At 58.2% G+C, this 50,889-nt stretch carries 49 protein-coding genes, 2 tRNA genes, 1 other RNA gene and 2 pseudogenes; 28 read left to right on the forward strand and 26 right to left on the reverse strand.

Annotated elements, in window-relative coordinates:
- The 8 genes and pseudogenes from VGL70_09550 to VGL70_09585 all read left to right on the forward strand — a co-directional run.
- Window positions 1-203 (forward strand): hypothetical protein (locus tag VGL70_09550; GenBank protein HEY3303764.1); only part of this gene is annotated, 203 nt, incomplete at its 5' end.
- Window positions 146-1,261: pseudogene (locus VGL70_09555) on the forward strand (PAS domain-containing protein). The gene VGL70_09550 and the pseudogene VGL70_09555, both read left to right, overlap by 58 nt.
- A gap of 314 nt (window positions 1,262-1,575) precedes the next feature.
- Window positions 1,576-5,172 (forward strand): GAF domain-containing protein, encoded by a 3,597-nt coding sequence (locus VGL70_09560; protein HEY3303765.1) that lies wholly within the window; start codon window positions 1,576-1,578, stop codon window positions 5,170-5,172.
- Between the two features lie 4 nt (window positions 5,173-5,176).
- On the forward strand, window positions 5,177-6,739 hold the full coding sequence (locus VGL70_09565) for a HAMP domain-containing sensor histidine kinase (protein HEY3303766.1): 1,563 nt from the start codon (window positions 5,177-5,179) through the stop codon (window positions 6,737-6,739).
- A 73-nt stretch (window positions 6,740-6,812) separates the two neighbouring features.
- Window positions 6,813-7,427, forward strand: a pseudogene (locus VGL70_09570) (HAMP domain-containing sensor histidine kinase).
- Window positions 7,412-7,876 carry a hypothetical protein gene (locus VGL70_09575; GenBank protein ID HEY3303767.1) on the forward strand — a complete coding sequence of 155 codons (465 nt, stop codon included), beginning with the start codon at window positions 7,412-7,414 and terminating at the stop codon, window positions 7,874-7,876. The pseudogene VGL70_09570 and the gene VGL70_09575 overlap by 16 nt, the downstream one beginning before the upstream one ends.
- Before the next feature lie 441 nt (window positions 7,877-8,317).
- Entirely contained in the window at window positions 8,318-9,316 is a 999-nt protein-coding gene (locus tag VGL70_09580) for an aminotransferase class IV (protein HEY3303768.1), read from the forward strand.
- A gap of 29 nt (window positions 9,317-9,345) precedes the next feature.
- Window positions 9,346-10,971, forward strand: coding sequence for a HEAT repeat domain-containing protein (locus VGL70_09585; GenBank protein ID HEY3303769.1), 1,626 nt, complete (start codon window positions 9,346-9,348; stop codon window positions 10,969-10,971).
- Between the two features lie 6 nt (window positions 10,972-10,977).
- Here the strand turns inward: VGL70_09585 and VGL70_09590 are convergent, their stop codons facing one another.
- Complete coding sequence (locus VGL70_09590; GenBank protein HEY3303770.1) at window positions 10,978-12,795, reverse strand: adenylate/guanylate cyclase domain-containing protein; 1,818 nt, start codon at window positions 12,793-12,795, stop codon at window positions 10,978-10,980.
- A 285-nt stretch (window positions 12,796-13,080) separates the two neighbouring features.
- Here VGL70_09590 and tadA point away from each other — a divergent pair, with 285 nt between their 5' ends.
- Window positions 13,081-13,620, forward strand: coding sequence for a tRNA adenosine(34) deaminase TadA (tadA, locus tag VGL70_09595; protein HEY3303771.1), 540 nt, complete (start codon window positions 13,081-13,083; stop codon window positions 13,618-13,620).
- A gap of 214 nt (window positions 13,621-13,834) precedes the next feature.
- On the opposite strand, the gene VGL70_09600 is transcribed toward tadA, so the two are convergent.
- The 4 genes from VGL70_09600 to VGL70_09615 form a co-directional block, all read right to left on the reverse strand.
- Window positions 13,835-14,263 carry a hypothetical protein gene (locus VGL70_09600; protein HEY3303772.1) on the reverse strand — a complete coding sequence of 143 codons (429 nt, stop codon included), beginning with the start codon at window positions 14,261-14,263 and terminating at the stop codon, window positions 13,835-13,837.
- Window positions 14,264-14,358: 95 nt separating this feature from the next.
- Complete coding sequence (locus VGL70_09605; protein ID HEY3303773.1) at window positions 14,359-14,733, reverse strand: hypothetical protein; 375 nt, start codon at window positions 14,731-14,733, stop codon at window positions 14,359-14,361.
- A gap of 1,252 nt (window positions 14,734-15,985) precedes the next feature.
- Window positions 15,986-16,342, reverse strand: a complete 357-nt coding sequence (locus VGL70_09610; GenBank protein HEY3303774.1) for an XRE family transcriptional regulator — start codon at window positions 16,340-16,342, stop codon at window positions 15,986-15,988.
- Window positions 16,315-16,716 (reverse strand): type II toxin-antitoxin system RelE/ParE family toxin, encoded by a 402-nt coding sequence (locus VGL70_09615; GenBank protein HEY3303775.1) that lies wholly within the window; start codon window positions 16,714-16,716, stop codon window positions 16,315-16,317. The genes VGL70_09610 and VGL70_09615 overlap by 28 nt, the downstream gene beginning before the upstream one ends.
- Before the next feature lie 267 nt (window positions 16,717-16,983).
- Here VGL70_09615 and VGL70_09620 point away from each other — a divergent pair, with 267 nt between their 5' ends.
- The 3 genes from VGL70_09620 (at window position 16,984) to VGL70_09630 (ending at window position 17,981) form a co-directional block, all read left to right on the forward strand.
- Window positions 16,984-17,271: a hypothetical protein gene (locus VGL70_09620; GenBank protein ID HEY3303776.1), complete on the forward strand. Its 288-nt coding sequence runs from the start codon at window positions 16,984-16,986 to the stop codon at window positions 17,269-17,271.
- The gene (locus tag VGL70_09625) at window positions 17,268-17,879 is read left to right on the forward strand and encodes a site-specific integrase (protein ID HEY3303777.1); all 612 of its coding nucleotides are present in this window, start codon (window positions 17,268-17,270) and stop codon (window positions 17,877-17,879) included. Before VGL70_09620 ends, VGL70_09625 begins: the two co-directional genes overlap by 4 nt.
- A gap of 10 nt (window positions 17,880-17,889) precedes the next feature.
- Window positions 17,890-17,981: transfer RNA gene (locus VGL70_09630), tRNA-Ser, on the forward strand.
- Between the two features lie 513 nt (window positions 17,982-18,494).
- Here VGL70_09630 and VGL70_09635 read toward each other — a convergent pair.
- The 3 genes from VGL70_09635 to VGL70_09645 form a co-directional block, all read right to left on the reverse strand.
- Entirely contained in the window at window positions 18,495-18,722 is a 228-nt protein-coding gene (locus tag VGL70_09635) for a hypothetical protein (protein HEY3303778.1), read from the reverse strand.
- 49 nt (window positions 18,723-18,771) lie between these two features.
- Window positions 18,772-19,815: a sugar phosphate nucleotidyltransferase gene (locus VGL70_09640; GenBank protein ID HEY3303779.1), complete on the reverse strand. Its 1,044-nt coding sequence runs from the start codon at window positions 19,813-19,815 to the stop codon at window positions 18,772-18,774.
- 158 nt (window positions 19,816-19,973) lie between these two features.
- Window positions 19,974-20,309, reverse strand: a complete 336-nt coding sequence (locus tag VGL70_09645; protein HEY3303780.1) for a phage holin family protein — start codon at window positions 20,307-20,309, stop codon at window positions 19,974-19,976.
- A gap of 120 nt (window positions 20,310-20,429) precedes the next feature.
- Here VGL70_09645 and VGL70_09650 point away from each other — a divergent pair.
- Window positions 20,430-20,522, forward strand: a tRNA-Ser gene (locus VGL70_09650).
- 60 nt (window positions 20,523-20,582) lie between these two features.
- Here the strand turns inward: VGL70_09650 and VGL70_09655 are convergent.
- The 5 genes from VGL70_09655 to VGL70_09675 form a co-directional block, all read right to left on the reverse strand.
- Window positions 20,583-21,284, reverse strand: coding sequence for a response regulator transcription factor (locus tag VGL70_09655; protein ID HEY3303781.1), 702 nt, complete (start codon window positions 21,282-21,284; stop codon window positions 20,583-20,585).
- Entirely contained in the window at window positions 21,281-22,771 is a 1,491-nt protein-coding gene (locus VGL70_09660; protein ID HEY3303782.1) for a DUF4118 domain-containing protein, read from the reverse strand. Before VGL70_09660 ends, VGL70_09655 begins: the two co-directional genes overlap by 4 nt.
- Before the next feature lie 151 nt (window positions 22,772-22,922).
- Entirely contained in the window at window positions 22,923-23,285 is a 363-nt protein-coding gene (locus VGL70_09665) for a hypothetical protein (GenBank protein ID HEY3303783.1), read from the reverse strand.
- A gap of 60 nt (window positions 23,286-23,345) precedes the next feature.
- Window positions 23,346-25,391 (reverse strand): APC family permease, encoded by a 2,046-nt coding sequence (locus tag VGL70_09670; GenBank protein HEY3303784.1) that lies wholly within the window; start codon window positions 25,389-25,391, stop codon window positions 23,346-23,348.
- A gap of 170 nt (window positions 25,392-25,561) precedes the next feature.
- Window positions 25,562-27,565, reverse strand: coding sequence for an APC family permease (locus tag VGL70_09675; protein HEY3303785.1), 2,004 nt, complete (start codon window positions 27,563-27,565; stop codon window positions 25,562-25,564).
- A gap of 189 nt (window positions 27,566-27,754) precedes the next feature.
- On the opposite strand from VGL70_09675, the gene ffs reads away from it, so the two are divergent.
- The 9 genes from ffs to VGL70_09720 all read left to right on the forward strand — a co-directional run bounded on the left by ffs (window position 27,755) and on the right by VGL70_09720 (window position 33,108).
- Window positions 27,755-27,853: signal recognition particle sRNA small type (gene ffs / locus VGL70_09680), an RNA gene on the forward strand.
- A 90-nt stretch (window positions 27,854-27,943) separates the two neighbouring features.
- Complete coding sequence (gene dnaX, locus VGL70_09685; GenBank protein ID HEY3303786.1) at window positions 27,944-29,644, forward strand: DNA polymerase III subunit gamma/tau; 1,701 nt, start codon at window positions 27,944-27,946, stop codon at window positions 29,642-29,644.
- An 18-nt stretch (window positions 29,645-29,662) separates the two neighbouring features.
- Window positions 29,663-29,986, forward strand: a complete 324-nt coding sequence (locus tag VGL70_09690) for a YbaB/EbfC family nucleoid-associated protein (GenBank protein ID HEY3303787.1) — start codon at window positions 29,663-29,665, stop codon at window positions 29,984-29,986.
- Window positions 29,987-30,239: 253 nt separating this feature from the next.
- Window positions 30,240-30,860, forward strand: a complete 621-nt coding sequence (recR, locus tag VGL70_09695) for a recombination mediator RecR (protein ID HEY3303788.1) — start codon at window positions 30,240-30,242, stop codon at window positions 30,858-30,860.
- 180 nt (window positions 30,861-31,040) lie between these two features.
- Window positions 31,041-31,334, forward strand: coding sequence for an outer membrane protein assembly factor BamE (gene bamE / locus VGL70_09700; protein ID HEY3303789.1), 294 nt, complete (start codon window positions 31,041-31,043; stop codon window positions 31,332-31,334).
- A 5-nt stretch (window positions 31,335-31,339) separates the two neighbouring features.
- On the forward strand, window positions 31,340-31,753 hold the full coding sequence (locus tag VGL70_09705; protein HEY3303790.1) for a secondary thiamine-phosphate synthase enzyme YjbQ: 414 nt from the start codon (window positions 31,340-31,342) through the stop codon (window positions 31,751-31,753).
- 19 nt (window positions 31,754-31,772) lie between these two features.
- Entirely contained in the window at window positions 31,773-32,450 is a 678-nt protein-coding gene (locus tag VGL70_09710) for an aquaporin (GenBank protein ID HEY3303791.1), read from the forward strand.
- Window positions 32,450-32,674 carry a hypothetical protein gene (locus VGL70_09715; GenBank protein ID HEY3303792.1) on the forward strand — a complete coding sequence of 75 codons (225 nt, stop codon included), beginning with the start codon at window positions 32,450-32,452 and terminating at the stop codon, window positions 32,672-32,674. The genes VGL70_09710 and VGL70_09715 overlap by 1 nt, the downstream gene beginning before the upstream one ends.
- Window positions 32,671-33,108 (forward strand): arsenate reductase ArsC, encoded by a 438-nt coding sequence (locus VGL70_09720; GenBank protein ID HEY3303793.1) that lies wholly within the window; start codon window positions 32,671-32,673, stop codon window positions 33,106-33,108. The genes VGL70_09715 and VGL70_09720 overlap by 4 nt, the downstream gene beginning before the upstream one ends.
- Here the strand turns inward: VGL70_09720 and VGL70_09725 are convergent.
- The 7 genes from VGL70_09725 to VGL70_09755 all read right to left on the reverse strand — a co-directional run bounded on the left by VGL70_09725 (window position 33,068) and on the right by VGL70_09755 (window position 40,098).
- Complete coding sequence (locus VGL70_09725) at window positions 33,068-34,900, reverse strand: ATP-binding protein (GenBank protein HEY3303794.1); 1,833 nt, start codon at window positions 34,898-34,900, stop codon at window positions 33,068-33,070. The genes VGL70_09720 and VGL70_09725 overlap by 41 nt on opposite strands.
- On the reverse strand, window positions 34,878-35,591 hold the full coding sequence (locus tag VGL70_09730) for a response regulator (GenBank protein ID HEY3303795.1): 714 nt from the start codon (window positions 35,589-35,591) through the stop codon (window positions 34,878-34,880). The genes VGL70_09725 and VGL70_09730 overlap by 23 nt, the downstream gene beginning before the upstream one ends.
- Before the next feature lie 7 nt (window positions 35,592-35,598).
- The gene (phoU, locus tag VGL70_09735; protein ID HEY3303796.1) at window positions 35,599-36,285 is read right to left on the reverse strand and encodes a phosphate signaling complex protein PhoU; all 687 of its coding nucleotides are present in this window, start codon (window positions 36,283-36,285) and stop codon (window positions 35,599-35,601) included.
- Window positions 36,286-36,312: 27 nt separating this feature from the next.
- Window positions 36,313-37,122, reverse strand: a complete 810-nt coding sequence (pstB, locus tag VGL70_09740; GenBank protein ID HEY3303797.1) for a phosphate ABC transporter ATP-binding protein PstB — start codon at window positions 37,120-37,122, stop codon at window positions 36,313-36,315.
- Between the two features lie 79 nt (window positions 37,123-37,201).
- The gene (gene pstA, locus VGL70_09745) at window positions 37,202-38,122 is read right to left on the reverse strand and encodes a phosphate ABC transporter permease PstA (protein HEY3303798.1); all 921 of its coding nucleotides are present in this window, start codon (window positions 38,120-38,122) and stop codon (window positions 37,202-37,204) included.
- A gap of 1 nt (window position 38,123) precedes the next feature.
- Entirely contained in the window at window positions 38,124-39,065 is a 942-nt protein-coding gene (gene pstC / locus VGL70_09750; protein HEY3303799.1) for a phosphate ABC transporter permease subunit PstC, read from the reverse strand.
- A 49-nt stretch (window positions 39,066-39,114) separates the two neighbouring features.
- Window positions 39,115-40,098 carry a PstS family phosphate ABC transporter substrate-binding protein gene (locus VGL70_09755; GenBank protein HEY3303800.1) on the reverse strand — a complete coding sequence of 328 codons (984 nt, stop codon included), beginning with the start codon at window positions 40,096-40,098 and terminating at the stop codon, window positions 39,115-39,117.
- Window positions 40,099-40,406: 308 nt separating this feature from the next.
- On the opposite strand from VGL70_09755, the gene VGL70_09760 reads away from it, so the two are divergent.
- The gene (locus tag VGL70_09760; protein HEY3303801.1) at window positions 40,407-40,826 is read left to right on the forward strand and encodes an MgtC/SapB family protein; all 420 of its coding nucleotides are present in this window, start codon (window positions 40,407-40,409) and stop codon (window positions 40,824-40,826) included.
- Window positions 40,827-40,918: 92 nt separating this feature from the next.
- Window positions 40,919-42,175, forward strand: coding sequence for an MFS transporter (locus VGL70_09765; protein HEY3303802.1), 1,257 nt, complete (start codon window positions 40,919-40,921; stop codon window positions 42,173-42,175).
- Here VGL70_09765 and senB read toward each other — a convergent pair.
- The 6 genes from senB to VGL70_09795 all read right to left on the reverse strand — a co-directional run bounded on the left by senB (window position 42,138) and on the right by VGL70_09795 (window position 47,697).
- A complete protein-coding gene (senB, locus tag VGL70_09770; protein HEY3303803.1) occupies window positions 42,138-43,133 on the reverse strand; it encodes a selenoneine biosynthesis selenosugar synthase SenB in 996 nt (331 codons plus the stop codon). The genes VGL70_09765 and senB overlap by 38 nt on opposite strands.
- 2 nt (window positions 43,134-43,135) lie before the next feature.
- The gene (gene senA / locus VGL70_09775) at window positions 43,136-44,521 is read right to left on the reverse strand and encodes a selenoneine synthase SenA (GenBank protein ID HEY3303804.1); all 1,386 of its coding nucleotides are present in this window, start codon (window positions 44,519-44,521) and stop codon (window positions 43,136-43,138) included.
- Between the two features lie 65 nt (window positions 44,522-44,586).
- Window positions 44,587-45,405 carry an alpha/beta hydrolase gene (locus tag VGL70_09780; GenBank protein HEY3303805.1) on the reverse strand — a complete coding sequence of 273 codons (819 nt, stop codon included), beginning with the start codon at window positions 45,403-45,405 and terminating at the stop codon, window positions 44,587-44,589.
- A 42-nt stretch (window positions 45,406-45,447) separates the two neighbouring features.
- Window positions 45,448-45,651, reverse strand: coding sequence for a hypothetical protein (locus tag VGL70_09785; protein HEY3303806.1), 204 nt, complete (start codon window positions 45,649-45,651; stop codon window positions 45,448-45,450).
- Between the two features lie 59 nt (window positions 45,652-45,710).
- A complete protein-coding gene (locus VGL70_09790; protein ID HEY3303807.1) occupies window positions 45,711-46,520 on the reverse strand; it encodes a VOC family protein in 810 nt (269 codons plus the stop codon).
- A gap of 52 nt (window positions 46,521-46,572) precedes the next feature.
- Complete coding sequence (locus VGL70_09795; protein ID HEY3303808.1) at window positions 46,573-47,697, reverse strand: beta-N-acetylglucosaminidase domain-containing protein; 1,125 nt, start codon at window positions 47,695-47,697, stop codon at window positions 46,573-46,575.
- Between the two features lie 223 nt (window positions 47,698-47,920).
- Between VGL70_09795 and VGL70_09800 the strand changes: the two genes are divergently transcribed.
- The 4 genes from VGL70_09800 to VGL70_09815 form a co-directional block, all read left to right on the forward strand.
- Window positions 47,921-48,631: an SUMF1/EgtB/PvdO family nonheme iron enzyme gene (locus VGL70_09800; GenBank protein HEY3303809.1), complete on the forward strand. Its 711-nt coding sequence runs from the start codon at window positions 47,921-47,923 to the stop codon at window positions 48,629-48,631.
- Between the two features lie 55 nt (window positions 48,632-48,686).
- Window positions 48,687-49,319: a LysE family transporter gene (locus VGL70_09805; GenBank protein HEY3303810.1), complete on the forward strand. Its 633-nt coding sequence runs from the start codon at window positions 48,687-48,689 to the stop codon at window positions 49,317-49,319.
- Between the two features lie 4 nt (window positions 49,320-49,323).
- A complete protein-coding gene (locus tag VGL70_09810) occupies window positions 49,324-50,283 on the forward strand; it encodes a fatty acid desaturase (GenBank protein ID HEY3303811.1) in 960 nt (319 codons plus the stop codon).
- Window positions 50,284-50,389: 106 nt separating this feature from the next.
- Window positions 50,390-50,889 (forward strand): Gfo/Idh/MocA family oxidoreductase (locus VGL70_09815; GenBank protein ID HEY3303812.1); only part of this gene is annotated, 500 nt, incomplete at its 3' end.

Here is a 50,889-nt window from a genome sequence, read left to right on the forward strand (position 1 = left end):
TTCGAGGGAGAATGCTGGAACCCAAGGTCATCATGCTGACGAACTATCCGTACCCGATGTATCAGGACCGTTGCCTGACGCTCGGCGCACACTATTTTTTCGATAAATCGACCGAGTTCAACAAGGCCATTGCGCTCGTGGCGCAATGGACGGAAGAGAACCGGCCGCCGCTCGGCCGCGTGAAGGACGAAGCGGAAATTTAACCGTCGCCGGTGAAAACAACTTATTTGGCCGCGCACTTTATTGTTTGGCAGCTTTTTTCAATTCAAGACGGCGGGCATGCCGAGGTCATTGCGATGAGTCCCGGATACGATCGAGGAGGGAAGCTGTGAAATTTCCTATCTCCGAGGCCGCCGGAAGTCTGAAGCCGGAGCGCCCGAGTCGCGCGGCGTCGGCCCTTCAAGAGAGCGAAGAGCGCCTGCGGATTGTCGCCCGGGCGACCAACGACGCGGTTTGGGACTGGGATCTAGCGACCGATGCGGTGTGGTGGAACGAAGCCGTCCAAACCCTCTTCGGCTATCAAGCAGGGGAAGTGGGCGGCGATATTGCTTGGTGGATTGAACGTGTCCATCCCGAGGACGGCGAGAGAATCGTCTCCGGCATTCATGCCGTGATCGATGCCGGCGAAAAAGTCTGGTCCGATACTTACCGCTATCGGCGTCGCGACGGTTCTTACGCGCACGTTTATGACCGCGGCTACATTATCTACGAGGGCGCGAAGCCTATCCGCATAATCGGCTCTATGGTGGATGTCACGAAGCAAAAGGAGACGGAGGCGCAGCTAAAGGCGCGCCTTCAAGAGCTGCAAGCCCTGCATGAGGTCAACCAGGCCCTGTTGCAGTCCGGCGAACCGAAAGAAATCCTCGAACAGATCCTTAGCAGGGTAATAGAATTGGGCCCGTTCGACCTGGGCGTGATCCGCTTGCTGGACCGGCAGAGCTGTAAACTCGAGCCGATCGTGAGCTATGGGCATCGATACCAGAGCGGCATTAGAGCACACAGCGTACAAACCGGTGATCCTGCGGAAGGTCGGATCCAAAGTTCAGCGTTCATGGGACACGCGCCGTTCGTTGTGGAGGATGTCATCGCGGCTCCGGGGCTGCGATCGCTTAAAGCCGAAGGCGCTAGGTCCGCCCTCATTGTGCCGATCGAAACCGACGGGGAGATGCTGGGGACGATATTGCTGGGAACCCGCACGGAGAGAAAATTTCCCGCAGAGCAGGTCCGCGCTCTGGCCACTATCGCAAACCAGATTGGTATTGCCGTGCAGAACATTCGACATTTAGAGGCGGCCGACCGGCGCAAGCTGCACGCCGAGGCGCTGCGCGAGATCGGCATTGCCCTGACGGCCACCCACGATTCCCAGGGAGTTCTGGAGCTGGTCGCAAAGGAAGCGCGACGGCTGACCGGCGCTCTGTTCTCGTACCTCGTCACGCCGGCAAGGCCGTATTATCAATTTTCCGCCGTTGCGGGCGACGATCGCGGCTATCGGGAAGTTTTAAAGCTTTCGGATGATCCCGATTCCCCCTATGGTCAGGGGCCGCTGGCCGAGCGATACGAGGCGGCGCCGCGGTCATTTGCGAGGATGTTCAAAACGATCCGCTGTTCGCGCCGTGGAAGGAAATGGCATCCGCGCGTGGAATCGGCTCGCTGGTCGCCGTGCCGCTCCTGGTTCGCGGCGAATCGCACGGCGCGATCATCATTTATGCCTCCCGTCCCCGGGCCTATAGCGAAGAGACGATCGCCCTGCTGACTTCGCTCGCGGCTCAGGGCGCAGCGGCTCTGGAGAACGCCAGATTATTCGGCGAAGCCGAGCAGCGGGCGAAGGAGCAGGCGGCGCTCGGCGCCATCGCCACGGCCACGAATCAATCGTTGGATCTCGACAGAGTGCTCAGAGTCTCTTTGGAGAAGGTGAAAGAGATCACTGGACGCGAGGTGGCGTATATCAGGCTTATCGACCCCGTCACCAACCGTCTGAGGGTAGCCGCCCACGAAGGTCTCTCGGAAGAGGCTGTGAATAAATTGAACCGTTCTCGGATCGGAGGAAAGGGCGAAAAAGTCTTGGCCGGGGGAGAGCCGGTCGTGATCAACGACAGCCAGGGCAATCTGCTCAGCGACGTGACGCGCGGCCAAGGGAGAGTTTCCGTCGCCTGGTTTCCTCTCAAGGTTCAGGGCGAGACGGTGGGAATTCTCAACGTCGCGACCTCGCGCCTCATGCCTTTCTCGGGCGGCGAAGTCAGGCTGCTGCAAGCGATCTCGAATGTCATCGGCGTAACGATCGGAAATGCCAAGCTGTATGAAGAGACGAGACAGAGTTTCCAGCGCATCCACGCGCTCCACGAGCTCGAAGCGGCCGTCAGCTCAAGCCTCGATTTGAACAGCGTCCTTAACGTCCTGTTGGAAAAGATCGACGTGCTCTTCGATTATGGCGCGGCGACCGTGCGCCTCTACAATCCGGAGACACGAATGCTCGAACCGCTGGCATCGCGCAATATCGACTGGGAGAGATGGCAGACGGCGATGCGCACGGCCCCGGCGGGGCTTGCCAAGGATGTGTTCGAGACCGGGCGTCCGTTAAAGCTGATCGACGTTTGCAGCGATCCGCGCGCAAGGGATCAAGAGTTTTTCACGCGCGAAGGCGTGGTTTCGTACCTCGGACTGCCGTTGATCGCCAAAGGGGAGAAGATCGGCGTCATCGGATTCTATACCAAGCAAGAGCACGATTTTTCCGCCCAGGAGATTGAATTCCTGCAGACCATAGCGAGTCACGCGGCCATAGCCATCAAGAACGCCAAGCTCTACGAAGAATCGGAGCGCCGGGCCGGAGAACAGGAGGCGCTCAGCAGCGTCGCCATGGCGACAAATCAATCTCTTGACATAAAGGAAGTCATCGGCATCGCCCTCGACAAGGTCGTCGAGATCACCGGCCGGGAAAGGGCGTACATCAGGCTGCAGAACGCCGCGACGGGCAACATGGAGCTGATCGCTCACCGGGGGCTTACCGCGGCGCACGCGGAGCTGATTATGAAGGGCCGGTTTGACGGAAAGAGCGCGCGCGTCTTCGCCACCGGCGAGCCGCTCATCCTGAACGATCCCGACCGCGCCAGGCGGAAAACGGACAGCGGCGCCGCAAGAAACGCCGTCTCCGCCAGAATTCCTTTGAAGGCAGGGGGAAAAACCATCGGGATTCTAAACGTCGGCAGCTCTCAACCGCAGCCCTTCTTGAGCCGAGAAGTTCGCTTGCTTCAGGCCCTTGCGAACGTCATCGGCGTGGCGGTCGAAAACGCCCGCCTCTACGCCGAGACCCAACGGAACCTGGCGCGGGTGCGGGCGTTGCACGAGATCGACTCGGCGATTTTATCGAGCGCCAATCATGAGACGGTTCTCAAGGTTCTTTTGGAAAAAATCGACCTCTTTATCCCTTACGCGTCCGCCACGATCCGAATGTGGAATCGGGAGACCCAGGCGCTTGAGCCGGTGGTCTGCCAAAAATTCGACGAAGGGCAGTGGAAAATTGAGGCGCCGGGAGCCGGATGGGGCCCAGCGAGCGCAACTTTCGAAAGCAAGGCGACCTTAACGATAAAAGACTGCCGCACCGACCCTCGCGTGTACGGCCCCGAGTTTTTTCGCAAGCATCGACTCGTTTCCTACCTGGGCGTTCCTTTGATCGCCAAGGATAATGTCCTGGGCGTCATATCCTTCTATACCAACGAGGAGCATGAGTTCACCGCGGAGGAGATCGAGTTCGTAGAGACGCTGGCGGGCCAGGCCGCCGTCGCCATCGAGCACTCGCTGCTCTACCGCGACCTGATCAAACGCGAAGCTCAGTTGCAGCTCACGCACAAGCAGTTGGAAGCTCTTCATTCCGTCACCGTGCAGGCCGGGCAGTCGCTGGATCTCGATACGGTGACCCAGAGCGTGATCGACAAGATCACCGAAATCTTCGATTTCGACGCCACCCGGTTTTATTTCTACAACGAGAAAATGGACGAGCTCAGCGTGAAGGGACAGTATGAAAAGAATCCCGAGGTGTTTAGCGGAGTGAAGTCCTTCGCCAGAGGCCAGGGCAATGTCGGGAGAGTAGCCGAAAGCGGCGAGCCGCTCATCTTCGAGGATGTCAGCACGGATCCCGTCTATCGGAAGACCAGCAGCACCCAAACTTCGAGAAAAGGCGGCTTCAAATTTTACGCCGCCCTGCCGATCAAAGGCAGCCGCCAGATCCTGGGCACCATGGTTTGTATGGGAGTTGCCCCGCGCCGGCTGAACGACGCTGAGTTTCAGTTGTTGACGGCCATGGTCGGGCGAGTCGCGGTCGCCGTCGAGAACGCGTCGCTCTACGAAGAGATCAAGAAAAGGGCCGAGGAGCTGCACAAGAAGACCGTGGAGCTGGAGACGGCCAACCGGGTAAAAGGCGAATTTTTGAGCGTCATGTCGCACGAGCTGAGGACCCCGCTCAGCGTCGTCATGGGGTATGCCGGCATGCTCAAGGAAGGCATGCTCGGCGAGTTGAACAAGCAGCAGACCGAAGCGGTCGAAAAAATGCTATCGCGCGCCGGCGACCAACTGAACATCATCAACGACATCATGCAGACCACGCAGCTCGAGGCGCGTAGCGCCGTGATCGAGCGCCATGAGATCGACGCCGCAAAATTGGTGCGCGATCTCGCAAGCCTTTACGGCAAGCGTCTCGGCGACAAGGACGTAGCGATTCGCTGGGACTATCCGCCGGAGATCCTGCCCGTCCTTACCGATGGCGCGAAGGTTCGGCAAATCCTGCAAAATATAATCAGCAACGCCTGCAAGTTCACCGAAAAGGGAACCATCGCGGTCTCTACGCGGCGCGCGGGAGAGATGGTGGAGTTCGTCGTTGCCGACACCGGCATAGGGATTCCCCAAGACATGCAGTCGATGATTTTCGAAAAGTTCAGACAGGTGGACAGCTCCGAGACACGGAGCTACGGCGGCGTGGGGCTGGGGCTTTACATCGCGAAACAATTCACCGAGCTTCTCGGCGGCGAGATCACGGTCGAGAGCGAGGTCGGCAAGGGCTCGAAGTTCATAGTGAGGATACCCGCGGGTTGTAATTCGGCGCGTCCCGCTACGGGCGAGAAGCGCCAAGCGAGATCGGGAGGCGCGGAAGGGGAGACGGCGAGTCTCCGCACGGAGCAGTGATGCTATGAGGTTGATTCATAAATTGACGTTGGCTCTGGCCTCTGTTTCCCTGCCCCTCGCGGTGGTCAGCGTCGGCGTCACTCTTTTCATCCAAGCGGAAATCCAGGAGCTGGGAAATTTTCATACGCCGAACCTTTACTATATTCAGACCATCGCGTCGGAGACTCTAGGCGCCATCGAGGAAAGTTTTGCCTATCTTGCTTCCGGCGATACGAAAGAGAAAGAGCATTTTCTCGCGTGGGCCCGTAAATTTCCGGCCCGGATGGGTGAATTTGAGACATCAGCAGCGCTGGGACACGATGAGGAAGACACGGACACATTGATCTACCGAAAAATCATGGCGGACTATCATGCCTTGTTGGAAAATGCCGACGCGATGTTCCGGGAGTATGAATTCGCGGGGAAGCTGAGCGAGCCGTTTTACGGCCGATACGAGGACGCGGTTAACCGGCTGCGCGCAGGCGTTGAGGAGCTGGTCCGGTACGAGAAAACCGAGGTGGATCACGCGCAGGCGGAGGCCCTCCACGTCATCCAACGGAGCCGCGAGGCGGTGATCTTTCTTGCGCTTTTGTCGGTGGTCCTGGCGCTCTTAGCGGGATTCGTTCTTAGCCGCGCGATCAGCGGGCCCGTTTCAAGGCTCCGGTCGGCGAGCGCGGAAATTTCCCGCGGCGAGTTCGATGTCGAGATTCCAACCCAATCCAAGGATGAGATTGGCGATCTGGGCAGAAGCATCTCCCAAATGGCGCAGGAGTTGAAGAAGCGACATGAAGAGCTCGAGGAATCGAACGCTGTCTTGGCCCGCCAAGCCGCCGAGCTGGAGACTGCCAACAAAACGCAGGCCGATTTCATGGCGATGATCGTACACGATCTTCGCGCGCCGATGTCGAACGTGGTCGGAGTCGCCACGATGATGGAGGACGGATACATGGGGAGCCTGACCGACGAGCAGAGAAAGTGGATCGGCAAGATCAAAAGCAACACGGACAATCTCGTCGCTCTGGTGAACGATTATCTGGACGTCTCAAAACTGGAAGCCGGGCGTATTGACCTTTCTCGGGGGCAGGTCGATCTGAACGTGCTGCTGCGTAATACGATCGAAAACTTCGCTCCCTTAGCCACCGACAAGCGGATCTCCTTGACTTCCGGGACGGACGTTTCCCTGCCCGCTATCCAGGCGGACGCCCGGCGGCTCGAACAGGTGCTGAACAATCTCCTCAGCAACGCGCTCAAGTTCACGCCGGAAGGCGGCGAGATCGAGCTGGGCGCGTCGGCGGACGGCGCGGAAGCGAAGATTTGGGTCAAAGATACCGGCGTGGGCATCGCCTCTGAAGAGCTCGGGCGGGTTTTCGAGAAGTACCGGCAGAGCGCCAGTGGAAAGATTTCCAACCACAAAGGAACGGGCTTGGGTCTGGTCATCTGCAAAATGATCGTCGAGGCGCACGGCGGGAAAATTTGGGGGGAAAGCGAAGAGGGAGAAGGGACCAAGTTCACTTTTACGATGCCATTGGATCAAGGCAAAAACCGAAGCGTGGGCGAAAAAATCGAGGAATCATGCGCCGACGCTTGATGGGATCGCGCGGCAGGCAAATTCGTTTGGGAAAAGGCTAAGGAGGAGACTTATGAAAAATCGGATCAGACGAATGGAAGAAGGTGGCGTCGCCCTGCCGGAGACTTCCGTCGAACTTCAGGCCGGCCGCATTGAACTGAGACCTGAGGAAGTCGATGTGGAGAAATTTATACGCGCCGCCTTTGAGAGCCATCGTTTTATTGCGGAGGAAAGAAAAATCAGCATAGCGGCGCACATCGGCGCTTCGGTATCGGCGATCCAAGCGGACCCGCGCCGGCTGGATCGAGTGCTCAACAATCTGCTTAACAATGCGCTCGAGTCTACGCCGCCGGGCGGCGATGTCGAGATCGGCGCCGCCGCCTCGACCGGTTCGGAAATGAAGTTCTGGGTGAGAGACACGGGGGTTGGCATCGCGCCTGAAGAGGTCAGGACGTTTTTCGAAAAGCACAAGCAGAGCCCGAGCGGAAAAACATCCAAGCACTGAGGACCGGGCCTGCGGCTTGCCATCTGCAAGATGATCGTTGAAGCGCACGGGGGAAAACTTTCCATGGTTAGCAGCGTAGGCAAAGGAACGACGTTTACGTTTACGATGCCGTTGGTTGACGCGGCCAAGCCGCAAGCAGCGTTCGACCTGGAGGTCGACCCTAGACGGTCGAGCGAGGATAACTGCGCATGCCCCGCGGCTTGACCCTGCGGACAAACGCGGGAATAATTCGGGCCGTGAGGGAGATTCGCTGCGGCCGGATAACTTTGATCATTATCTTCGTGAGCTCCTGCTCCGCCGCAATAACCCCGGCTCAGAGGGAAGAGTCCCAGAACAAGTTTGCCGAGTATCAGCTCGCGCGGTCCGTCGTAGCCCGCAGTCAGACCTGCCTGGAAACTCTTTTGCCGGAGCTACGAGCGATCATGGATGGAAAAGACGGGATGGAGTCGGAACAGGAGTTCGCCGCAAAATGGGGCCTCAAGAGATTTGACCCGAACACCGGCTTTGACGACGCGTGGGCAGCCTGCGTCGGCGAGCCGACGTTGAAAGATCTCGGCATCAGGGACGAGGAAACCGCGATCAAGTTTTTGGAGCGCAAGCGGAGCGAATGGGTGCGCGCCCAGCGAGCGGCCGGCGGCTCTGTAGTGGAATAATTCCATCCTACGGAATTCACTCCGGACAAAAATTACGCAAAGGGGTCGTCGACTAGGCAAAAATGTACCTGCCGTCACCGCCGGGTTTTGTGTATGCGTGCAAATTCAACGGGTTTCAAAAAAAAATTCTCTGGCACGAATCGTGCTCGACGAACGTTTAGGAGAAGATCATCATTATGCTCGGCGAAAAGCTACGACACCTTCTTTTGCGGCTCAGAGTTCGTTTTCTGGTTTGGTCCTATAAACATCACCTGCGGCGATATAAAACCTTGCTTTAGATCCTTATCATCGCGCCAAGACGCCAAGCACCCAAAGAAAGATTCGTCGATATTCGACTTGCACTCTTGGCGTCCTTTGCGCCTTTGCGCGAGATACTCCCTTTATTTCTTGACACCTCCTCCTGTGAAACCGTAACCTGGTTGTAACCAAGGAGGTTTGGCTATGCCGGAGATCGAACGGACGGCCTGCTTTAGCGTCGATGAGGCCCTGGCGCGCTTGCGCGGGGCGGCCCACGCCAAATCGGGCGGCTTTTACGCCATGTATTCGACCGTGCTGGGCGGGATCGTCACCGACCCGGCGCTCATGGTCCTGCCCCTCGACGACCACATGGTCCACCGCGGCCACGCCGTTTTCGACACGGCCATCCTGGCGAACGGCATGCTCTACCAGCTCGATCAGCACATAGAGCGCCTGGCGCGCTCGGCGGAGATGGCGCGCATCCCCTTGCCGTTCCCGCCAGCGAAGTTGCGTCAAATCGTGATCGACACCGCGGCCGCGAGCGCCCGGCGCGACGCCTCGGTGCGCTACTGGCTGTCGGCCGGCCCCGGCGGCTTCGGCCTGTCGCCCGCCGAGTGCATCGGCAGCAGCTTTTACGTCGTGATCTTTGGCGCGGAATTTTATCCCGAGTCGATCTATGCCGCGGGGCTCAAGGTCGTGACCAGCACCGTCCCGATCAAGCCGCCGTTTTTTGCCCGGGTCAAATCGACGAATTATCTCCCCAACGTGCTCGTGGTGCTCGAAGCCAAAGACCACGGCGCCGACAACGGCATTTTCATCGACGGCCGCGGCATGGTGGCCGAGGGCTCGAACATGAACGTCGCCTTCGTCACCCGCGAGCGGGTCTTTCGCCATCCGCCCTTCGAGGCCATTCTCTCCGGCATCACCGTCCAGCGGCTGCTGCAATTGGCGCGGCGGCTCGTCGAGCAAGGCGAGCTCAGCGATATCCGGCTCGGCGACATCACGGTCGCCGAAGGCCGCGACGCGGCGGAGATGATACTGGTCGGTAGCTCGGTCAAAGTGGCGCCGGTAGTTCAGTGGGACGGCCGGCCGATCGGCGACGGCAAGCCGGGTCCGATCACTAAAAAGCTTCTCCAGCTCTGGCGCGAGGATGTCCGTGGCGCAACCGATCAGCTGATCCCCGTCCCTTATGCGCGCGAATAGAGCGCGCGATCTAATGGTTTCCGTCCGAAATGTCAGATCAGCGAATAGGCCAACTTGAGATTCATTGCAGGGAGCGTCCCGACGACCCCGAGGCCCTCATAGTTCTCGCGCGGGCGTACGAACAAGCCGGAAATCCGGGAAAGGCCTTGCTGGTCTACTCCAAAGCGATCGAAAAGGATTGGGGTGAAAAAGCCTGGATCGATTTCCACGTGAGTTTTTATGCCGATGCGCTGGCATCGCGCGAAAGGATTCTTCTCCAGATAGCCGATGAAGCGAGCTCGGATCCCAAGCCGGATGTCCACGCCTACGTGGCGTGCGGCTACGCGCAGACCGGCCAAATGGAAAAGGCGCTGGCGGAGCTCGAACGCGCGGCAACCGATTTCGGCGGCGGGCGTTTACCGGATTTCCTGCGCGAAGCTTACCGCGCGGTCGCTGCCGGCTTCCTCCTCCAAGGGCTCGAAGACCGGCATGAGTGGGTGCGCTGCCATGCGGCTCAGGCGCTGGCCGAAGTGGGAGATAAATCGGGAATCCCCGTTCTTGTGAAGGCGCTCAAAGAATCGAGCTGGGTTGCGCGCGAGAGCGCGGCGCTGGCGCTGGCGGAGTTGGGCCATACGGCGGGGTTTACCGCGCTCGTCGACGGCCTCAAGGAGAGCGACTCGGAGATTCGTAAGGAGGCCGCCAGAGCATTATTGAAGGTGGGAAATCAATCGATCATCTCTGAATTGAGCGCGGCGCTTGAGGACCACGATCCCAACATTCGAACCGAGGCGATCGTCACGCTAACGCGCCTGGGCGCGGCCTCCGTGTTGCCCCGCCTGCGAGCGGCGCTCAAAGATGCCAATTGGAACGTGCGCGCCTCGGCGGCTCAAGGACTGATTCAATTAGGAGACGCCTCCGGCCGGGAGTTTCTCGCCACGGCGTTGAGCGATCCGTCGTCGTATGTGCGGCAGGTGGCCGCGCAGGCATTGGCCGAGCTGGGAGACGACGCGGGAATACCCGTTCTGACGCAGGCGCTAAAAGATTCGAAGTGGAGCGTTAGGTGGGCCGCGGTGCGGGGGTTGGCGCGGCTCGGCAGTCCCGCCGCTGCGCCGATGCTGAGAGAAGCCTTGAAGGACGAGAACTGGGCGTTCCGTTGCTACGCGGCCCAGGCGCTCTTGAAGATGAAAGACGAAACCGGCTTGCCCATTCTCAAAGGAGTCCTCGGCAACGAGCATTGGCCGTCGCGCGAGTTCGCTGCCGTTGCTCTGGCCGATCTCGGGTACAGAGAGGGCGTGGAGTCGTTGCTGCAAGGCTTGCTGAGCGATCAGGATTGGGTGCGCCGGGGATCGGCGAAGGCGCTCTCCTGGCTCGGCAACCGGTCGGTCGTCCCGGCGTTGATCGACGCGCTCGGGGACAAAAGGTGGGAGGTTCGCGGTCTTGCGGCCCTGACGTTGGGCTGGCTCAAAGACAGCACCGCCGTGAAACCGTTGACCGATGCGCTTCGCGACGAGCATTGGGAGGTGCGCGCTCAAATCGCGCAGGCGCTGGGAGAGCTTCGCGCCGGCGCCGCCGTACCGGCGCTTTTCGCCGCGCTCCGAGACGATCATTGGTCCGTGCGCAACGAGGCGGCGAAGGCGATCATCTTGATCCTCGACCATCCCCGTCTGCCAAACTGACCGTTCTTACTTGTGCTGCTGGATATAGGGACCCGTCATGTCCGCGGCGTGCTCGGACTCGCCGTGCATGAGCGACTCGGGACAATACACCAGGATCGCCGCGTCGCGTCCCTGCACTTTCACCTGGCGCAGGGGACGCAGCGGGATCGCGCCCTTCAGCTCCGCGGCGGTGTGCTCGCTCACCAGCATCGGTACGCCCAGCTCCTTGGTGAGCGCTTCGAGCCGCGCGCCGAGATTGACCGTGTCGCCGATGGCGGTGAAGTCGGAGCGGATCTCCGAGCCGATGCTGCCGATGACCGCCTCGCCCGAGTTGATGCCCACGCCGACTTTGAGCGGCCGACCGATGATTTCGGTCCACTTGGGCGCGAGCGCTTCCACCAGCTCGATCAGCTCGATGCCGGTTTGGATCGCCCGGGCGGCGTCGTCGCCGTGGGATTTCGGCGCGCCGAAGATCGCGAAGACCGCGTCGCCGATGAACTTGTCGATCGTGCCGCCGTGCTTGAAGACGATGTGCGACACCCGTCCGAGATAATCGCTCAGCAATGAGACCACTTGCTCCGGGCCGATCTGCTCGGAGATGCTGGTGAAGCCGCGGATATCCGAGAACAACACGGTGATGTGGCGCCGCTTGCCCTCCAGCCCCAGGCTCTCCCGGCGCTTGAGAAGCTCCTCGGCCACGTCGGACGAGACGTACTTGTTCAACATCGCGCGCGTGCGCATCCGCTCCTTCTGCTCGCGGACGTAGTGGTCGAGAATGATCCCGCCGTAGCTCAGAATCGTTCCCAGCACGATGGGGACTACCGGCATCCAAAGGTGGTGAAAGGAAAACGCGTACAAAGCGGCGAAGCCGTACAGCGCGTTCAGCGATAGGACGGTTCCCGTAGCTCGGAGCGGATGGAAGTGGACCGAAGCCCAGATCGCCGCGGTCGAGAGAAAAATGAAAATCACGCTATGTTGCCACGGAGAAATCGGAATGATCGGATTGTTGGCTGCGAGCGTATCGATGAAATTGGCCTGGATTTCAACGCCGGCGGTGTACCGGCTGGCGCTGAAGGGCGTCGGGAAGACGTCGTGCAGGCTCGGCGCGAGCGCGCCGATGAGCACGATTTTGTCGCGAAAGAACGCGGGATCGATCTCGTCTCTGAGGACGCGATAGTAGGGCACGATCGGATAGGTGCGCGCCGGACCGCGGAAGTTGATCAGGTACGGCCGGGGCGAAATCCGTTGGTCCGGCGAAAGTTGGTTGTCGGCGGAGCGATAGACTTGAAAAGCGAGGCCGGGAAAATATTTTTCTTGAAACGGCAGGACAAGCAGGCCGCTGCGGATGATTCCGTCGCGATCCGTCACGAGATTGACCGCGCCGTAGCCCAGCGCATGCTCCCGGATCAACGGAATCGGCAGGCTCAGGCGGCTCCTGGGGCCGAAGTCGCTGGCGACCTGAGTGTGTTCGGCGGCCAGGACGACGTTGCCGGCTTCCTTGATCGCGTCGGCCAGCGCCTGGTCTTCGCGCGGGTTCGGCTTGGGCTCGGTGAACAGCACGTCGAATACGAGGAGTTTGGGTTTGCCGCGCGATAGTTTTCGGATCAATTCGGCGTGCAGCGTGCGCGGCCACGGCCAGGGAAGATTCAGCTCGTCGAAGGAATCCTGGTCGATGCCGACGATGACGATAGCAAGCTTTGGCGCGACGGGGCCGCGAATCTGAAATCTCAAATCGAGACTTTTCAGCTCGGCTACGTCCAGCAGGCCGCGTTGGTGAGCCGTGAAAACCAGCGCGGCGAGAATGGCCCCGATCGCCAGCGGGCGAAGCAGTTTTTTGAATTCCATCAGCGTGTGCACCCGATGAATCGGGAGAGTAGAGAGGGTTTGCATCCGTGTCAAGCCGGGCCCGGATAGAGATCCTTCGCTTCCTCAGGATGACGGGCCTTTCCAAAACGGGGTAGTGGTTCAATTTGCGAATTTTGTAGGGGCGACCCTGTGTGGTCGCCCGTCCGACAGGGCAGACACGCAGGTCTGCCCCTACACGATGCGTCATCGAAATCAAAATTAACCACTACCTAAAACGGCCGTCAATTTCATCGGGGCTGCTTTTATGTTATGGTCGAAAATCCCATGGATGAGATCACGCAACTCGCCGCCGTTCGAGATCGCTTCTATATGGATCTGGCTCTCAACGAAGCGCGTGAGGCGGCCGCCGCGGGAGAAATCCCGGTCGGCGCGGTCGTAGTATGCGCCGGGAAAGCGATAGCGCGCGATCACAATCGCCGTGAGACGCTGCAAGATCCCACGGCGCACGCGGAAGTGCTGGCGCTGCAAGCGGCGTCATTGCACCTGAAAAGCTGGCGTCTTGAAGACTGCTCGCTCTACGTCACGCTCGAGCCGTGCGTCATGTGCGTCGGCGCGATCTTGCAGGCGCGCATCGCGCGCTTGGTATTCGGCTGTCTCGATCCCAAAGCCGGTGCGGTAGAGTCTCTCTATCGGCTCTGCGAGGATTCCCGGCTGAATCACACGCTGCCCGTGACCCGCGGCGTGATGGAGAACGAGTGCAGCGCGATCTTGAGTGAATTCTTCGCCGATCTGAGGAAGAAGAAGTTATCAGCGTTGAGCTTTTTTGACGGTGGGGAAGCGGGGCCGCTGAAAGCTGACCGCTGATCGCTGACAGCTATTCTACGGAGAGGTGGCCGAGCCCGGTTGAAGGCGCTTGACTCGAAATCAAGTTTCAGCCGGGTGAGCCAACTTCGTTAAAATGCTAAAAACACCCTTATAAACAAATATTTCTTAGTCTCTGATACTTCCCCGCAGTTCCCCACATTTCCCCGCGTTCCACCGTGAATTCCACAACCCTTTTCACAACACTTTCGACAGGTCACTTCACGTTAATAGTTTCCACAACGTACTTAAAAACGGGACCATCAGCAATGGTACCCTGTAAGTATGCTATGAACTTATACTTACCGGGCTTCACGCCCTTGGGAATATTGATATTCCATTTGATTACCTCTCGCGCTTTTGCCGAAACATTGAATGACTCACTGAGTGATTTGGAATTATCTTCGATTCCCCAGGATGGCGGATTGGCCCAGAGTAGGCCAACTAACGGGTTATCCGCTCTGTTCTCAATGTGAATATCAATTTCAAATTGCTTTCCGGCGATTGCAGTTTTTGGTACGAGCATCTGAAGCCCGGCTAATTGAGTGTTGAACCTCTGAGAGGGGAGAAGCTGTGTTCGTGGTAATTTAAATATAGCGGCCGAAAAAGTTAGTACTGCCGCCAGTACCCCAATTGAGGTAATCATTCCTATTACCCGCCGCGTTATAGTTTCGTTGGATTCAGTCGATGCTAATTCCTTAGCGAGACAATCTTTTGATCTTGCGGATACGAAAAATCTGCCTACATTAGAAACCGCATTTGCGGGAAGACGAATGATACGGTTACCTTGTCTCCGGGAGGTAGATTCGGAACAAGGACTGTAGCGTGATTGTCGCTTTTCTCCAGGCTGTACGCTCCATCGTAGACAACTTGATGTTCTACCAAGGGAAAGGTTTGGGCATTAAAATTAATGCGCACATCGCTCGTGGTTTCGTTTCCCTTGTTGGAAATTTCGATGTTTTGATAAATTCGCGCTTTCTCTCCGCTTCCAAATCGGGCAGGAGCGTTAATGGCATATCTCAGATTTGGACGTTTGGCGAAGAAGCGGTCATAGGCCACTTTCCCTCCAAGCCCAAGGAGTGAACCAAAACCAAGTTTGCGAATCCGCTGAACCATGATGAATCCATAAGTTTCGCCCTTTTTTGGCTACAGGTTAAAAAAACGCATAACCATGCTTGGCACCAAATTCTCTCACCTATAGGCAAGTTTCGTCAATGAGAATTTTTGATGGGAGGCTGAAGGGAAGGTTGCCTAACTTTGATGGAACAAGTCTCTTTAGAGAGTTATTATGCTTTGGTCGGAATTATCATGCGAGGTATTGTAAAGGTTAACGTTCAAGAATCTACTGGGCTAAAGTTTTTCTGGAAAGTGCAGCCGCCAATCTTTGGAGTAGGTCGTTTTCCTCATTTCGTGGCATAGGTAAAAATCATATGTGATCGGAAATTCTTTTTTTAGTGCTTTTAACGCACCGCTGTCGTAGCCACTCTTTTCCATGTAAAGACCGATAGCCTGGTGGTAGGGGTAAACGTAGTCGAGTTGTCTGAGCAGTTGGACGAGCTTGGTTACAGAAACTCTTTTTCTAGCGAGAGCATAACCGCGCAATACCTCAGATACGCCTCCCGAATAAAATGGCCTTACAGCTATGTCTATCAGTGTTCTTTCGAGACTTGTTAACCGACAAGTCTGTGTTCGTGGAAAATCCATTTCCTCCACGCCAAGTTGACCTGTATGCATGCCGTTCAGTAGGTATACGCTGTAGTTTTTATACTTTGATATGTTGCTCGTGATTCGTGGCCGGTATGTAAACGCTTTATCGATATTCTCTTGCACTAAATCAGCAAGGCCGTCCGAGAACTTTGGTCGCTGTTCAACGTTGAGGTAAATGCGTCCTCGCCCTGTTCGCATATCTTGTGTAAATACATCGCGGTGCGATGGGTAAAGTAGGAGCGTTGATGGAGTGATAAAAGCAATGCATATATTGGGACTTGTCCCCGAGTATATCTGACGTATGTTCTTGAAGGGAATTTTATTTCGTCGATCGCGATGATATTGGAGTGTACTAAAAATTCCAAAAAGGCGTGAACTGACATTGATGCAGGTAGGCGCCATTGCTGTCTGTTTTGGGCTAAAATTCGCTCTAAATCCGAATAGGTGAAAATTCTTCGGCCAGTCAAGTGGAAAGCCGCGACGATATCTAATTTCGCTTTTTTAACTGTTCGCGATGAGCTTTCACTGGCATGCATGGTAGGTATATATACCTACCATGCATGCCAGTTCAAACGAGGGGAAGAAAGTGAAAGGATCGAATAACGTCGGTATATATACCAACGTTATTCGATCCTTGTGCGGCAAGCTATTTTGACGCCGGTTATTCCCGTGCGTCTTCCTCTCTTCGCTTGCGGTGAGCAATCTTCATGTTAGCGAAACCGGACAATTCAACCGGAGGGCGGTTGGGGAAATTTGCGACAACATGGAGTTGACCGCCCATGGCTTTAACAAAGTTGCGAAGTGTCGAGATTAAGAAATCCGTGCGTCTCTCCAAGCGAGATACGCCATCTTGGCTAATATGAAGAGATGAAGCTACCTGCTGTTGTGTCAAATCGAGAGCCTCTCGCAGGTCTCGTAGGGTCGTTTCTTCAGCAATTAGAAAGGCAGCACGAGCCTCAATCTTTTTCCGGCGGTCCTCGCCGATTGTTTTCATTTTTTCTGCCAATGTTTTAGCCATTTTATTTCTCCTTTTATCTTCTGCTCTTGAAACTGCATCAGATGCGCGTCAAATCGCGTGTCGGCTTTACGGATCAACTGTTTGTAAAATTTTCTCTCGCTAGTTCCGGCTTTATCACCGCAGACAAGCAAGATAGCCTGTCGTTTGGGATCGAATGCAAAAGCCACTCGCCAGACACCATTATCCACATTAAATCTTAGCTCTTTCATGTTCGGATGTCGCGATCCTTTTAATGTGTCCACACGTGGCCTACCCAGTGTGGGTCCAAATTCTTTCAGAACCTTCGTTTGCGCAAATAGTTCGTCTTGGACTGACTCCAATAGGTCATCAAATTCCTGTTCGAATGTATCATCGAATATGACTTCCCAAGACATGGTCTCATTATGTCCTTGAAAACATATGTTGTCAAGTACATAGTCACTTCTTTCTTTTAAGACTTTCAAGCCTATGAATTTGTTGCTGTTTTGGGTCACCTAGACAGGCGTCGACGGGTTTCATCGTTACCAATTTTCTCGCGAAAACAATTTGCCAAAATGTGCCTATTGCATTTCTGACCGCTTATTCAGGCGATGTAGTGACATCTTGCAGGCGTCGTTGCAGGTTTCACGCCGGCGGGTTATAAGCCGTCCGTTCAGAAGGACATGCCGCTTGAGAAGGCAATCGTAGAGTTTCTCGATTGGGTTAAAACCAACAAGCGGGAGAACACCTGGAAAGGATACAAGTGGAATCTTGCGCAGATTGAGAAATCGATGCCCGGTAAGTGGCTTGGGGAGATCGCCGAGGTTCCCCATATCCAGAATCATAAAAAGCGGCGCATGGCTGACGATTGCCTGGTAGCATGTAACCGTGAGTTGTCCGCGCTGCAAGCTCTCTTTACCTGGAGCATTAAGCACAAGAAGTTTGACGGGCCGAACCCGTTGACGGCGTGAATAAGTTCGAAGAGCAAGGCCGCGTCCGGTTCCTCGATTATGACGAAGAGACGGCGCTCATGGCCGAGCTATCGGAGCCGCTTAGAACCATGGTGCTGTCAGGAATCCATACGGGCTTGAGACTGAAGTCCGAGGCGCTGAAACTGACGTGGGGCGACCTGAGTCTGGAGCGTGGGACGGTGACGGTTGACGCGGCTTACGCCAAGAACAAAGAGACAAGGACCGTGAAGCTCAACTCGACGATCCGCGCGGCGCTTTCCCAAAAGAAGCGCGGCGGGTGCGATGACTACGTATTCGGCAAGCCGGACGGCGGACACTACACGTCAATCAGAACGGCTTTCAACAATGCGGTGGACCGTGCTAAATTAGAAGGCGTGACGGTTCACGTCCTACGACATACTTTCGCGAGCCGTTTGGTAATGGCGGGAGTTGATCTTCCGACCGTGCAAAAGCTTGGCTGCTGGAAAACACTGGACATGGTTCTTCGGTATGCGCATCTTAGTCCGAGTCACTTGGACGCAGCGGTTGAAAAAATCGCGAAGAATTCCACAACGCTATCTACAACGCATACAAAAGAGGCGCCCGCAGACGTTGCCATAAATGCTTGAAATCACTCACGGAGAGGTGGCCGAGCCCGGTTGAAGGCGCTTGACTCGAAATCAAGTGTACCCGGAAGGGTACCGGGGGTTCAAATCCCTCCCTCTCCGCCAAAAATTTTCAATGCAAAAATTGAAGTGCTGGAGTGTGGGAGTATTGGAGTGTTGGTTTTAAATTCTGGCTATTCAGGGTTTCCTGTGAAGAATAATTCACCGCCGAGACACCGGAGTTCGCAGAGAGTCTGTTCAACCCATCGAGAGTCTCAGGGTTGACCCTGAGCAACGTCGAATGGGTCAAGAAGCTATTATTCTTCGATTTTTTCTGTGCCCTCCGCGCCTCGGCGGTGCGATTTCCGGGCCTTTCTCCACACGGAAGCCTGAAGTCCCTAAATTCTTAATCCATTACTCCATCACTCCAGTACTCCAGTTTTGAAACCGCCCTGCTAAGAGTGCAGACAAGCCCCGGGAGTTTCCGTAACGGCCAACTCCCGGGGCTTGCGGTTGGTAGGCGTTGTTATGGCGGGATATTCTAACCGGTGCAGCTTAACTTGGAGTGAGTCAATTCTGCCCGCTGGAGCCGGACGGCTCAAAGAGCGCGTCTTGGCCCCAGTCCCCCGGGCAGATCCTTTAAAACCTGTATTCGTTAAATTTCGAAACCGGAACGCCGGGCCATCGCCTTCTAAGGCCGTTTCCCACATTTCGTTGCTCCAACTGCTGCTCTGCATTGCGGAGATCGCGCAGCCGTTCCTGGAGCCACGTATTCTTGGGCCATTTCCAGTTCTGGGGCGGAAGAGTGTCTCCGAGGTACATCGCCCCGTTGACCTTGCTCAGTTTGAAGATCATTTCCCATTTCATAGTTACCCCTCCTTACTAATAGTGAAAGTGTTGAAAGCTCCTACGCCGTCTACCTCATCTGAAGGGTGATTCGGTCTCTTTTTGTTCTTGTCGTTGGGCGGGAAATATCCTTCCGATGCGCCCAAGGAGGCGGCGTCGATACGCCGCGCGCCCGCCCGAGGGTATCCGGTCTCGTCAGCACGCTCGCCAGCCGCCGCGGCGATCCCAAATCGCTCCACAGAACGCCTTGAAGCGGGATGGTCAGAAGAGAATTGGGCGCCGTCTTCGGCAAGGGTTCCAAGAGTCCCGTCGAAAAGTTTAGCGGCTCTATCCGACGATACACTTCCGCCACCTTCCGTCTCTCCTCTCGGGTGCCGATCGCTTCCCCGAGGCGCTCGAATTCGGCGTGAAGCGACGGCGCCAGACGCGCCGTTAGATTGAACACGGTAAAGGCCTTGAAGATCATCACCATCATGTTCCACAAAGCGCCGCGCTCGAGTAGCATGCGCGACTCCTCAGGCGCGGGCTTCTCGATAAAGGCTGCAACTCGCCGCGGTCCAAATCCGCGGAGCGCGTCCGGCTCTTCACCGGGTAAAATATATCCGTACTCCGCCTCCGGCCGTTCGGGCTCGACTCCCAACAGGACTAAACGATACGGCTCTCGTTCCACCGTCCGGCAGGCTAAGTAAACGTAATTGACAAATCTGTCCTCTTCCAAAATAAAATGATCGGCGGGAAATACCGCCACCGTCGCCAAGGGGTCGCGCCGGTAGATGTGCAGCAAGGGCAAAAGCAGTCCGGGCACGGTGCCTTTGTTCTCCGGCTGGACGATTACGGTATTTTTCATCCGCTCGGCGAGCTGCTCTCTGACCTCGGGATATTTCAGGTGGTCGCGGCTCACGACGACCAGGAGCCGCTCTCTGGAAACCAGTTTTTCCGCACGGTCGAACGTGTGCTCCAGCATCGAACACGTGCCGGTAAAGTTGACGAATTGTTTCGGCAGAGCATCCCCCCTGAGACTGTGGACCATCGGCTCCAGCCGCTTGCCGTCGCCGGCTGCGAGCACGATGCCCCAAAGCGATGAGGAGTAGCCTGGAATGTTCGCGATTTTCATGACGACTGAAATAAAGAACCCTTGAAGTAAGCTAGCGGATGGGCGCGGCAAAGAGAATCGGGAGCTTACCCGAATTTCGGGGGGGAAGATTCCTGAAAGGGATGGCTCTAAAATACCTAAAGATTCTTTTCTGTCCGTTGAACGGCGCGCAGAAAGCGCTAAATAACCAGAGAACGTAAGACCAAGCTGATCACGCTCAAGATAATCGCGCCAAGCAAAGCGGGGAGAAACCCATAAACCTCAAAGCCCGGAACCAAGGCGGCCGCAAGCTTCAGCATGATCGCGTTGATCACTAGCAGGAACGAGCCGAAGGTGACGATGGTCAGCGGCAGTGTCAGGATTTTCAGAACGAATCCCAACGTCGCGTTGACGAGTCCGATGACGACGGCGGCGATCAGCGCCGTGCCGAATCCCCGAACCTGAAAACCGGGCACGAGGTGGGCGACGAGCAGCAGGCTGAGGGCGCTCAAGAGCCAGTGTACGATCAGCATCATAAGTCGTGGACCTCCCGTAAAGAATTCTAGCGCCGATTGCGCCGGCTGCCAAGGGATTGATTCACGTTTCGGGCACAAACTTTCTTCCCGTAATCATCTGTGTTATTGATTGATGAAAACGGAGAGGTGACCGAGCGGTTGAAGGTGCACGACTGGAAATCGTGTGTACCCCTAATAAGGGTACCGGGGGTTCGAATCCCCCCCTCTCCGCCAGATCAAAAAGACGTGCTCGTGTTCGTGATTCGTGTTCGCGAGCACGAGCGACGAGCACGATCACGGTTTTTTCCCGGCTGGCAAGACCAGCCGGTAGCCGATCCCGCTTTCCGTCCTCAAAAGTTTCTCGCGCGCGTCGGGAATTTCGATTTTCTTCCGCAAGTGCGTCATGTAGACGCGCAGATACTGCGATTGTTCCTCGGCGTTCGGCCCCCAGACTTCCCGCAACAATTGCTTGTGCGTGACGACCTTGCCGGCGTGCTGCGCAAGGATTTTAAGCAGCGCGTATTCCGTCGCCGTAAGCTTTATCTCTTCTCCCTTGACGCTTACGGTACGGCTGTTGAAGTCGATGGCAAGATAACCGGCTTGAAAATAAGCGTCCTCGGAACTCGAAGGCGAGCGCCGCTGGATCGCGCGGAGGCGCGCCAAAAGTTCGGCCGACTCGAACGGCTTGGTGACGTAGTCGTCCGCGCCCGCGTCCAGCGCGGCGACTTTATCCTCCGGTCCATCTCTTACGGAGAGGATAAGGACCGGAACGCGGCTCCACTCGCGCAGGCGTTTTAGAACCGCCATTCCGTCCATGTATGGCAAGCCGAGATCGAGCAGAACGACGTCGGGCCTCCGGAGCGCCACGTCCGAAAGTCCCTGCCGTCCGCTCTCGGATTCCATCACGCGATAGTCTTCCGCTTCCAGCACGACGCGGAGCAATCGGCGAATCTGCACTTCGTCGTCGATAATGAGAGCGGCAGGTTTTTCGCTCACGCTAATTTCTCCACAATGTCCGCCTGCATGGTCTCGACGGGAATCTCCAGCGTGAATTCGGCGCCGCCGGTTTCGCGATTCGCGGCGCGCGCCGCGCCTCCATGGGCGCGCACGAAGCCGTCGACGATCGCAAGTCCGAGTCCGGTGCCGCCCGGACGGGCATCGGAGGCGCGATAAAACATCTCGAAGATCCGCGGCAAGTCGGTCTCCCGAATTCCTTTGCCTTCGTCCAGTACCGATAATATCAGTCTGTTCTCGTCCATCCGCGCGCGAATGATGATCTTGCTTCCCGATCGGCTGTTGGCCGAAGAGTTCAACAGCAGGTTGCAAATGCATTGTTCCAAAAGCGGTTGGTCTACTTTGACCATCGGCAGGCTCGGGTTGGTTTCGATGGCGAGGGCATGATGCGCCACGTTTTCGCCGGCAAGATCGATCGCCGCTTGAATGAGTTCGTCCACGTCGCACCAGTCCACCTTCGGCCGGATGACTCCGGATTCGATGCGCGTCATTTCCAATAAGTTGTTGATCACCCGGTGCTGGCGTCGCAGGGCCAGCTGGATCTCCCGAATCGTTGCCAGGGACCTTTCATCGTCGCCGATTTGTTTGGCCAAGACATCGATGCCGGTTTGGACGGCCGCCAGAGGAGTTTTCAGCTCGTGCGATACGCTTTCCAGCAATGCGCGGCGTAGACGCTCGGAAGTTTCCAGGATTTCCGCCCGCTTGAAGGCTTCGATCACGTGATCCTTTTCCAGAGTCAAACCGATCAGCAGCGCAAAAGCTTCGAGCAGCTCTCTCTCGCTCGCGTCGAAGGATTTCCCCGAGGGGGAGCGGACGCACAACACGCCCATCACGGCGGTGCGTCCTTGCAAAGGAAAAAGAAGAGATTCCGAGTCTTGCGGCGGCTCTGCCGATTTCGTCGCATGCGCCTGGCGGGCAAAGGCCCATGCGGCCGCTTTCTCTTCCTGCTGCGAAAGAGCGAAAGAGCTGGCGGGGTGCGCGAGCCGCGAAAGCGAGTGGTCTTTCAGCCGCAGCAGGAGCGCGGCACGCGCGCCGAAAACGGATTCGATTAAACCGACCGCGGCGCCGAGACCGGTGTCCAAATCGGTGGCAAAAGCGGCCTGGTGCGCCAGCTCGTACAAGGCGGCGGTCCGTCGCTCCCGCTGCCGCTCGGCGATTTCGCTCCGGCGCAGGCGGCCGGTGAGGTGACCCATCGCCATCGCCACGATGAAGAACATCGCGAACATCATGCCGTCCTCTAAGCGGTCGATATAGAAGGTGAGACGCGGCGGGATGAAAAGATAATTCCACAGCAGAGCGCTCGTTGCCGCCACCGTCAAGACGGGACCGCGCTTCAATCTCAAGCCAAGGGCAACGACCAAGAGAAGATAGACTAACGCGATGGACAAATATCCGGTGAAAGGCTCTAAAAGGAAGGAAACGACCGTTGCCAGCGTAACGGAAATCGCGGCTAAGACATACTCGTTCATTGTTCCAATGAACCTGCTTACGGGCGAGACCGAGCTTCCATGCGGAGATCCGCCAAAATAGCATCGGTTTCCGGCCGTGTATAGTTCGCCAGCCATTATATCGCGGCTGTTGTATGGGTTCTAAGACGAGATGCTAGATCAGTCAAACGGTTTATGAGGCGCCTTCTTTTTGTTTTGGCGGGTGCTCGCTCCGATAACGCGCCACTTTCCGATGCCAGAGCCATTCCTCGATGCTTGTCAAAATGGCAAATAAGAGAAGAGCCGCCCAAAGAGCGAGAGCGGAATCCAGCACCTGTAGAGGCAGAACACCGGGCCACATCGCGCCGACCCAAACCGCGCCGCTGACGATAGCCAATAAATGGAGGATAAACGACTTGGCGGCGCTCATTCTCGCGTAGGTGAAGTGGGCTTCCAAGAGCCTGCGAAGGGAGGCACTATCGGGATCGAGATCTCTATTGACGGTGAATTGCAGCATCGATCGAAGATTACTTTGGTTAAGGCCACCCTTGTTCATCCTAGTTAGGCATCCTGGAATAGCCAAATTAAAATTCGCGGCTGAAGAGTTAAAAAATGATTAAGAACCCCCGCGCGGCCGAGCGATTTTTGCCGGCGTTTTCTTGCCTGGCTGGGAGGGAAAAACTCGGATCGGCAGGATCATCATGTCCAAGCCGTTAAAGTATAGCCTTCGCTGCAAAGCGTAGGGCGTCTGGTTGTGAAGCAGGCGGGCAAGATAAGGCTCTTCGTCGAAAACCAACTTTCCGGCGTAAAAAATCGAGCGCGGGAAGTCGACGGATACCGCCTTGCAGAGTTTCTCGATTTCGGCGAGGAGATCGACATTCAGGGAATATCGCGACTCGGCATACCATCCGAGGCAGTTGGCGAACTCTACCAAACTTTTAAGATCTTCTTCTTTCGATTTCCTTAGATTGTCGATTTCTTTAAGGCCTTTGAATTGTCCGGAATCGATGACTCCGACCGAAACAAAGACGACATTCTTAAAATGCCCGGGGAATAATCGTTGGATGTTCAGCAAGGAGTGAACGGCGACGCCGTCAAAAGCTCTGGCGACGATGACCGCGGTCGGCGCGCCGGGCATTTTAGGCGGCACGGGATTAAGATCCGGCCTGAAGGGGATATCGATGAGAGTTTCGTCGAGAGCCTTTAACGCGGTTCGCACCCGATTGTAATGAGACCGCACGACGTAACAGAGGAGAATAAAACCCGTGGTAATAAGCACGGTGACCCAGCCGCCCTCGGTGAACTTTTCGACGATCATCGCCGTCAGGATGGAAAGGCAGAGAATCAGCCCCGCGATGTGGATGGTGATATGGCGCTTCCAGTCTCGATACTCGTTTCGGTGACGGATCCAGTAGCGAACCATCCCCGACTCCGAAAGCGAGAACGTGAGAAAAACGTTGATCGAGTACATGAGCACCAGAGTCGTTGTATCCCCGCGCGTATAAAGCAGCGTCAGCGCCGCCGCTACGGAGATCAGGATGACGCCGTTCTGCACGGTGAGACGCTCCGACAGATGCGCGAAGCGGTGCGGCAGCCAGGAGTCCGACGCCATATTCGCCATGACGCGCGGGCCGTCGATCAATCCCGTCTGAGCTGCGATTAAGAGAATCGCGGCCTCGCTGGCTAAGCCGGCGACGACGAGCCAGTGGCCGAGCGGCAGCCCGGCCCAACGAAAGCCCGAGGCGAAGCTCTCGATCAAGACCGCGTTCAACGTCTTTCCCTCGACGGGGACGGCGTGAATCAGGAGGTAACAGATGAGAATGCCGCAAGCGGTGGCGGCGAGCGAGGTCGCCATATAGAGCATCGTCTTTTTGCCGGTCTGTACGGTCGGCTCGCGCATAATCTGCAATCCGTTCGAGACCGCCTCGATTCCCGTGTAAGTGCCGGCGCCGCGCGTATAGGCATAAAGAAACAGCGCGCCCAGACCGCCCCAGCCGACCGTGGCTACTCCGTTTTCGAAACCCAGACGCACTTCCTGCATCACCGCTGGAATCGCACCCAGGTGCGATGCAATAGTGCCGAGAATGACCACGAGGTGGGTGACGATGAAAAGCAGGAATACCGGAGCTATGGCTGTCACCGATTCTTTGACCCCGCGCAGATTCATGATCATGAACATGCCGATGACGACGAACTCGAGGGCGAGCTTCCACGCGTGCAAGTCACGCGGTAGAAAACTGAATATGGCGTCGGCAGCGGCGGCAATGGAGACCGAGATCGTAAGAATGTAATCGACGACCAACGCGGAGCCGGAGACGACGCCGAAGCCGGAGCCGAGCAGTTTCGTCGCTACGATGTAGCCGCCGCCGCCGAACGGGAAATGCTCGATGATGCGCGAGTAGGCGTAGGCGATGACGAAGATCGTAATGCTGGTGGCGAGAACCAGAGCTACCGCGAGATAATGCTGGTCGCCGAGCGCGCGAAACGCCTCCTCGGGTCCGTAGGCGGAAGAGCTCATGCCATCGGAGCCCAGGCCGACCCAGGCGAGGAACGCGGCGAGCGAGACCCGATGGAAGACCGCCGGATCCAAAGGGTCCTTGCCTTTTCCTAACACGATATTCTTGAACGACAGGCCTCCGCCGGAGGTTAAAGTCATTTTCATGGCGGAGCTATCCTCATTCGCCGCGTTCGCCCATGCTTCATTTTAAAAAGCCCAGGTCGAGTAGCCAAATTAAAAGTGGCGCCGTGGGAGTTAAAAATTTGTTTACGAGACGGCGCTTGAGGAGGGATATTCGGTCAAAGTTCTACGGTACTTATTGTTCACCGAGACGGCTATGCGTTGCTTCCTCGTATCTTGGAAGAAGTGAAAACCCGGATCGGCAGGATCATCATTTCCATGCCCTCGAACTGAAGCCGCTGCTCCAGCGTAAAAGGCGTGTGGTTGTGGAGCAGGCGGGTGAAAAAACCTTCCTGCTGGAACACCAACTTGCCGGCAAAGAAGATCGTCTTCGGAAAATCTTTGGCGACCGACTTGCAGAGCTTCTCCAGCTCTTCGATGAGGTCGGTTCCGAGCGAATACCGATATTCGGCATACCAGCCCAGGCAGTTGGCGAATTCCACGAAGCTCTTGAGATCTTCTTCTTTGGACCGGCGCAGGTTCTCGATCTCACTCAGTCCCTTGAAGCGGCCGGAGTCGATCTGCCCGACCGAGACGAAGACCAGGTTTTTGAAATGATTCGGAAAAAGCCGGCCGATGCTGAGCAGGGAATGGATCGCCAGTCCGTCGAAGCTCCTGACGATGAGAACGGCGGTGGGAGCATCCGGGTTCTTGGCCGGCACCGGATTTTTCAGGTCCGGTTGGAAAGGGATGTTCATCAGCGTATCGTCGAGGCTCTTCAACGCGCGGCGCACGCCGTCGTAATGAGAGCGGACCACGTAGCAAAGAAAAATGAAGCCCGACGTCACCAGGAGGGTCACCCAGCCGCCCTCGCCGAATTTTATGATGATCGTGACCGCGAGAATGATTCCCGTGAACGACAGCCCGAGACCGTTGACCAACAGATAGCGCGCCCAGCGTTTCTCGCTCTTCCTCACCCCCCACCAGTGTCGGCACATCCCCAACTGCGAGAGGCTGAAGGTCAAGAAGACGTTGATGCTGTACATGACGACCAGGAGCCTCACGTCGCCGCCGGTGTAAAGGAGAAAGATCAGGGAAGCGGCGCCCATGAACCAGATCCCGTATTGAGTGACGAGGTTGTCGCTTAGATGCGAGAAGCGGTGCGGAACCCATGAGTCGATCGCCATGTTGGAGAGAACTCTCGGGCCGTCGATGAATCCGGCCTGCGCGGCGACCAGCAGGATGGCGGCCTCCGTAATCAGAGTTACGACCACGAGAAGGTAGGCCGTGTCCAGTGAGAAAAAATTTCCATACACCTTTGCGAACAGGCTGGCGTTCAACGTTTTTCCCGGCTCATGGACGACCTGGTTCAACAGATAGCAAAGCAGGAGGCCGCTCGCGGTAAACGCCAGCGAAGTGGCCATATAAATCATCGTCTTCTTTCCGGTCTGAACCCGCGGCTCGCGCAGCGCCTGAAGCCCGTTGCTGACGGCCTCGATGCCCGTGTAGGTCCCGCCGCCGAGGCTGTATGCGTGGAGAACGAGAAAGATGGTCGTCCATATTCCCAAACCCTGAATATCGCCGACCGTCCTTTGATAGGTCGTCGCGGCGAGCACCGGAACGTCCGCCGCTCTCGGAAAAATTCCGATGCCGATGGCAAAAATGTGCGCGACGACAAAGAGGAGAAAGATAGGCAGCAAGAAGAGGACGGATTCCTTAGTGCCGCGAAGGTTGAGATAGATCAGAAGAAATATCAGGGCGAATTCAACCGCCGGCTTGATCGCATGGATCGACGCGGGAAGAAAGCTGAAGATTTGGTCTCCCGCGCTGGCCACTGAAATCGTAATCGTCAGCATGTAGTCGACAATCAGGGCGGAGCCGGAAGTCAGCCCGATCTTCGGTCCCAAAAGTTTCGTCGCGACGAGGTAACCGCCGCCGCCGGTGGGGAACAGCTCGATGATGTGGCTGTAGCTCTCCGAAATGACGAAGACGGTTACGGCCATGAGGAGGGCCAGAGGAAGAGCGAGAAAAAAATGCTCGCCCAGGGCCAGGTAGGCCTCTTCCGGTCCGTAGGCCGACGAGCTCAGTCCGTCCGCGCCCAATCCCACCCACGCGAGAAAAGCGACGAGAGAGACGCGGTGAAAGACCGTCGGATCCAGCGGATCTTTGGGTTTGCCGAATAAAATGTCCTTGAGGGAGGAAATTCTCAGGTTGTTCATGGCGGCGGCAAGCAGGTTTTGCCCGTTACTTCAACGCTAGCAAAGGCCGCCGGGATTGACTAATTAAAATTCGGCGGGGAAGGATTAAAAAAACGTTAAACGAAGCAAACAAAATCTTGATTCTTACGACGGATCGTCGTAGTGTTTCTTGTGCGGAAGCGGCAGCGAAATCGGATGTCGATTGCTGATAGCCGGGTCCTGTGCAAGGCGGTCCCGCAAACCCCGTCAGGTCCGGAAGGAAGCAGCGGTAGCGGCGTCACCCCTGTGCCACAGGGTAGCCTGGCTGTCAGCAATGGGCATCTTTCGCCTCACCCCTAACGCCTCACCCCTCACGTAAGGGGTCAGGCGTAAGGCGTGAGGCGATGCCTCTTCGGATTCATGTCCTATTTAGTTCTCGCCCGGAAGTGGCGGCCGCAGCGGTTCGACGACATCGTCGGCCAGGGCCACGTCACGCAAGTTCTGCGCAACGCGATCGCCGCGGGCCGGATCGCGCACGCCTATCTCTTCACCGGCGTGCGCGGCGTGGGCAAGACGACGGCGGCGCGAATTCTCGCCAAGGCCCTCAACTGCGAAAAAGGGCCGACCGCGAACCCGTGCAACGAATGTTCTCAGTGCGTCGAGATTACCGAAGGCAGGTCGATCGACGTTTACGAGATCGACGGCGCCTCCAACCGCGGCATCGACGAGGTCCGGCAGATCATCGAGAACGTCAGGTACCAGCCGGCCAAGAGCCGCTTCAAGATCTACATCATCGACGAGGTTCACCAGGTCACCAAGGACGCGTTCAACGCGCTCTTGAAAACGCTCGAAGAGCCGCCGCCGTTCGTCAAGTTCATTCTCGCCACGACGGAGCCGCACCGCCTTCCGGAGACGATTCTCTCGCGCTGCCAGCGGTTCGATTTCCGGCGCATCTCGACCCGCGAGGTCGTGCGCCGGCTCCGCGACATCGCCGAAAAGGAGTCGCTCAGGATCACCGACGGCGCGCTGCTCCTGCTCGCGCGCGAGGCCGAGGGCAGCATGCGGGACGCGCAGTCGCTGCTCGAGCAGATCCTCTCCTACGCGGCGCCGGAAGCGGCGGAAACGAATATCGACGAGCGTCTCATCGAGGATATCCTGGGAGTCACGGAGCGCCGCGTTTTGTACGAAATTTCGCAGGCGGTGATTCAGGGCGACGCCAAGAAGTGCGTCGATCTCGTCGCGCAGGTGGTCCATCAGGGCAAGGACGTCACGCGGCTTTCCAAGGAATTGGTCGAGCACTTCCGCAATCTGCTGGTGTTGTGCCTGACGAAAGCCCCGACGGAGCGCGCCGGCGCGCGCGCGCCGGAGCAGTTCGCTCTGCTTTTGGATCTGCCGGATCAGGAGATCGAAGAGCTCGGGCGCCAGGCGGCGGATCTCGCGCCGGACGCTTTGCTCGATTACTTCAGATTCGCGGCCGAAGGGGACGAGGAGGTGGCGCACTCGCCGTATCCGCGCTTCGCGCTGGAAGCGACGCTGATCCGGCTGGCGACGCTTCCGGCGACGCTGCCGATCGGCCAGCTTCTCGACCGGCTGGAGTCGTTGGAGAAGAAGCTATCGACCGGCGGGGATTCGAAGCCCGCTTTGCCCCGGGCCCCGTCGAAACCGGTCGCGTCTTTCGCGGCCGATCCGGGGACGCCGAAGCCCGCGGCGGAGGCGCGCGATGAGAGAGCGCGCCCGGCCGCCGCCCGGCCGCCGGCGGGCGACCGAGCGGAAGTTTGGGAAAAGTTCGTCGCCTACGTCACTCAGGAGAAAAAATTCTTGGCCCCCCATCTGGAGCAGTCGCGGCCGCTGGCGCTGCCGCCGGAACGTCTCGCGCTGGAAGTGGACGGACGCCTCCATTTGAATTATCTCCAGGACCCCGAGAATCTCAACGCCCTGAAGGAAATCGCGCGCCGTTTTTTTTCCGCCGACGTCTCCGTCTCGCTGGCGCTCCAGGAAAAGAAGCAGCGGAGCGAAGCGGCGAAGTTCGAATCGAGCGGCGCGGCCGGTGCGCCGGACGTGGTGCAGGAGGCGCTCAGAATCTTCGGCGGCTCCGTCAAGCAGGTGAAACGGGCGGATTAAACGGCGAAAGGAAACCGCATGGCTAACTTCGGCGGCATGGGAAATATTTTCAAGCAGGCTCAGGAGATGCAGGCGAAGCTGGCGCGCGCGCAGGAGGAATTGGCGCGCCGCACCGTGGAAGCTTCGTCGGGAGGCGGCATGGTGCGGGTCACGGTCACCGGCCAGCTTGCCTTGTCTTCGATAAAAATCGATCCGTCGGTCGTCAATCCGCAAGAGATGGAGATGCTGGAAGACCTGATTCTCGCCGCGACCAACGAAGGGCTTCGCCTGGCGCGCGAAATGGCGGCGGAGGAGATGGGCAAAATTACCGGAGGGATGAAAATCCCCGGGCTAACGCCCTGAAGCAATTTTCGATTTTGGATTCAATCTCAATGGGTTCATTCCCCGCAGCTTGCTGCGCAGTGGTAGTTCGTGGCTCTGCTAGAGTTGGTCATTCCCGCATGCTTTTAGCGGGAATCCAGGCGAATTTCGGACTGGACCCCCGATTAAAACATTCGGGGGTGACAACTTGGGGGAAAGTCATCCGAGGGCCTCTTGATACCCCGAAGTTTGTTGCGGGGTTGTTCAATCCAAAATCGGCAATCCAAAATCCAAAATGAGCAGCTATCCCGCGCCGCTGGCGCGTCTCATCAAAGAATTATCCAGGCTTCCCGGAATCGGCGAGAAGACGGCGGCCCGCCTTGCCTTTCACATACTCAAAGAAAAGGCCGAGGACGTGCAGGAGCTGTCCGAGAGCATCGGCCGCCTCAAGCGCGAGCTCGGTATCTGCCGTACCTGCTTCGGTCTCAGCGAGGTCGATCCGGGCCGCGAGGACGGAGCGCAATGCGGCATATGCCGGGACCTCAGGCGCGAGCGCGAAAAGATCTGCGTCGTGGAAGAGCCGTCGGACGTGATGGCGGTGGAGAAGTCGCAGGAATATAAAGGGCTCTACCACGTGCTCCACGGAACCATCTCTCCGCTCGACGGCGTCGGACCCGACGCCTTGCGCATCAAGGAACTGTTGGAGCGGGTCGGAGCCAACGGCGTGCGCGAGGTGATCGTCGCGACCAATCCCACGGTGCAAGGCGAAGCGACCGCGCTGTATCTTTCCAAGACGCTCAAGCCGCTGGGGGTCAGCGTGACGCGGATCGCGCGCGGCCTGCCGATGGGCGGCGACCTGGAATACACCGACGCGGTGACGCTCGGCAAAGCGTTCGAAGGCCGAAGAGAAATTTAGCCAAGATATTTGAAATTTTGGGATAAAGAAAAGATCGGAAAGAAACGCCTCGCGCAAAGACGCCAAGCGCGCCAAGTTTGGAGAAATATTTCTTTCTTTGCGTTCTTTGCGTCTTGGCGCGATAAATCTTTCTGGAGTCGTTCTGTTCAATATTTTCGACGTAAGTATCTAGGAAGAGCAATGCGACGGCGTCTGTACCTTCTAGCGCTCGGTTTGTTTCTGACCGCCTGCTTTCCCGTGGGACGGGACTTCGCCACTTTTCCCGTCGAGAAACTACAGCCCAACGTTACGACCAAAGAGCAGGTCTACGCGGATTTCGGCGAGCCGGTCGAGAAAGGATCGGACAGCGGAAACGAAAGCTGGACGTACTATTATTATCTTTACTCCGTCGTCGGTCCCCAGCGGCAAAAACGCCTGCACGTCATCTTCAATCGGGACGGCACGGTGAAGGATTATTCTTTCAGCGCGAGCTGATTCAGGTGAAGTCCTACACCGAGTACCTCTGGTTCCAAACCAAAAAACAGCGCGAGTTCGTCAACATCACCGCCAAAGCGGAAGAAGCGCTGGAAAAAAGCCGGATCAAGGAAGGCATGATGCTGGTCTCGGCGATGCACATCACCGCGGGTGTTTACGTCAACGACGCCGAGGACGGGCTCATCCAGGACATCGAGGAGTGGCTGAATCGCCTGGCGCCCGAGGGGGTGGATTATCGCCATCACCGGACCGGCGAGACCAACGGCGACGCCCATCTCAAAAATCTGCTCATCGGCCATCAGGTGATTCTTCCGATCACTCGGGGGAAGCTGGATCTGGGTCCCTGGCAGCAGCTTTACTACGCGGAATTCGACGGCCGGCGGAAGAAGCGCGTCATCGTCAAGGTGATCGGGGAGTGAGGACTTCAAGGAAGGGGCGATGGCGAAGAAGCTGATTTCGGAATTCATCGGAACCTTCAGTCTTGTCTTTGCCGGAACCGGCGCCATCGTTATTAACGACGTGAGCGGCGGCGCGGTTTCCCACGTCGGCATCGCCGTGACCTTCGGTTTGATTGTGATGGCGATGATCTATACGCTGGGCGATATTTCCGGAGCGCACTTGAACCCCGCGGTCACTCTCGCATTTTTCGCCGCTCGCCGACTCGATCGCAGCCTGGTCGCGCCGTACATTTTAAGCCAGTGTTCCGGCGCGCTCCTTGCCAGTGCCGTTTTGTTGCTCCTGTTTCCCGATCATCCCGGTCTCGGCGGCACCGCGCCCGCCGGTCCGAGTGCGCAGTCGTTCGTGCTGGAAGGAATACTCACCTGCATTTTGATGTTTGTTATTCTTGGCGTGTCCACCGGAGAAAAAGAAAAAGGAATTATCGCGGGCATCGCGGTGGGATCGGTCGTCGGGCTGGAGGCGTTGTTCGCCGGCCCGATCTCCGGCGCGTCGATGAATCCGGCGCGATCCCTGGCGCCGGCGTTGGTATCGGGTCATTTCGACGGCTTGTGGATTTACCTCGCGGCTCCGGTCATCGGAGCGCTGGTCGCGGTGCTCGGCTGCCAGTGCGTGCGTGAGAGGGGCTGCTGCTCCGCGTCTCAAGCCAAGGCCGCCTGATGGATCGACTGTCGCTCTTCGGCCTGTTCGCGGTGACCGGGATGCTGGTTTGCTACGCGCTGGAGGATCGCAGCCCGTGGTTTATTCTGGCGTTTGCGGCGTTTTGCGCTCTCGGATCGGCCTATGGCTTCCTGCAAGGCGCCTGGCCGTTCGGAGTGGTTGAAGTCATTTGGTCGGCCGTGGCCGTCCGTCGCTGGCGGCGGGTAAGTAATTTGCTCACGTGAAAAAGAAAGTTTTGTTCGTCTGCGTCCACAACAGCGCGCGCAGCCAGATGGCGGAGGCGCTGTTGAATCAAATGTGCGGCGAGCTGTTCGAGGCTGAGAGCGCGGGCTTGCAACCGGGCGTGCTCAACCCTTTAGCCGTCGCGGCGATGCGTGAGATCGGCATCGACATCGGCGGGAACGAGACCCGCAGCGTGGCCGATGTCGTCAAGACCGGCCAAAGATTCGACTACGTCATCACCGTTTGCGATGAGACCAGCGCCGAGCAATGCCCGCTCGTTCCGGGCGGCGGCGCGAGAGCGCACTGGAACTTTCCCGATCCGGCGAAGTTTGAGGGTACGTGGGAACAACGACTGGAACAAACCAGAGAAGTGAGAGACGCGATCGAACTCAAGATTACGCGGTTTTGCCCATCCAACTGTCGAGCGGTAGCTTAGCTTCGGCGTCTTCGACGGGCAGGAAAACCCGCACCGTAGTTCCTTTACCGATTCTGCTCTCGATCTTGAGCTGTCCCTGATGCGCCTGGACGATGTGTTTGACGATCGCCAGTCCGAGTCCCGTTCCCCCGAGTTCTCGCGAGCGCGCCTTGTCCACTCGGTAGAATCGCTCCGTCAACCGCGGCAGATCCTTTTCGGGTATGCCCCCGCCGGTGTCGGATACCGCGATCTCCACCACGGGCAAATGATGGTTCGCGCCGGCGGCCAAAGCGGCGCTGACCTCGACCTCGCCGCCGGCGGGCGTATACTTCACGGCGTTGTCGATCAGGTTGATGAGAAGCTGTTGCAAGCGGTCCGAGTCGCCGAGGATCGCAGGCAATCCGGGCGAGATATCCTTAGACAGTGAGATATCTTTTTTTCGCGCCTGATCGCCGAAGATTTCGAGCACTCGCGCAATCAACTCCGCGGGCTGGAGGCGCTCCCGGGTTATCTGAATCTTGCCGGATTCCAGGTCCGACAAGGCCAGCAGGTCGTCGATCAGTCTTCCGAGCCTCTCGGAGTGGCGGTAGATGATGGTGAGAAAATTTTCCGCCTCCTTGGGATCGGCGGGCGGAGATCGCAGCAGAGTTTCGGCGTAGCCGCGGATCGCGGTGAGCGGCGTGCGTAGCTCGTGCGAGACGTTGGCGACGAAGTCCGAGCGCACGGTCTCGAGGCGCTTCAGCTCCGTGATGTCGTGAAAGACCAGGATATAACCGAGCGCCTTCTGATCGGCGTCGCGCAGGCTGACGGCGGACACCCGAAACCACTGGCCATGATCGAGGCAGACTTCCTTGGCGAAGCAGTCCGTGGAGCAGTCGCAGGCGAGGACTTCTTCCAGAAGTTTCTTCATTTCCGGGTGGCGCGAGACCTCCATGAAGGAGGCGCCCTGGAAGGTCTGCGTCGCGGGCAGGCCGAACATCTTCTGCGCGTTCTGGTTCAAAAGAATCAGCCGGCCTTGGTTATCGACGACCAGAACGCCTTCGCTCATGCAGCGCAAGATCGAATCGACCTTCTCTTTCTCGCCGACGACGCCTTTGATCTTTTCCTGGATGGCGCGGCTCATCTCGTTGAGGTTGCGTTCCAAAAGGCTGAGCTCGTCCTCCCGGTCGATGTGGATCGATTGCGGGAAAGAGCCTTGGGCGACGCTCGCGGAGAATTCCACCATCGACTTGACTCTCCGCTCCAACAGGCGGGAGAAAAAGAACGCCAGCAGGAGACCCAGCGCCGAGAAGACGAGGAGTCCGGCGAGGATGGCATGGCGGATGGAGCCTTCCGCCGCTTCGACGGCGTTCAACGGAACCGATAGGCGAATGATGCGTTTTTTTTCTCGATCCAGCGTCGCCTGGTAGAGCATTTCGTGGTGAACGGTCGTGCTGTAGCGCGTGCTGCTTCCGGCTCCTTTGGCCAGGGCTTCCACGACCTCCGGACGAGAGCCGTGATTTTCCATCGCGGCGGAAGACTCGTCGGAATCGCCCAGCACCTTCCCGTCCAGGGCGATGACGGTGATCCTGACGCCGAGGTCGCGCGCCAGCTCGCGGCAAATTTGATCAAAAACGGCTCCGGCCGAATCCAACGCCAGCAGCCGGCTTACGATCGCGGCTTCGTCCCGCATCTTTCCGGATAGAGAGGAGATATGAAAATCTCTGACGACGAAGGCGGCGTAAAGATAAAAAAGGACGAACAGAAGGAGAACGACGGCGAGGTAGGACAGGAAGAGCTTGACGACGACTCTATTTTTCCAGGGCCTTTTCATCGAATTTGTAGCCTACTCCCCGAACGGTGAGGACCCATTCCGGCTTGCGATCGTTTTTTTCGATGGCCTTGCGCAGGCGTCGAATATGGACGTCGACGGTGCGGGGATCGACGAACACCTCGCCGCCCCATACGCGGTCGAGCAGTTGATCGCGGTTGAGCACCCGGCTGGGATTTTGGACCAGAAAGCGCAGCAACTCAAATTCCTTGAGCGTGAGACGCACGGGCTTGCCGCGCACGGATGTTTCATAGGTCGAGAAGTTGATCTTCAACGGGCCTTTTTCGTACACTTCGTTTCCGCCGGCCGCGGCCGGCGCGTCGGTGCGGCGGAGGATCGCTTTCACGCGCGCCACCAGCTCGCGCGGGCTGAAAGGCTTCGTGAGATAGTCGTCGGCGCCCATTTCCAGCCCCACGACCCGGTCCGCCTCGCCCGCCTTCGCGGTCAGCATGAGAATCGGGATGCGCGCGGTCTCCGGCCGCTCGCGCAGATTGCGGCAGAGCTCGAGGCCGGATAGGCCGGGCAGCATCAAGTCGAGTATGAGAAGGTGAGGCCGCTCGCGCTGCAAGAGCTTGAGAGCTTTCTCGCCGTCCTCGGCCTCGACCACCTGAAAGCGCTCCTGTGCGAGGTTATAGTGGACGAGCTTGCGGATGTCGGGCTCGTCTTCGACGACGAGGATTTTCTTGGCGGCCATACGCGGGTTAGATCGATTGAGGGATATCTTTCATATGCCGTATGCTTTTGCCTTTGACCATGAAGACCACCATCTCGGCGATGTTGGTGGCGTGGTCGGCGATCCGCTCGAGATATTTCGATATCGAGCTGATCTTCATCGCGCGATTGATCGTGTGGGGATCTTCGATCATGAAGCTGATCGTCTCGCGAAAGATCTGGCTGTTGAGATCGTCGACCTCCTGGTCATCTTTGCAAACCTTCAAGGCGAGGTCGGTGTCTTCGCGCACGAAGGCGTCGAGGCTCTCGCGGATCATGCGTTCGGAAGTCCGCGCCATGCGCGGGATGTCGATGTAGGGCTTGAGCTGCGGCTCGACGTTAAGCTCCAGGGCCCGCTCGCAGATGTTGACGGCCATGTCGCCGATCCGCTCCAGATCGGTCGTGATCTTGAGCGCGGTCGTGATGAAGCGTAGGTCGCGCGCCGCCGGCTGGTGCAGGGCGAGCAAGCGGATGCAGAGATCGTCGATCTCCACGTCGAGCCGGTTCACCTCATGGTCTCTTTGAATGATCGTCTCCGCCAGCGCGGAGTCGCGCTCGACGAGCGAGCTGACCGCTTTTTGGATCTGGTTCTCCACCAGGCCGCCCATGTAGAGGATGTCCTCGCGGAGCTTCTTCAGGTCCTCCTCGTACTTTTTATCCGTGTGTTGCGCCAGCATGGATAACTCCTTTAAACCGCCGAGCGTTTAGCCGAATCTCCCCGTAATGTAGTCCTCCGTCTGCCGCTTCACGGGCGTGGTGAAGAGCCTGCCCGTCTCGCCGAATTCTATCAATTCGCCGAGGTAGAAAAAAGCCGTCGCGTCGGACACGCGGGCGGCCTGCTGCATGTTGTGCGTCACGATAACGATTGTGAATGTATGCTTCAGCTCGTGAATCAGCTCCTCAATCTTCGCCGTCGAGATCGGGTCCAGCGCCGAGCAGGGCTCGTCCATCAGCAGCACCTCGGGCTCGACGGCGAGCGCGCGCGCGATGCAGAGGCGCTGCTGCTGTCCGCCGGAAAGGTCGGCGGCGCTTTTGTGCAAGTTGTCCTTGACCTCGTCCCACAACGCGGCGCGCTTGAGATTCGTTTCCACCGCCGTGTCCAGCCGGCGGCGGTCGTTGATGCCGACGATTCTAAGCCCATAGATCACGTTTTCATAGATGCTCTTGGGAAAGGGATTCCACTTCTGAAAAATCATTCCCACGCGGCGCCGGAGATTGATGACGTCGGTGGCCGAATCGTAGATCTCGCTGCCGGCGAGCTTGACGCTGCCGGTGATCCGAACGTTCGGGATGAGATCGTTCATGCGGTTGAGACAGCGCAAGAGCGTCGTCTTGCCGCAGCCCGAGGGGCCGATGAAGGCCGTGACCTTTTTTTCGGCTATTTCGACGCCGACGGATTTGAGCGCGTGAGTCGGACCATAGAAAACGTCCAGGTCGCGCACCTCGATGATCGACTTGGCGCCGGCCGAGCCTTTTGCGTCCACTCGGTCATTTCCCGTGACGGCGGGCTCCATCCTGATCTTGGGGATCTCCGCTCGTTCTTGAAGCTGCATCTTACCTCCCATCAGGCTTCCTTTTCCACTCCGATTCCAGCTACCACCGGATTCGCTTCCTGAAGCGGTAGCGCAAATAAATCGCCAGGCCGTTCATCACCAGCGTCATGAGCATCAAAACCAGACCCGCGGCGGCCGCATTCAGGTGGAATTCCTCCTGCGGGCGGGAAACCCAGTTGAACATCTGGATCGGCATCACCGTGAACGGGGACATGAGCCAGTCGAACGAAATAAAAGGAAACTCGGCCTTGACGGGCGAACCGGGAAGGAAGGCGATAAACGTCAGGGCGCCGATCGTGATCAACGGGGCGGTTTCTCCGATCGCACGCGACAGCGCGATGATGACTCCGGTCAAAATACCGCCCGTCGAATACGGCAACACGTGGTCTTTGACCATTTGCCACTTGGTCGCGCCGAGGGCATAGGCGGCCTCGTGGATGCTGCCGGGAACGGCGCGGACGGATTCCCGCGTCGCGACGATGACGATCGGAAGAATCAGCAAAGCCAGCGTCAGTCCGGCGGTGAGAACGCTTTGTCCCAAACGCAGTTGGTACACAAACAGTCCCAGGGCCATGAGGCCGTAAACGATCGAAGGGACGCCGGCCAGGTTGGCGATGTTGATTTCGATCAGAGCGGTGAGCCAGTTTTTCGGCGCGTACTCTTCGAGATAGACTCCGGCGGCGACGCCCATCGGAACGGCGGTCGACGCCGTCACCAGCATGACCAGGGTCGTGCCGACCCAGGCCGAGAGAATCCCCGCCTGCTCGGGAAAGCGCGAAGGGAAGGAACTGAGAAATTGCGCGCTCAGCCGGTCCGCGCCGTCGAGCGCCAGGTCCAGGATCAGGGCGGAAAGCGTAATCAAGCCGACGAAAGTCGCCAGCAAGCCGAAAATCGCGAACGCCCGGTCGTAAAATTTACGCCGCGACGCCCCGGCGCCCCGTTCGGTTCCCGCCGGAGCCATTTTAATAAATCTCCCGGAATTTCTTGCGCAACAGATAGCCGGCGATGTTGAAGACGAGCGTCATCAGCATCAACGTCAGCCCGGCGGCGAATATGCTCTGATACGCGACGCTGCCGTGCGGCAGATCGCCGAGACTCACTTGCACGATGTAGGCGGTGATCGTCGCCGCGCCTTCCATGGGATTCAACGTCAGGTTGGGCTGCTGGCCGGCGGCGATGGCGACCACCATGGTTTCGCCGACGGCGCGCGAAAAGCCCAGGACATAGGCCGAGGCGATGCCGGAGAAAGCGGAAGGAACGAGCACCCTCAGAGCCGTTTGCAGCCGGGTCGCGCCCATGGCATACGAGCCTTCCCGGATCTGCACCGGCACGGCCTTCATCGCGTCCTCGCTCAAAGAGCTTACGTACGGAACGATCATGATGCCGATCACGATTCCGGCGCTGAGCATGTTGAAGCCGGGAAGATTCGGCAGCAGCCGCTGCAACAGAGGCGTCACGAACAGCAGGGCGAAGTAACCGAAGACCACGGTCGGAACCGCGCTGAGAAGCTCCAGGGCGGGCTTGATGATCTCCCTAACTTTATTGGTCGCGTACTCGCTGAGATAGATGGCGATGACGGTCCCGAGCGGCAATGCGACGAGCAGTGCGACCGCCGAAGTGACGACCGTCCCCGTCACCAGCGGCATGATGCCGTAGTGCGGATCGGTGAACAGCACGGTCCACTGCGTATCGGTAAGAAAGTCTACAACGGAGACATGCCTGAAAAACTCGGCGGACTCGTAGAGAAGGATTCCAACGATGCCTACCGTGATGCCGACCGACGAGAGCGCCGCTAGAAAAAGCAGCGCTTCGATGATCTTCTCGCCCAACCGGCGCGCCAACAGACCGGCAAGGCGTTGCGCCGCCGCCGGCGCCGCCGTTTCCGCGTAATTGGAAGGGTTCATAGTCTATGGAGGGCATCCCGAGGCTGCCCTCCGAGATTTCACGCGCCGCCTAAAATTTCCCCTCGCGCTTGAGCAGCTCTTCGATCTTGATGCCGACCTGCGCTTCGCCGTCGAACACCGTTCCGATTTTGCCTTTTTGGAAATGCTCAAGGCCCAACGTGTATGCGTTGGCGGGGAGCGCCACGTATTTAACCTGCTTCACGAGCTTGGCTGCGTTCTGCATGTAGAACTCGACGAACTCTTTGACTTCAGGCTTGCCGGCCGCTTTTTTGCTCACGTAGATAAAGATCGGCCGGGACAGCGGCTGATACGTGCCGTCTTCGACGGTCTTCGGTGAAGGCGCGACCGGACCTTTGCCGCCGTCGATGGGCACGGCTTTGAGTTTTTTCTGGTTCTCGATGTAGTACGCAAAGCCGAAGTAACCGAGAGCGTTCTTATCGTTGGCGATTCCCTGGACGAGCACGTTGTCGTCCTCGCTGGCGGTGAAGTCGCCGCGGCTGGCCTTGGCCTTGCCCACGATCGCTTCGGTGAAGTAGTCGAACGTGCCGGAATCGGCGCCCGGACCGAAGAGCTTCAGCGGCGCGTTCGGCCACGTCGGACGCACCTGGTTCCAATGGGTCACTTTGGCCTGGGCGCCCGGCTCCCAGATTTTTTTCAAGTCGGCCACCGTCAGAGACGAGATCCAGTCGTTTTTAGGATTGACCATCACGGTCAATGCGTCGAAAGCGACGGGCAGCTCGTAATATTGGACGCCCGTCCCTTTGCAGGTCTCCATTTCTTGCTTGAGGATCGGCCGCGACGCGTCGCTGATATCCGTCTCGCCGCGGCAGAACTTCTTGAAGCCGCCGCCGGTGCCGGAGATGCCGACCGTGACTTTAACTTTGCCTCTTTTTGCCTTCTGGAATTCCTCGGCCACCGCTTCCGTGACCGGGAACACGGTGCTGGAGCCGTCGATTTGAACGATCTGCGCCGCCGTTTCCGGCACAGCCAAGCTCGAAATCGCCGCCAGCGAACCACCAACCAACAGCGCCATAAACAGCCAATACCATTTGTTTCTCATCTTTCTCTCCTCTTCATGTTTAATTTGGCCAAAGATTGTTACAAATTTGTTACAGAACCATGAATGTTCTGTTGCAAGGACTGCGGCACGGAAACTCCATAGCGGCACCTCCCGCGTGAAAGCGATCGTTGCTCTTTCCGGCTCCCAAGCTAACGATAAAATCTGACTGCAGGATGAAAACGATGTTAAGTAATCATGAAGAGCGCTGCCCAACACTCCTTTGGTTGTAAAAGACAAAGGTGCTATACGTCTGGCTGGTTCCGAAGCGCGCGGGGGTTTGTATGAGTTATTCCGAGATCGGATTGAGATTGGTTCTCGCCATATTGCTGGGCGGAGTTATCGGTCTGGAGCGGGCGTCCGCCCAGAAGCCCGCCGGCTTACGGACCAATATCCTCGTCTGCATGGGCACGACGATGTTCATTTTGATCGCTCTCATGGCTTTCGAAGAATATCCCCAGTCCGCCGTCGATATCACCAGAATGGCCGCCGGAATCATCACCGGAATCGGCTTTCTGGGCGCGGGGACCATTCTGCGCACAGAGACTGGCGTGCAGGGCTTAACGTCGGCGGCTACGATCTGGCTGGTCTGCGGAATCGGCATGGCGATCGGCCTGGGCTACTATTTTCTTGCCGCGGCGGGCGCATTTCTTGGATTCGTAGTCTTGAGACTCCTCCCGTTCCTGGAAGCGAGATTCAAATAATCGCCGTAACGCGCTATGTGACCCGTCTCTTTATATCCGCGTGAACATCTGCTACCCCTCGTGGAAGTTCTTTCTGCAATTTCAGCCATCTGATGAAAATCAGCATCTGGAAATTTCTCGGAGCCGACCACCTGCCGCACGACTCGCGGCGCAAGCTCGGCGTCGTCGCGCTGCTCTACTTCATTCAAGGCAGCCCGTTGGGAATTCTTTGGGAAGTTCTGCCGATCTATCTGCGACTGCAAGGAATCTCTCTCGCGGCGATCGGCGGCCTGCGCCTGCTCGAGCTTCCGTATTCTTTGAAAGTTCTATGGTCGCCTCTGGTGCATCGCTACGGCGACCGCCGCGTTTGGATTTTTGGCTGCATGGGGGGCGTCGCCCTCGTCGTGGGGTTTCTGCCGTTTGTGGACGCGACGCAAGTGACTTGGCTTCTCCTCATCCTGCTGCTTGCGCTGACGACCCTATCCGCGACGCAGGATGTCGCCATCGATTCGTACAGTGTCGGTCTCGTCCGTCGCGAAGAAGAAGGGCCGGCCAACGGCGTGCGCGCTTCCGCTTACCGCGTGGCGCTGGTTGTTTTCGGAGGCGGCGTTGTGTTTCTGGCCGCGATCTTGGACTGGAGCAAGCTCTTCGTTTTGGCCGGCGCCATGCTGGCTCTTTTGGCGCTCTCGACGCGGGCGATTCCGAAATTGACCTTGCCCGAAGAGGCGCGCGTGCATTGGCTGGCGGGCTTTGTCGGCTGGGCCGGCACCTGGCGCGTCGTTCCGCTGGTGCTTTTTGTTTTGACGTACAAGTTAGGTGAATTCGCGATCGGTCCGATGGTGAAACCTTTTTGGGTGGATTACGGAAGCTCGATATGGCCGTTGAAAGAGGATCTCGTGTTTCAAATCGGATTGATGCCGACCACCTTCGGCATCGTCTTGAGCGTGGCCGGCGCGCTCGCCGGCGGAGCTTTTATTTCCCGCTTCGGCATTTTTCACGCGGTGTGGTTTCTCGGTTTGCTCCAGGCGACTTCGAATCTAGGTTACTCGCTGGTGCAATGGATGGACCTGGGTCGCTTCGGTCTCTATGGCGCTTCGATTTTCGAGTCTTTCAGCGGCGGTCTCGGAACGGCTGCATTTCTAGCGTTCCTCATGAACGTGTGCCAAAAAGAACACGCCACCGTCCAATACGCGTTCTTGTCGTCGATCTTCTCGCTTACCGGCCGGCTGGTGGGAGGGATCAGCGGGTTCGGGGCGGAGCGATTCGGTTATGGAAATTATTTCGCTCTGACGTTTCTCGTCTCGCTGCCCGCGTTCTTAGTCTTGCCTTGGATCAAGTCCTGGATTCACGAGGCGCCGAAGGAGAGTTGACTGCGCGGCTTGACGACAATTCGCTCAGCAACGCTTTCCACGCGGCGCGCTCCTGCCTGGGGTCGGCCAGGGGCCGCAATCCCGCGCAGTGGGATTTCAGTTGCCGGTAAAAGCGCGACTCGCTCTCGGCCCTGCGGAGAAGTCGAACGAGGGCGCGTGTGTCTCCGGCGGGGAAGTAGCCGGGATAATGTTTGCCGAGGGTGCCGATGAGGCCGGATATCTTCGAAGCGACGACGGGCACCGACGAAGCGATCGCCTCGGACAAAACATTAGCGCTGCCTTCCATTCGGGAAGTTAGCGACAAAAGATGGCTGCCTGCCAGCAAACGCCGCGTCTTCCAATGTGCCAGCTCTCCCAGCCAGCGGTAGCGCGGATTGCGCGCCGCCTCGGCGCGCGCCCGTGTCCCCATTGCCTCGTTCATCGCCCGGCCGACGTGCACAACCTGAATTTTAGATGAGGCGGGGAGGTGGCGTGCGGCCCGGGCCGTCCGCAGGGGATCTTTTTCCGCACGGAGGTGGCCGATGACGCAAACCTTGAAAATATGATGGCGCCGCATTTGGCGTCGGACACGCGACGCCGATTGATAAATGACCCGCGTCTTCCGTCGCAGCCGGCGCGGCAGCTCCGCCAGGCCCATCGGTTGGAGAACGATCAGCCGGTCCGCCAGATCGAGTGATTGCTGGGCGGCTCGGCTGGTGCGGATATCCCGATAGAGGTCGGTCCCCGTCAACGCGACGACCAGCGGCAGATCAGGATATTGCTTTTTAAAAAGCCGGATCGAGTCGGCGCTTTTCCGAGCGTGGAGAGCGATCAGGAGATTGCACGCCTCGCCGCGGTAGGTCTCGTCCACGAAGACTCGATGCCCCAATTGCTTGAGAATACGTGCCCACCTAAGCGCCGTGATGCTGTTGCCGTTCCGATCCATCGGACCGGCCGGCGTGACGATTCGGATTTTCATCTTTAGAGGGCGCAAGTGCGGAAACCCGCCCACACGTCGCGCCGGTCGGGCGTGTAAAAGTTGCGCCAGGTGTTGCGGATTAGACGCGCGCGCGTCGCCCAACAGCCGCCGCGCAGAACTTTATGCGTACCGAACCAGGGCTCGGAATATTCCTTGTAGGGATCGACGACAAAGCCCGGGTAGGGCCGGAAGTCGCTCGCCGTCCATTCCCAAACGTTGCCAATCATCTGGCGGCAGCCGAAGGCGCTGTCTCCTGCGGGCAGCGCGCCGGCTTCGACCACATCCAAAGCGCGGCCGTCGAGATTCGCGCGCTCCGGGGTCGGAGGTTCGCCGCCCCAGGGAAAGTTTCGTTTTTTTTCTTTGACGTGAGGTTCTCCAGCGGCGGCCATCTCCCATTCCGCTTCCGTCGGCAGCCTGCGGCGCGCCCACTTGCAGTAAGCCTCGGCCTCGCACCAGTTGACGTGCATTACGGGAAAATCTTTTCGCAGAGGCGCATGTTGATCGAAGATTCGCTGCAGCCAGCGGCCGTTGGCTTCCTTTTTCCAGTAGACCGGATGTTCGGTTTTGCTCGGCGAGAATGCCGACTCGTATTCCTGTTCTCTTTTGAAGAATTTGGAAAAAGACCGATCGAGCGCCGGCGAGCCGCCGGTTTCCAGCCAGCGCCAACCCCCTTCGCTCCACAATTCCCGCCGGCGGTAGCCGCCGTCGTCAACGAACCCAGCAAACTCTCCGTTCGTCACGGCTCCGCGCGCGATGCGGAATGGTTTGATATCGACCGGGTGTGCCCACTTCTCGTTGTCGAAGACGAACGGCGCGCCCGGCGACGCGCCCAGCATGAACGTGCCGCCGGAAATCTCTACGTCACCGGACAAGATTCCGCCGGATAATTGCGCCGTCGTGTTTTGCTGCGGAACGCTGAGTTTCGGCGGCGCATAGCCTAGAGTTTGCCTCGTGTAGGCTAGCGCCTCTCCGTGCATGTCTTCGTGAAAGAGGACGAGGAGATAAAAGTAGATTTCCTCCGGCGACGGATCGCGCGAGTTGAGCGCGCCGGTGACGCGGTTTAGCACCGCATCGATATATGACAGCGTATCTTTGCGGGAAGGGAGCAGAAGCTCCCAACGCGTATCGTGGGCGACGTCCGTGGAGTTGTAGAGTGCGTCGCCACCCTCGACGAGAGGTTTTTGCCCGCGCAGATGGCGCAGGGTCCAGAACTCCTGTGTCCAGGCGACGTGGCCGATCTCCCAGAGCGGCGGATTCACGATCGCGAGCCGCGGCCCGATCATCTGCTCGTCATTGAGATCTTCGATCAACTCCAGCGTGCGCTTGCGCGCGTCCTTGAGCAGACGCACGAGATCGGCGGCAGAGATGTTTGTAATATCCGTGTCCATACGGTTACGTTTTACGACAGGCGTCGCGGGCGATCAAGAAGAGAGCGGTGGAGATGCAACGCAGGCTAAGGCGCGAGGAATTTACCGCTAAGTGAAACGAACTCTTCCGCCGCGTCCCATTGAGCAAGATGCTTACATTTGTCCAAAAGGTGGAGGTTGAGTGTAGGAAACCGCTCCTTGAGCGCAGCGGCTCTGGCTGCCGCGGAGCTGCGGTCCTGCTTGCCATAGATCATTAGCAAAGGCACGAGCAGTTGGTGCAGACGCTCCCAAATAGGCACAGCATCTTTGCCGCCGCCTCGCGGAGCTTTTGCTCGCTCAAGGAAAGCTTGAAAATTCTTGCCTACGCTCATGCGATGGCGCTTCTCCAAGACTTCCGGTGTAATCAAGGAATGGTTGAAGAGATTGTGTTCCAGCAGCGCGCGGGTATCATTGAGACTAGGCTCGGAGCTTCCTCCCTCTTCTCCCTCCCCACCGCCGCCTTTTCCGCTTTCAGCCAACGGGGGAAGCAGGCTGCCGGTCGCGAGCGCGACAACCTTGGAAGTCCGATCCGGCTGATCGAAGGCGAGGCCGACCGCCATGTTTCCGGCTTGCGAGTGGCCGACGAGACTCGCCTTTTTAATTCGCAACGCGTCCATGAACTGAAGGATGAATCGGCGTCGGTAAGCTACTGAAAAATCTCTAGGATTGTCGGTGAGGCCGAAGCCGGGCTGATCGAAGGCGATGGCGCGGAGGCCATGGCGAGCCAGCGGCTCGAGGTTGCACTCCCAAACGTCCGCCGACGAGCCGAGCGAAGCGCCGTGCAATAGCAAAACTTCCGTACCGCTTCCTTCTTCGAGGTAGCGGGTCTTGAGACCATCAACCTGAACGAATTTCTCAGTCGGCATGAGATAACTCTTACAAATATCAACGCTTGAAAAATATTCGGCTTAGCTGGTAGCCCTTCCGCCGGGCTGCGGGGTCAACCGATCAAGGACGGCCAGTGTTAGACGTTCGTTGCGGGAAGCTGTTTCGGAGGCGCGCTCCAAGGCCTCGGCAATTTTTCTGCCTTCGTATAGGCCTACGACTAATCCGATAATCACTACCGCCATGATCACGAGCGTGTTGACCCATATCAGCGTGGTGATGTCCATTCGCCCTCCTGAATTTGTTTACACTTTCATTCGGAAGATTTCCATTGTTGGATGGAAATCTATGCGTCCGACACGTCGATCAGCACGCCGTCGGGGTCGGCGAGATGGTATTTGCCGAAAGGACACGACGCGGTGAACAGCTTGAGCCGCGCTGCGCCCTCCGGCCCGCCGCCGATGGGGCTGGGTGAGAGCCGTGGATTTCGTCCGATCAATGTCTCGAGATCCTTCTTGAACGCCTCGACGCTCTCCACCTTGAAACCGATATGCTCGGGCGCCGGCCGCTCGATGCCGGATCCCGCATAGTCGTTGATGTTCCACGGCATGACGATGAGAGTCACTCGACCGTCCGACAAGTAGTGGTTAGGATCGCCGGCCGGTTTTTCCTGGGCGCGCAGCTCGAACAGATCGACGTAGAACCGCGCCAGCAGTTCCGGCATGACCGTTCTCAGACCGAAGTGGCTGATTGTGCGATCCTGTTTCCAGTCGCCGTCTTCGTAAACGTCGCGGCGATTTTCCATTCCCTTCTGTGAAAGATCGAAGACATTGCCCGCGGGATCGTGCGCGCTCAGCCCGGCGAACGGCCGGTTGCCGGGACGCTTGAGCACGTTGACCGACGGGTACTTCGCTTTGATTCGCCCCAGAACCGTTTCGACGCTGTCCACCTCGAAGCCAAAGTGGTCGAAGCCGGCCTGTCGACCCGACCTACGCGGGTTGATGTTCATGCCGACGTAGCCGTCGCCGACGACGACGGCGCTTTCCGGTTTCGCGCGCGGCGAGGTGCGCAGGTGAAACAATGCTTCGTAAAATCGTCCCATGAGAGCGTAATTTTCGCTCGCAATGGCCATGTGCTTGATTTGTGCTTTTGCCATAAGGTCCTCCAGTTCAGTCGTGCCAGATTTCGATTCTCCCTCAGCCTTTCGCCTAGGTCAAGCTCTTTTGCAGCAGATGCGTCCAGGGGCGCAATTCTTTAGCCCAGGATTCCCGGCTATGCTTCATCATGTACCGATGCGCCGCGGACAGAGTCGAGATTTCCTTCGCCTCCAACGGCAAAGGCTGGGTCTTATCTTTCTGCCCGTTGAGGCGCCCGAAAAATCTCCGCAGCGCTCGCCAATGCGGCAGGGCGTCGTTGCCGCAGCGCTGTTTGATGATCCGCTCCCAACTCTTTTCCGGATCGTAAGCGGCGGGCTCGGCGGCGTAGTCGAAACAGGTTGCCAGCGGGATAAAGCTCAACGATTCCTGCAGCAGCGGGTTGTTGAGGTAGCCGTAGACCAGCTCCGGGAGGCGCGGATCGCGGCCGTTGAGCGGATCGACGTGCATCTCCGCGGACATGGAAATGTCGTTCACCGGATAATTGTCCCAAAGGATCAGCGCATGATTGATGCGGTGCAAAGCCCGGCGCGTGTCCGCCAGCGTAATTTTCTTGCACACGACTTTCGGTCCAGTCCAAAAACAGGCGACGGATGGCGGAAGGCGCTCGGCCATATTCTCCAGGAAGTTCGGTTCGAATTCTCCGAATACCCGCGCCAGCATCGGATCGTCCGTATAGTAGGAAGGGCAGATCCACCACTCCACGTCGCTCCACCGCGCAGGCTGGCGCGCGAGGATTTTCGCCAGCCACTCTCCTTCGGCGCGCGCCAGGCTGCTGCCGAAGTATCTTCGGTCTTTCTCGTGTTCGAGATGCGAGGGAATATCGTCGAAGAGGATGGCGAACGTGCGTACGCCGGCGTCATAGAAGCGCTCGGCCTTAGCGAGCAGAATGCGAACCGGCGCATCGTCGCCGAACCGCAGGCCCTTTCCCGGATGAAAGCCATAGACGAAATCGATTTTGTGTTTCTGCGCGGCGCGGACGAGTCGCAGCATCTCCTGCCATTGTTTCAGCGGATACGGTCGATGCCACTTCTCGCGGTGGTAGGGATCGTCTTTCGGCGCGTAGAGATAGGTGTTCATCCCGCGCGCGGCGCCGAATTTAAACATCGCCGCGCGGTGCTTCATGCTCCACGGCGGTCCGAAGAATCCTTCGACGATGCCGCGGCGCTGAAAGGTCATCGGAAGAGTCATGCGCCAAGAATTTGTCACACCGGAAGCGGCACGGCAAGTACTCTTCCTTCTTACGGTTGCAGCTAGAGACGATCCTGTATAAGATCACGTCGTTTGACCAGCCTGCGGCATGAAATCCTCACCGGCTACAAGAGCGCAAAATTGTTTCTTTTGCGTTATTTGTTTGGCGGCGCTGCTTACCGCCGAGGCCTCGGCTGGCGAGACGGGCGATATGGTATCGATTCCGGCGGGGCAATTCATCATGGGCAACAATGACGGACCTTCAGATGAGCGGCCCGCGCATCGTGTCGAGGTGGCGGCGTTTTCCATCGACCGGCTGCCCGTCACGAACGCCAAGTTTGCCGAATTTCTCGACGCTGCCGGGCCGGTTAATTCCGTGGGGGAGGAACTGTTCGACGCCGACGATTCGGACGCGCGCGTCCATCGGCGCGAAGGAAAATGGGCCGCGGACAAAGGTTACGAGAACCACCCCGTCGTTGAGGTCTCGTGGGCGGGCGCGCGCGATTACTGCGCTTGGGCGAAGAAGCGGCTGCCGACGGAGGCCGAGTGGGAAAAGGCCGCGCGCGGGACCGACGGCCGAAAATTTCCCTGGGGCCACGAGGCGCCGGACGGTTCGCGCGCTCGGTTCAATGCCGGGTACAACAACACCGCGCCGGTGGACGGCTTTTCCAAAGGCGCAAGTCCGTACGGGGTCGTCGACATGTCGGGCAACGCGTGGGAATGGGTCAGTAGCGCTTATCTTCCCTATCCTTATAACTCTTCCGATGGCCGCGAAAACTCGACGCCCGGCCCGGAGCGGGGCACGAGAGGCGGAGGTCACGATTCTACTGCGGCTGAACTGACCACGACCTTTCGCGGCAAAGGCCTCTCGCGCAACTTCCGCTCGGGCCACCATAACATCGGCTTTCGCTGCGCGCGGTAGGATACAGAGGCCGGCGTTGCTTCCGATTTTTCGCTAAAACGGGTAGGACGTACTCATGGAAGCGAGTCTGTTTCTCAAAGGTTTCGCCATCGGTCTGATGGTCGCCGTGCCCGTCGGGCCCATCGGCCTGCTCTGCGTCAATCGGACTTTGTCGAAAGGACCGACCTACGGGCTTTTTTCCGGGCTCGGAATTGCCACCGCCGATGCACTTTCGGCCGGCGTCGTGGCGCTTGGACTCACGCTGGTCTCCGGCTTCCTGATCGATCAACAGGTGTGGCTCCGGCTGATCGGCGGAACTTTTCTTTGCTACATTGGAATCAAAATATTCTTTTCTCACCCCACCGAGGTGTCGGCCGCAAATAATAAGGAGAGCAGTTTGTTTCGTGGCTACGCTTCGACCTTCTTCCTGACTTTAACCAATCCTCTGACGCTTCTTTCTTTCGTCGCGATCTACGCCGGCTGGGGGCTCGAAGACCTGACCGGCCACTATCTGGCTTCGGCGCTGCTCACCGCCGGCGTGTTCTGCGGTTCGGCCATCTGGTGGGTGGCGCTGAGCAGCGGCATGCCGGTGGTCAGAATGATGTTCAGCCACTGGGGCCTCCGGTGGGTGCAGCGCGTCTCGGGCGCGATCATCGCCGGCTTCGGCTTCGTCGTGCTTTTCAGTCTGTTCCAGAGGTTGAGAGGATAGAAAGGTGGCGGAGGCGGAAATCATCGAACCAGGAAAAGTTCGCAGCACCGCAGCGATCCCGGCGGCGGCGAATTTGTCCCTCGCCGGACTTCACGTCCTCGCCAATCTGTTTCAATTCTTTCTTCTGCCGCTGTTTCTGCTTCCTTCGAGCCCTGGGTGGGCGCTTACGCTGCTGCCGCTCGCCGCTCTGAACAATCCGTTCTGGAGCTTGCTCCACGAAGCGATTCACGACATGTTCCACCCTTCGCGCCGGATCAACCGCCTGGCCGGAAGATTGCTCGCCGTTTTTTTCGCCTCGCCGTTCCTGGTGCTGCGCTTGAGCCACCTGCTCCATCACAAGCTGAACCGCTCGCCGGTGGAAGCGACGGAGCTGTACGCTCCGGAGAAAAGCTCGAGGGCCCGCGCTTCCCTCGGCTACTTCGCACATATCCTGGGCGGGCTTTATCTGTTGGAATTGGCGAGCCCGCTGCTGTTTTTTCTCCCCAAGGTTATTCTCCGCCGCATGGAGCGAAAATATTTCAGCGGCGCGGATCTGCCCGGGAATCTGATGCGGGGATTGATGCGCGACGAAGGCATTCGAGAGATGCGCGCCGACGGACTGGCAATTCTGGCGCTGTTGGCCGCGAGCGCCGCGAGCTATGGCGCCAACTGGCCCTGGCTCGCCGGCGTCCTGCTCGCGCGCGCTTTTCTCATCTCGTTCCTCGACAACGTCTATCATTACGGCACTCCGGTGGACGACACCTTCTACGCGCGCAACCTCTCCCTGCCGCGGGTGTTTTCCGCCAGTCTACTTCACTTCAACCTGCACGGCATCCATCATAGAAATCCCGCGATTCCTTGGGCCGGTCTTAGCGAAGCGTTCCGCCGCGAAGCGGGCGCGTTCGAAGGCAATTATTTTTTCGCGGCGCTCCGTCAGTTCGCGGGGCCGCTGACTCGATCTGAAATGTCTTCGCGCGCGCGTTGAGCGATGAGTGTTAGATCGAAGTGCGCCGCTGCGCGCAACCCCCTCACCTTAATCCTCTCCCCCGTCGCGGGGGAGAGGGAAGGGTGAGGGGGAGAAACGAAATAAAATGGCTGAACAGATGAACAACAGAAAAGTCCGCGTCGGCGTCATCGGCGGCGGCTACGGACGGAATCACATTCTCGCCTATCAGGTCTGCGACAACGTGGAGGTCGCCGCCTTTTGCCAGCGAACGCGAGCGGGCGCCGAAAAGAGCGCCGGAGAGTTTAACATCCCGAATATCTACACCGATTACCGCGACTTGCTGCAAATGAAAGAGCTGGACGCGGTGAGCATCGCCGCGCCGCCGAATCTTCACGGTCCGATCGCGCTGGAAGCGTTCGCGCGCGGACTTCACGTCCTCTGCGAGAAGCCGCTGGCCTTGACCCGGAACGAAGCGGAGACGATGGTCGCCGGGGCTCAAGCGGCCAAACGGGTTCATATGACCGCTTTTAATTTTCGTTTCATACCCGCGCTGCTCCGCGTGAAGGAGCTCTTGGAAGAAGGCTACCTCGGCGAGCGGATTTTCCATCTGGACGCGAGCTGGATGTCCGAATCGAGAATAGCCTC

The sequence above is a fragment of the Candidatus Binatia bacterium genome, from assembly GCA_036504975.1.
Taxonomy (GTDB): Bacteria; Desulfobacterota; Binatia; order UBA9968; family UBA9968; genus JAJPJQ01.

Coding starts and splice junctions, on each gene's coding strand:
- VGL70_09790 (HEY3303807.1), bottom strand. CDS start 46,520: ATGGCAAAAGCACAAATCAAGCACATGGCCATTGCGAGCGAAAATTAC.
- VGL70_09610 (HEY3303774.1), bottom strand. CDS start 16,342: ATGGCTAAAACATTGGCAGAAAAAATGAAAACAATCGGCGAGGACCGC.
- VGL70_09765 (HEY3303802.1), top strand. CDS start 40,919: ATGAAAATCAGCATCTGGAAATTTCTCGGAGCCGACCACCTGCCGCAC.
- VGL70_09645 (HEY3303780.1), bottom strand. CDS start 20,309: ATGATGCTGATCGTACACTGGCTCTTGAGCGCCCTCAGCCTGCTGCTC.
- VGL70_09585 (HEY3303769.1), top strand. CDS start 9,346: ATGTCAGATCAGCGAATAGGCCAACTTGAGATTCATTGCAGGGAGCGT.
- VGL70_09620 (HEY3303776.1), top strand. CDS start 16,984: ATGCCGCTTGAGAAGGCAATCGTAGAGTTTCTCGATTGGGTTAAAACC.
- VGL70_09805 (HEY3303810.1), top strand. CDS start 48,687: ATGGAAGCGAGTCTGTTTCTCAAAGGTTTCGCCATCGGTCTGATGGTC.
- VGL70_09730 (HEY3303795.1), bottom strand. CDS start 35,591: ATGGCCGCCAAGAAAATCCTCGTCGTCGAAGACGAGCCCGACATCCGC.
- VGL70_09725 (HEY3303794.1), bottom strand. CDS start 34,900: ATGAAAAGGCCCTGGAAAAATAGAGTCGTCGTCAAGCTCTTCCTGTCC.
- VGL70_09780 (HEY3303805.1), bottom strand. CDS start 45,405: ATGCCGACTGAGAAATTCGTTCAGGTTGATGGTCTCAAGACCCGCTAC.
- VGL70_09635 (HEY3303778.1), bottom strand. CDS start 18,722: ATGAAATGGGAAATGATCTTCAAACTGAGCAAGGTCAACGGGGCGATG.
- VGL70_09715 (HEY3303792.1), top strand. CDS start 32,450: ATGGATCGACTGTCGCTCTTCGGCCTGTTCGCGGTGACCGGGATGCTG.
- VGL70_09760 (HEY3303801.1), top strand. CDS start 40,407: ATGAGTTATTCCGAGATCGGATTGAGATTGGTTCTCGCCATATTGCTG.
- VGL70_09575 (HEY3303767.1), top strand. CDS start 7,412: ATGCCCCGCGGCTTGACCCTGCGGACAAACGCGGGAATAATTCGGGCC.
- pstA (HEY3303798.1), bottom strand. CDS start 38,122: ATGGCTCCGGCGGGAACCGAACGGGGCGCCGGGGCGTCGCGGCGTAAA.
- VGL70_09640 (HEY3303779.1), bottom strand. CDS start 19,815: ATGAAAATCGCGAACATTCCAGGCTACTCCTCATCGCTTTGGGGCATC.
- pstC (HEY3303799.1), bottom strand. CDS start 39,065: ATGAACCCTTCCAATTACGCGGAAACGGCGGCGCCGGCGGCGGCGCAA.
- VGL70_09675 (HEY3303785.1), bottom strand. CDS start 27,565: ATGAACAACCTGAGAATTTCCTCCCTCAAGGACATTTTATTCGGCAAA.
- VGL70_09600 (HEY3303772.1), bottom strand. CDS start 14,263: ATGATTACCTCAATTGGGGTACTGGCGGCAGTACTAACTTTTTCGGCC.
- VGL70_09580 (HEY3303768.1), top strand. CDS start 8,318: ATGCCGGAGATCGAACGGACGGCCTGCTTTAGCGTCGATGAGGCCCTG.
- dnaX (HEY3303786.1), top strand. CDS start 27,944: ATGTCCTATTTAGTTCTCGCCCGGAAGTGGCGGCCGCAGCGGTTCGAC.
- VGL70_09785 (HEY3303806.1), bottom strand. CDS start 45,651: ATGGACATCACCACGCTGATATGGGTCAACACGCTCGTGATCATGGCG.
- VGL70_09565 (HEY3303766.1), top strand. CDS start 5,177: ATGAGGTTGATTCATAAATTGACGTTGGCTCTGGCCTCTGTTTCCCTG.
- senB (HEY3303803.1), bottom strand. CDS start 43,133: ATGAAAATCCGAATCGTCACGCCGGCCGGTCCGATGGATCGGAACGGC.
- tadA (HEY3303771.1), top strand. CDS start 13,081: ATGGATGAGATCACGCAACTCGCCGCCGTTCGAGATCGCTTCTATATG.
- VGL70_09665 (HEY3303783.1), bottom strand. CDS start 23,285: ATGAACAAGGGTGGCCTTAACCAAAGTAATCTTCGATCGATGCTGCAA.
- recR (HEY3303788.1), top strand. CDS start 30,240: ATGAGCAGCTATCCCGCGCCGCTGGCGCGTCTCATCAAAGAATTATCC.
- VGL70_09660 (HEY3303782.1), bottom strand. CDS start 22,771: ATGAACGAGTATGTCTTAGCCGCGATTTCCGTTACGCTGGCAACGGTC.
- VGL70_09795 (HEY3303808.1), bottom strand. CDS start 47,697: ATGACCTTTCAGCGCCGCGGCATCGTCGAAGGATTCTTCGGACCGCCG.
- senA (HEY3303804.1), bottom strand. CDS start 44,521: ATGGACACGGATATTACAAACATCTCTGCCGCCGATCTCGTGCGTCTG.
- phoU (HEY3303796.1), bottom strand. CDS start 36,285: ATGCTGGCGCAACACACGGATAAAAAGTACGAGGAGGACCTGAAGAAG.
- bamE (HEY3303789.1), top strand. CDS start 31,041: ATGCGACGGCGTCTGTACCTTCTAGCGCTCGGTTTGTTTCTGACCGCC.
- VGL70_09670 (HEY3303784.1), bottom strand. CDS start 25,391: ATGAAAATGACTTTAACCTCCGGCGGAGGCCTGTCGTTCAAGAATATC.
- VGL70_09755 (HEY3303800.1), bottom strand. CDS start 40,098: ATGGCGCTGTTGGTTGGTGGTTCGCTGGCGGCGATTTCGAGCTTGGCT.
- pstB (HEY3303797.1), bottom strand. CDS start 37,122: ATGGAGCCCGCCGTCACGGGAAATGACCGAGTGGACGCAAAAGGCTCG.
- VGL70_09605 (HEY3303773.1), bottom strand. CDS start 14,733: ATGGTTCAGCGGATTCGCAAACTTGGTTTTGGTTCACTCCTTGGGCTT.
- VGL70_09615 (HEY3303775.1), bottom strand. CDS start 16,716: ATGTCTTGGGAAGTCATATTCGATGATACATTCGAACAGGAATTTGAT.
- VGL70_09710 (HEY3303791.1), top strand. CDS start 31,773: ATGGCGAAGAAGCTGATTTCGGAATTCATCGGAACCTTCAGTCTTGTC.
- VGL70_09690 (HEY3303787.1), top strand. CDS start 29,663: ATGGCTAACTTCGGCGGCATGGGAAATATTTTCAAGCAGGCTCAGGAG.
- VGL70_09800 (HEY3303809.1), top strand. CDS start 47,921: ATGGTATCGATTCCGGCGGGGCAATTCATCATGGGCAACAATGACGGA.
- VGL70_09590 (HEY3303770.1), bottom strand. CDS start 12,795: ATGGAATTCAAAAAACTGCTTCGCCCGCTGGCGATCGGGGCCATTCTC.